At 58.6% G+C, this 55893-nt stretch carries 58 protein-coding genes (2 of these 58 running past the window's edge); 39 read left to right on the top strand and 19 right to left on the bottom strand.

The features are described 5' to 3' along the window. Together AC53L6_RS06850 and AC53L6_RS06845 are read right to left on the bottom strand one after the other, a co-directional pair. Nucleotides 1-787, bottom strand: partial view of a protein O-mannosyl-transferase family gene (locus AC53L6_RS06850; protein ID WP_496907292.1) — the 5' portion only. Its footprint begins 752 nt before the window's first position; only the first 787 of its 1539 coding nucleotides appear in the window; the start codon lies at nucleotides 785-787; its stop codon lies off the left edge, out of view. A 75-nt stretch (nucleotides 788-862) separates the two neighbouring features. Next, nucleotides 863-2689 carry an AsmA family protein gene (locus AC53L6_RS06845; protein WP_496907291.1) on the bottom strand — a complete coding sequence of 609 codons (1827 nt, stop codon included), beginning with the start codon at nucleotides 2687-2689 and terminating at the stop codon, nucleotides 863-865. Nucleotides 2690-3188: 499 nt separating this feature from the next. On the opposite strand from AC53L6_RS06845, the gene AC53L6_RS06840 reads away from it, so the two are divergent. Genes AC53L6_RS06840 through AC53L6_RS06820 form a run of 5 tightly spaced genes read left to right on the top strand, consistent with a single transcriptional unit; the run spans nucleotide 3189 to nucleotide 8837 of the window. Continuing rightward, a complete protein-coding gene (locus tag AC53L6_RS06840; RefSeq protein ID WP_299206220.1) occupies nucleotides 3189-4730 on the top strand; it encodes a UbiA family prenyltransferase in 1542 nt (513 codons plus the stop codon). Between the two features lie 10 nt (nucleotides 4731-4740). Continuing rightward, on the top strand, nucleotides 4741-5160 hold the full coding sequence (locus AC53L6_RS06835; protein ID WP_299206218.1) for a GtrA family protein: 420 nt from the start codon (nucleotides 4741-4743) through the stop codon (nucleotides 5158-5160). 32 nt (nucleotides 5161-5192) lie between these two features. Then, complete coding sequence (locus tag AC53L6_RS06830) at nucleotides 5193-6482, top strand: FAD-binding oxidoreductase (RefSeq protein WP_496907290.1); 1290 nt, start codon at nucleotides 5193-5195, stop codon at nucleotides 6480-6482. Further along, nucleotides 6479-7240 (top strand): SDR family oxidoreductase, encoded by a 762-nt coding sequence (locus tag AC53L6_RS06825; protein ID WP_496907289.1) that lies wholly within the window; start codon nucleotides 6479-6481, stop codon nucleotides 7238-7240. Before AC53L6_RS06830 ends, AC53L6_RS06825 begins: the two co-directional genes overlap by 4 nt. A gap of 46 nt (nucleotides 7241-7286) precedes the next feature. Beyond that, the gene (locus AC53L6_RS06820) at nucleotides 7287-8837 is read left to right on the top strand and encodes a glycosyltransferase family protein (protein ID WP_496907288.1); all 1551 of its coding nucleotides are present in this window, start codon (nucleotides 7287-7289) and stop codon (nucleotides 8835-8837) included. Nucleotides 8838-8873: 36 nt separating this feature from the next. Here AC53L6_RS06820 and AC53L6_RS06815 read toward each other — a convergent pair whose 3' ends face one another. Continuing rightward, complete coding sequence (locus tag AC53L6_RS06815) at nucleotides 8874-10502, bottom strand: OpgD/OpgG family glucan biosynthesis protein (protein ID WP_496907287.1); 1629 nt, start codon at nucleotides 10500-10502, stop codon at nucleotides 8874-8876. Nucleotides 10503-10777: 275 nt separating this feature from the next. Here AC53L6_RS06815 and AC53L6_RS06810 point away from each other — a divergent pair, with 275 nt between their 5' ends. After that, complete coding sequence (locus AC53L6_RS06810) at nucleotides 10778-12082, top strand: MFS transporter (RefSeq protein WP_496907286.1); 1305 nt, start codon at nucleotides 10778-10780, stop codon at nucleotides 12080-12082. Then, nucleotides 12082-14247 (top strand): TonB-dependent receptor, encoded by a 2166-nt coding sequence (locus AC53L6_RS06805; RefSeq protein ID WP_496907285.1) that lies wholly within the window; start codon nucleotides 12082-12084, stop codon nucleotides 14245-14247. The genes AC53L6_RS06810 and AC53L6_RS06805 overlap by 1 nt, the downstream gene beginning before the upstream one ends. 51 nt (nucleotides 14248-14298) lie before the next feature. Here AC53L6_RS06805 and AC53L6_RS06800 read toward each other — a convergent pair whose 3' ends face one another. Together AC53L6_RS06800 and AC53L6_RS06795 are read right to left on the bottom strand one after the other, a co-directional pair. Then, nucleotides 14299-15606, bottom strand: coding sequence for a lysine N(6)-hydroxylase/L-ornithine N(5)-oxygenase family protein (locus AC53L6_RS06800; RefSeq protein ID WP_496907284.1), 1308 nt, complete (start codon nucleotides 15604-15606; stop codon nucleotides 14299-14301). 1 nt (nucleotide 15607) lies between these two features. Then, entirely contained in the window at nucleotides 15608-16708 is a 1101-nt protein-coding gene (locus tag AC53L6_RS06795; protein WP_496907283.1) for a hypothetical protein, read from the bottom strand. A 93-nt stretch (nucleotides 16709-16801) separates the two neighbouring features. On the opposite strand from AC53L6_RS06795, the gene AC53L6_RS06790 reads away from it, so the two are divergent. The 7 genes from AC53L6_RS06790 to AC53L6_RS06760 all read left to right on the top strand — a co-directional run bounded on the left by AC53L6_RS06790 (nucleotide 16802) and on the right by AC53L6_RS06760 (nucleotide 25203). Continuing rightward, on the top strand, nucleotides 16802-18448 hold the full coding sequence (locus AC53L6_RS06790; protein ID WP_496907282.1) for an IucA/IucC family protein: 1647 nt from the start codon (nucleotides 16802-16804) through the stop codon (nucleotides 18446-18448). Further along, nucleotides 18445-19335 (top strand): GNAT family N-acetyltransferase, encoded by an 891-nt coding sequence (locus AC53L6_RS06785; protein ID WP_496907281.1) that lies wholly within the window; start codon nucleotides 18445-18447, stop codon nucleotides 19333-19335. The genes AC53L6_RS06790 and AC53L6_RS06785 overlap by 4 nt, the downstream gene beginning before the upstream one ends. Continuing rightward, nucleotides 19332-21098 (top strand): IucA/IucC family protein, encoded by a 1767-nt coding sequence (locus AC53L6_RS06780; RefSeq protein WP_496907280.1) that lies wholly within the window; start codon nucleotides 19332-19334, stop codon nucleotides 21096-21098. The genes AC53L6_RS06785 and AC53L6_RS06780 overlap by 4 nt, the downstream gene beginning before the upstream one ends. Before the next feature lie 335 nt (nucleotides 21099-21433). Beyond that, nucleotides 21434-23455, top strand: a complete 2022-nt coding sequence (locus AC53L6_RS06775) for a TonB-dependent hemoglobin/transferrin/lactoferrin family receptor (protein WP_496907279.1) — start codon at nucleotides 21434-21436, stop codon at nucleotides 23453-23455. Between the two features lie 184 nt (nucleotides 23456-23639). Beyond that, on the top strand, nucleotides 23640-23849 hold the full coding sequence (locus AC53L6_RS06770; RefSeq protein ID WP_496907278.1) for a hypothetical protein: 210 nt from the start codon (nucleotides 23640-23642) through the stop codon (nucleotides 23847-23849). Next, complete coding sequence (locus AC53L6_RS06765; RefSeq protein ID WP_299747784.1) at nucleotides 23846-24346, top strand: hypothetical protein; 501 nt, start codon at nucleotides 23846-23848, stop codon at nucleotides 24344-24346. The genes AC53L6_RS06770 and AC53L6_RS06765 overlap by 4 nt, the downstream gene beginning before the upstream one ends. Before the next feature lie 41 nt (nucleotides 24347-24387). Next, nucleotides 24388-25203, top strand: coding sequence for a GNAT family N-acetyltransferase (locus AC53L6_RS06760; RefSeq protein WP_496907277.1), 816 nt, complete (start codon nucleotides 24388-24390; stop codon nucleotides 25201-25203). Between the two features lie 205 nt (nucleotides 25204-25408). Here the strand turns inward: AC53L6_RS06760 and AC53L6_RS06755 are convergent, their stop codons facing one another. From AC53L6_RS06755 to AC53L6_RS06745, 3 genes are all read right to left on the bottom strand, one after another. Continuing rightward, a complete protein-coding gene (locus tag AC53L6_RS06755) occupies nucleotides 25409-25852 on the bottom strand; it encodes a hypothetical protein (RefSeq protein WP_496907276.1) in 444 nt (147 codons plus the stop codon). A gap of 221 nt (nucleotides 25853-26073) precedes the next feature. Further along, nucleotides 26074-26427: a hypothetical protein gene (locus tag AC53L6_RS06750; RefSeq protein ID WP_496907275.1), complete on the bottom strand. Its 354-nt coding sequence runs from the start codon at nucleotides 26425-26427 to the stop codon at nucleotides 26074-26076. Between the two features lie 3 nt (nucleotides 26428-26430). Further along, nucleotides 26431-26586 carry a hypothetical protein gene (locus AC53L6_RS06745; protein ID WP_496907274.1) on the bottom strand — a complete coding sequence of 52 codons (156 nt, stop codon included), beginning with the start codon at nucleotides 26584-26586 and terminating at the stop codon, nucleotides 26431-26433. Nucleotides 26587-26938: 352 nt separating this feature from the next. Between AC53L6_RS06745 and AC53L6_RS06740 the strand changes: the two genes are divergently transcribed. The 7 genes from AC53L6_RS06740 to AC53L6_RS06710 all read left to right on the top strand — a co-directional run bounded on the left by AC53L6_RS06740 (nucleotide 26939) and on the right by AC53L6_RS06710 (nucleotide 34067). Continuing rightward, nucleotides 26939-27970, top strand: a complete 1032-nt coding sequence (locus AC53L6_RS06740; RefSeq protein WP_299206178.1) for a LacI family DNA-binding transcriptional regulator — start codon at nucleotides 26939-26941, stop codon at nucleotides 27968-27970. Nucleotides 27971-28069: 99 nt separating this feature from the next. After that, on the top strand, nucleotides 28070-29158 hold the full coding sequence (locus AC53L6_RS06735; protein ID WP_299706544.1) for an ABC transporter ATP-binding protein: 1089 nt from the start codon (nucleotides 28070-28072) through the stop codon (nucleotides 29156-29158). 29 nt (nucleotides 29159-29187) lie between these two features. Beyond that, entirely contained in the window at nucleotides 29188-30516 is a 1329-nt protein-coding gene (locus AC53L6_RS06730) for an extracellular solute-binding protein (RefSeq protein ID WP_496907273.1), read from the top strand. 141 nt (nucleotides 30517-30657) lie between these two features. Then, nucleotides 30658-31506: a carbohydrate ABC transporter permease gene (locus AC53L6_RS06725; protein WP_496907545.1), complete on the top strand. Its 849-nt coding sequence runs from the start codon at nucleotides 30658-30660 to the stop codon at nucleotides 31504-31506. Beyond that, nucleotides 31506-32441 (top strand): carbohydrate ABC transporter permease, encoded by a 936-nt coding sequence (locus AC53L6_RS06720; RefSeq protein WP_299706538.1) that lies wholly within the window; start codon nucleotides 31506-31508, stop codon nucleotides 32439-32441. The genes AC53L6_RS06725 and AC53L6_RS06720 overlap by 1 nt, the downstream gene beginning before the upstream one ends. After that, complete coding sequence (locus AC53L6_RS06715; protein ID WP_299605424.1) at nucleotides 32441-33184, top strand: cytochrome b561 domain-containing protein; 744 nt, start codon at nucleotides 32441-32443, stop codon at nucleotides 33182-33184. Before AC53L6_RS06720 ends, AC53L6_RS06715 begins: the two co-directional genes overlap by 1 nt. Continuing rightward, the gene (locus AC53L6_RS06710) at nucleotides 33144-34067 is read left to right on the top strand and encodes an SMP-30/gluconolactonase/LRE family protein (protein ID WP_496907272.1); all 924 of its coding nucleotides are present in this window, start codon (nucleotides 33144-33146) and stop codon (nucleotides 34065-34067) included. Before AC53L6_RS06715 ends, AC53L6_RS06710 begins: the two co-directional genes overlap by 41 nt. Here the strand turns inward: AC53L6_RS06710 and gnd are convergent. Then, a complete protein-coding gene (gene gnd / locus AC53L6_RS06705) occupies nucleotides 34056-35477 on the bottom strand; it encodes an NADP-dependent phosphogluconate dehydrogenase (protein WP_496907271.1) in 1422 nt (473 codons plus the stop codon). The two genes, AC53L6_RS06710 and gnd, sit on opposite strands and share 12 nt — an antisense overlap. Before the next feature lie 66 nt (nucleotides 35478-35543). Between gnd and AC53L6_RS06700 the strand changes: the two genes are divergently transcribed. Then, complete coding sequence (locus AC53L6_RS06700) at nucleotides 35544-35963, top strand: GlcG/HbpS family heme-binding protein (RefSeq protein ID WP_496907270.1); 420 nt, start codon at nucleotides 35544-35546, stop codon at nucleotides 35961-35963. 85 nt (nucleotides 35964-36048) lie between these two features. On the opposite strand, the gene AC53L6_RS06695 is transcribed toward AC53L6_RS06700, so the two are convergent. Genes AC53L6_RS06695 through AC53L6_RS06675 form a run of 5 tightly spaced genes read right to left on the bottom strand, consistent with a single transcriptional unit; the run spans nucleotide 36049 to nucleotide 39525 of the window. Then, nucleotides 36049-37053 carry a LacI family DNA-binding transcriptional regulator gene (locus AC53L6_RS06695; RefSeq protein ID WP_299706530.1) on the bottom strand — a complete coding sequence of 335 codons (1005 nt, stop codon included), beginning with the start codon at nucleotides 37051-37053 and terminating at the stop codon, nucleotides 36049-36051. A gap of 3 nt (nucleotides 37054-37056) precedes the next feature. Next, nucleotides 37057-37389 (bottom strand): NIPSNAP family protein, encoded by a 333-nt coding sequence (locus AC53L6_RS06690; protein ID WP_472726037.1) that lies wholly within the window; start codon nucleotides 37387-37389, stop codon nucleotides 37057-37059. Beyond that, on the bottom strand, nucleotides 37386-38273 hold the full coding sequence (locus AC53L6_RS06685; protein ID WP_496907269.1) for an NAD(P)-dependent oxidoreductase: 888 nt from the start codon (nucleotides 38271-38273) through the stop codon (nucleotides 37386-37388). The genes AC53L6_RS06690 and AC53L6_RS06685 overlap by 4 nt, the downstream gene beginning before the upstream one ends. Further along, nucleotides 38270-38770: a gluconokinase gene (locus AC53L6_RS06680; RefSeq protein WP_299206153.1), complete on the bottom strand. Its 501-nt coding sequence runs from the start codon at nucleotides 38768-38770 to the stop codon at nucleotides 38270-38272. The genes AC53L6_RS06685 and AC53L6_RS06680 overlap by 4 nt, the downstream gene beginning before the upstream one ends. After that, the gene (locus tag AC53L6_RS06675; RefSeq protein ID WP_496907268.1) at nucleotides 38770-39525 is read right to left on the bottom strand and encodes an SDR family oxidoreductase; all 756 of its coding nucleotides are present in this window, start codon (nucleotides 39523-39525) and stop codon (nucleotides 38770-38772) included. Before AC53L6_RS06675 ends, AC53L6_RS06680 begins: the two co-directional genes overlap by 1 nt. A 93-nt stretch (nucleotides 39526-39618) precedes the next feature. Between AC53L6_RS06675 and AC53L6_RS06670 the strand changes: the two genes are divergently transcribed. The 7 genes from AC53L6_RS06670 (at nucleotide 39619) to AC53L6_RS06640 (ending at nucleotide 45977) form a co-directional block, all read left to right on the top strand. After that, a complete protein-coding gene (locus tag AC53L6_RS06670) occupies nucleotides 39619-40566 on the top strand; it encodes a 2-hydroxyacid dehydrogenase (RefSeq protein WP_299546382.1) in 948 nt (315 codons plus the stop codon). Nucleotides 40567-40577: 11 nt separating this feature from the next. Beyond that, entirely contained in the window at nucleotides 40578-41606 is a 1029-nt protein-coding gene (locus AC53L6_RS06665) for an L-idonate 5-dehydrogenase (RefSeq protein ID WP_496907267.1), read from the top strand. A gap of 139 nt (nucleotides 41607-41745) precedes the next feature. Then, nucleotides 41746-42786 (top strand): hemin-degrading factor, encoded by a 1041-nt coding sequence (locus tag AC53L6_RS06660; protein WP_496907266.1) that lies wholly within the window; start codon nucleotides 41746-41748, stop codon nucleotides 42784-42786. Further along, the gene (locus tag AC53L6_RS06655) at nucleotides 42786-43640 is read left to right on the top strand and encodes a heme/hemin ABC transporter substrate-binding protein (protein WP_496907544.1); all 855 of its coding nucleotides are present in this window, start codon (nucleotides 42786-42788) and stop codon (nucleotides 43638-43640) included. The genes AC53L6_RS06660 and AC53L6_RS06655 overlap by 1 nt, the downstream gene beginning before the upstream one ends. 23 nt (nucleotides 43641-43663) lie before the next feature. Next, nucleotides 43664-44704 (top strand): FecCD family ABC transporter permease, encoded by a 1041-nt coding sequence (locus AC53L6_RS06650; protein ID WP_496907265.1) that lies wholly within the window; start codon nucleotides 43664-43666, stop codon nucleotides 44702-44704. After that, nucleotides 44701-45507 (top strand): heme ABC transporter ATP-binding protein, encoded by an 807-nt coding sequence (locus AC53L6_RS06645; protein ID WP_496907264.1) that lies wholly within the window; start codon nucleotides 44701-44703, stop codon nucleotides 45505-45507. Before AC53L6_RS06650 ends, AC53L6_RS06645 begins: the two co-directional genes overlap by 4 nt. Before the next feature lie 11 nt (nucleotides 45508-45518). Beyond that, a complete protein-coding gene (locus AC53L6_RS06640; protein ID WP_496907263.1) occupies nucleotides 45519-45977 on the top strand; it encodes an Rrf2 family transcriptional regulator in 459 nt (152 codons plus the stop codon). 2 nt (nucleotides 45978-45979) lie between these two features. On the opposite strand, the gene AC53L6_RS06635 is transcribed toward AC53L6_RS06640, so the two are convergent. Together AC53L6_RS06635 and AC53L6_RS06630 are read right to left on the bottom strand one after the other, a co-directional pair. Continuing rightward, entirely contained in the window at nucleotides 45980-46465 is a 486-nt protein-coding gene (locus tag AC53L6_RS06635; RefSeq protein ID WP_496907262.1) for a hypothetical protein, read from the bottom strand. Beyond that, on the bottom strand, nucleotides 46458-46652 hold the full coding sequence (locus tag AC53L6_RS06630) for a hypothetical protein (protein ID WP_496907261.1): 195 nt from the start codon (nucleotides 46650-46652) through the stop codon (nucleotides 46458-46460). Before AC53L6_RS06630 ends, AC53L6_RS06635 begins: the two co-directional genes overlap by 8 nt. 198 nt (nucleotides 46653-46850) lie before the next feature. On the opposite strand from AC53L6_RS06630, the gene AC53L6_RS06625 reads away from it, so the two are divergent. After that, nucleotides 46851-47870 carry a Fe(3+) ABC transporter substrate-binding protein gene (locus tag AC53L6_RS06625; RefSeq protein WP_299206130.1) on the top strand — a complete coding sequence of 340 codons (1020 nt, stop codon included), beginning with the start codon at nucleotides 46851-46853 and terminating at the stop codon, nucleotides 47868-47870. Nucleotides 47871-47999: 129 nt separating this feature from the next. On the opposite strand, the gene AC53L6_RS06620 is transcribed toward AC53L6_RS06625, so the two are convergent. After that, nucleotides 48000-48179, bottom strand: coding sequence for a hypothetical protein (locus AC53L6_RS06620; RefSeq protein WP_299206128.1), 180 nt, complete (start codon nucleotides 48177-48179; stop codon nucleotides 48000-48002). A gap of 14 nt (nucleotides 48180-48193) precedes the next feature. Between AC53L6_RS06620 and hemP the strand changes: the two genes are divergently transcribed. From hemP to AC53L6_RS06595, 5 genes are all read left to right on the top strand, one after another. Beyond that, nucleotides 48194-48367 (top strand): hemin uptake protein HemP, encoded by a 174-nt coding sequence (gene hemP, locus AC53L6_RS06615; RefSeq protein WP_299206126.1) that lies wholly within the window; start codon nucleotides 48194-48196, stop codon nucleotides 48365-48367. After that, nucleotides 48364-48834: a hypothetical protein gene (locus AC53L6_RS06610; protein WP_299605381.1), complete on the top strand. Its 471-nt coding sequence runs from the start codon at nucleotides 48364-48366 to the stop codon at nucleotides 48832-48834. The genes hemP and AC53L6_RS06610 overlap by 4 nt, the downstream gene beginning before the upstream one ends. A gap of 33 nt (nucleotides 48835-48867) precedes the next feature. After that, nucleotides 48868-50127, top strand: a complete 1260-nt coding sequence (locus tag AC53L6_RS06605; RefSeq protein ID WP_496907260.1) for an imelysin family protein — start codon at nucleotides 48868-48870, stop codon at nucleotides 50125-50127. Nucleotides 50128-50292: 165 nt separating this feature from the next. Then, nucleotides 50293-50550 (top strand): DUF1289 domain-containing protein, encoded by a 258-nt coding sequence (locus AC53L6_RS06600; RefSeq protein WP_299206120.1) that lies wholly within the window; start codon nucleotides 50293-50295, stop codon nucleotides 50548-50550. 23 nt (nucleotides 50551-50573) lie between these two features. Then, nucleotides 50574-50975, top strand: coding sequence for a hypothetical protein (locus AC53L6_RS06595; RefSeq protein ID WP_496907259.1), 402 nt, complete (start codon nucleotides 50574-50576; stop codon nucleotides 50973-50975). A 53-nt stretch (nucleotides 50976-51028) separates the two neighbouring features. On the opposite strand, the gene AC53L6_RS06590 is transcribed toward AC53L6_RS06595, so the two are convergent. Both AC53L6_RS06590 and AC53L6_RS06585 read right to left on the bottom strand, forming a co-directional pair. After that, complete coding sequence (locus AC53L6_RS06590) at nucleotides 51029-51499, bottom strand: Dps family protein (RefSeq protein WP_299706495.1); 471 nt, start codon at nucleotides 51497-51499, stop codon at nucleotides 51029-51031. A gap of 106 nt (nucleotides 51500-51605) precedes the next feature. After that, nucleotides 51606-52007 carry a hypothetical protein gene (locus AC53L6_RS06585; protein ID WP_496907258.1) on the bottom strand — a complete coding sequence of 134 codons (402 nt, stop codon included), beginning with the start codon at nucleotides 52005-52007 and terminating at the stop codon, nucleotides 51606-51608. Between the two features lie 94 nt (nucleotides 52008-52101). Between AC53L6_RS06585 and AC53L6_RS06580 the strand changes: the two genes are divergently transcribed. The 4 genes in view from AC53L6_RS06580 to hmuQ are tightly spaced (at most 11 nt apart) and all read left to right on the top strand, a layout consistent with a single transcriptional unit that may run on beyond the window. Then, nucleotides 52102-53625 (top strand): di-heme oxidoreductase family protein, encoded by a 1524-nt coding sequence (locus AC53L6_RS06580; protein ID WP_496907257.1) that lies wholly within the window; start codon nucleotides 52102-52104, stop codon nucleotides 53623-53625. Between the two features lies 1 nt (nucleotide 53626). Further along, nucleotides 53627-54595 (top strand): imelysin family protein, encoded by a 969-nt coding sequence (locus tag AC53L6_RS06575; RefSeq protein ID WP_496907256.1) that lies wholly within the window; start codon nucleotides 53627-53629, stop codon nucleotides 54593-54595. Further along, nucleotides 54595-55665: a DUF1513 domain-containing protein gene (locus tag AC53L6_RS06570; RefSeq protein ID WP_496907255.1), complete on the top strand. Its 1071-nt coding sequence runs from the start codon at nucleotides 54595-54597 to the stop codon at nucleotides 55663-55665. Before AC53L6_RS06575 ends, AC53L6_RS06570 begins: the two co-directional genes overlap by 1 nt. Nucleotides 55666-55676: 11 nt before the next feature. Then, nucleotides 55677-55893, top strand: the 5' portion of a protein-coding gene (hmuQ, locus tag AC53L6_RS06565; protein ID WP_299605366.1) for a heme-degrading protein HmuQ. 107 nt of this gene lie beyond the right edge of the window; only the first 217 of its 324 coding nucleotides appear in the window; the start codon lies at nucleotides 55677-55679; its stop codon lies beyond the right edge, outside the window.

Genomic DNA, 55893 nt, shown 5'->3' with positions numbered 1-55893 from the left:
CATAAAGATCGCCGAAATAGGTGCCCGCAATGTAGTCGATCAGTTCGGAGGTTGTCGGTGGCAGAGGCAGGTATTCGGAGTACGCTGTGGTTGGGGCGTGTGTGACCCATGCGAGATAGAGATACTGGCTGGCCCCAGCGGCAAGTAACCCAAGAACAGCAAGCAGAACACGCGGGCGCAGAAGAATGCGGTGGTGTGTGGCCATCACCAGCAGGCCGACCGGTGCCAGCATGACCATCATGAGATGATTGCCGAAAGACAGCGCATAGATCGCGCAGGCGAGAATGAAATAGTATGTTTGCTTGGTCTCGACGAAGAGGATCAGCGCAAACACGACGGAAAGAATGAACGCCAAAGCGAGGGGATAGACCTCGGCCTCAGTCGATTGCACGGCCATCAGACCGGCGCTGCCCAGAAGGAATGCGGCTGCCGCACCGAAAAATACGCTACGGGTCAGCCTTCCCACGATCAGGAACGCCATAGTGACTGCAAGCGCGCCGGGCAAAGATGCAAGGGCTATGGTCATGACGCGCCAGGGTTCGAACGGAAGATCGAGCACGCGCACGATCGTCCCAATCAGCAGAACGAACGGATATCCGGGCCCATGGACAAGAATTGAGGTATGACCGAGGGTCTGGAACTTTGCAGAGTCACCCGCATTCAGCATCCCGCCGAGGCCGGGAAAGAGCAGGCTGGCATAGTAGGTCAACCAGACCAGAAAAATCGTGATCGCCAGCCATGGGCTTTGGTAGGCGGGTCGATCGTGTGTTTGGGTGGTGGTGGGCATCTTCTCTCGTTTCGCATGCCGCGTTAGGCTGCCGTATCGACGGTCAATCGCCTTGGAGCATTGGAATACATTAACCTATCTCTGAATGGTGTTGCCCGGTCGCCCAGGTGTTGCGGCGATCTCAAGCTGCGGTACGCCCGCGGCGACCATGGGTGAAAAGAGCGTCCCTCCGATTCCAAAGGGCAAATCGACATTCTTTGCGACCTGCTCGGTCTCTGTCGTTTGTGCAGCCGACAGTTGGGCATTGCCCATGACATACACTGCGCCACTTTTAAGGCCGACTTCGCCCAGCATGTCGATTTCAAGCCGGTCACCTGCAATGTTTAGCCGCGAAATACGCGCTGTGCCCGCTTCGATTCCAACTTGGCTGTCGATAAAATCGAACTGCGTACGACCAGCAGCTGGGATGAGCGGACCCTTTTCCTTGGTCATGAACTGGCGGCCGTTTGCCAGCGTCTCAAGCGTTGCGGTCACATCAGCCCCTGTGAGGCTGCCATCCTGCATTGAGGCCGTGACAGAACCAGCCATGCTTTCAAAGACTTCACCAAGCGTTTGACCGCGCCCGGCAAGTTGCAGATCTGCATTGAGTATGCCCTCGGGCAACTGGGGTGTGCCAATCAGACGTTTCTGCATCTTGCGAGATATCGGTTGCAAGATTTCGTAAACGGACGCATCAGAAATTTTGGCAGACATTGACAGGTCCGCTGCCCGGTCGATTTCAGCACTCGCTTCAATCCGGCCCAATGTCTCACCTTGCGCTACCATGTCCAAAGACATGTTTTCGTTGCGTGAGACGAACGACACGCTCACGGTATCAAATGCAGCGCCGCCGAATGCAATGTCCTGACCTTCCAAATCAAAATCGATTTCGAATCCCCTAAGCCAATGGGTTGTGATTGGCGCAGTAGTCCAATTCCCTTCACCGACCCTCTTGATCGCGTCGGAAATGGCAGCATCTGCCGAAACCTGCAGTGTTTGCAGTCCTGGGATGATCAAGGTGTTTGACGTCGTGCGCAGAGTCAAATCTCCCTCAAGCGTAATACCAGCCTTTGAAAACGTGGCATTGGAGAGGCGGATTGTCGTGGGCGTCACTGCAAAATGCCCGTCGATCAACAGGGGGCCCGGCCCAAAGATATTCAAACTACTTAGACCAGGCAGCAGATCTGCGAATAGGCTGTTGTCGGTTGTGTCATCTGATGGGTTGTTGTCCTCATCGGCGGCCACCGCGTCAAAGCTCAAAGACAGCGCGCCGTCGCTTCCGCCTTCTGAGAAAAAGGCGTGCGGATCGTCAACCTGCAAGTCCATGAAGGTACGGTGGGACCCGGCAATGAAATCGCCGTTGATCGCAATTCCTTCGGATGTGCCCCGTTGCATGACCGAAAGGTTCAGGCCGGAGATGCTGGTGTTGCCAGCAAAATCCAGAACGCCATCAGTTACAACGATATTGGCAGGCGTTTCACTGGCATCCTTTTCTGCAAACGCGAATTCTGACCACAAAGAGTTTGCCAAGCCGTCCTGATCCAACGAGATGTGCGGACGGTGCAAGTGCAGGCTTGCGACTTCTCCGCGCCCCGCAAGCAGTGGCGCGACCCTGAGCGTTGCATCAAGCCGACCTGAGGTCAGGAATCCTTCGGCCATACTGGCCTGGTCAACTGTGAAGACCGGGTCCGCAACGACAACTCGGAAGTCGGGGCGTATCGAGACTTCGGAGGATTCATGCAACATCAAATCGGAACTGGCGAGACGCCCAAGCTCGTGATTGATGCTGTCACGCACAACGCTGTCCAGGTTCAGCTTTGAAAGCAGCAAGAACGCCCCTGCGCAAATCGACAGAAGGCCAAGGGCGACCATAACCCATCGTGCTGCAAGACCGAAACTTTGTCCGTTTCCTGTTCTCATCATACTCCTCCCAACCGTTCACAATGTAACGGCGGTTTGTGCCTTCGGATCACATCCTCAATACGCTTTCCGCAGTTTGAGGCCGGCACCGCTGAGCGACAGATTTCATACCGCAGGGCTTGTCACCATTCCGAAGAATGATTCCTAAGACACGGTGTTTTAGATACGTTTTAGTTTACAATGTAGGCAATCTGTTCGGCGTGGGTCATTATATTTGCTGCCCATTTCCCGGCCTTCCGCCGCCGATACCCCTCTCAATTGGGCGCATCCCTGCCGATGCCAAAGTTGCTCTGCCATCGGGTTTGCAACCTTTTTGCTTTTGTACCCACGCTGCTTCAACCAGCCAATCAGCTGCCGACTGTGACCTGTTCATATGAGGCTTTTGAAGGGTTGGGCGGTCAGACGCACGGCGCAATGCTGAAAAGGAACCTGAATGTGCCGTCACCACATCGATCGCTGAGAACGGGCCTCGTAACGGGAACAACCAGAGAGAGATTTACGCATGTCGGTCAAGAACCACGTCGATAGCATGTCCAACTCTGACTTGCAGCAACTGCACGAAGGTCAACGCGATGCGTTGGCCCGGGATCGGGTCGAGGCCTATGTAAGCTTGCCAGATCTGGAAACAGCCATCGACACACCGTTGGTGGTCGATCTTGATGGCACCTTGCTACGCTCAGATTTGCTGGTTGAGACCACGTTTCGCCGGTTGGGACGCAATCCTGGTGCGATCGTTGGTATGCTTCAGTCGCTCAGTGATGGAAGAGCCGCATTGAAACACTTCCTGTGCGCGGGCGCTGATTGTGCACCTGAAACTCTGCCTTATGACAAGACGATCCTGTCGATGATCCGTCTTGCGCACCTTGCGGGCCGTTCCGTTTATCTGGCGTCGGGTTCGCACGAGGACATGGTAAAGGCAGTTGCAGATCATCTGGGTATTTTCTCAGGCTATTTTGCAACAACTTCGTCGGTGAACCTGTCTGGCAGGGCCAAGGCGGAACGCCTTGTGAAAGAGTTCGGAAGCAAGGGTTTCGACTACGTCGGCAACGGCGCTGCCGATTTGCCAGTCTGGGAACATGCGCGCCAGCCAATTGCCATTCGGACAACCCAACGTGTCGCGACGCGTCTGCGTGAAATGGCTCCGCATGCGCAGTTTGTTGAACACAATCGGTCGACATTGAGCGATTGGGCACGGCAATTCCGTGTCCATCAATATGCCAAGAACGCCCTTGTTTTTATGCCGATGATTGCAGCGCATGCGCTTAGTTTTGAAAACCTGTTTATCACGATGGTCGCGGCTGTGGCGTTCTGCCTTGCGGCGTCGGCCTGCTACATTCTGAATGATTTGGTTGACCTTCAAGACGACCGCGCACACCGGACCAAGAAGGATCGTCCGCTGGCGCGAGGCGACATTTCACTGATCCATGCAATGCTTGTTGTGCCGATCCTACTAGTCCTCGCAACGGTGACGGCGCTTTCACTGTCACCAGCATTTGCGTTGGTTCTGGCCATCTATTTTGCGATGACGACAGCATACTCCTTTTTCCTCAAGAAGATCCTGCTCGTCGACGTGCTGACGCTGGCAGGTCTTTACACCATCCGCCTGTTGGGGGGTGCAGTGGCAATAGGTGTGGTGCTGTCTTCCTGGCTGATGGTGTTTGCGCTTTCGATCTTCGTGTCGTTGGCGCTGATGAAGCGGTTCGTAGAGCTAACCGCCTGTGCAGATGCGGATCGAGCGTCGCCAGACAACCGGGACTATGAAAATGTGGACCTCGGAATGCTTGCGGCCCTGTCTGCAGCCGCTGGCTTTAATGCCGTGACTGTTCTTGCGCTTTATGTATCCGGCAGTTCTGTCACCAGACTCTACAGCAATCCCGAGATCCTCCTGCTAGCGTGTCCGATCATGACTTATTGGATCGGCCGGGCACTCATCCTGGCGCAGCGGCGGCAGATGCAGGATGATCCGGTCGTCTTCGCCATAAAGGACCCGATGAGCAGGCTAAGCGGCCTTGCGATGCTCGCGGTGTTCGTATCGGCAATCTGACGGGCAGGTCATGCTAAGATTTCTGTCAGAAGGTCACCCAATTGGGCGCTATGTGGCAACCGCAGTCCTGTCGGTGCTAGCGAACCTCCTTGCCCAAGAGATGACTGTGCGCGGCGTGCCGGATGCACACCTGATGGTGTCGATCGTTGTCGGAACGCTGGTCGGCTTTTTTATAAAGTATGTTGTCGACAAGACTTGGACGTTCCGCGAACGTTACACGACGCCCTTTGGCGAAGCGCAGCGCATCACCCTCTCCGGTCTGTTCAGCGTTTTAACAACTCTGATCTTCTGGGCATTCGAACTTGGGTTTCATGCCATCTGGCAGACGGATTTCGCCAAGTATCTTGGTGCGGTTCTTGGCCTCAGTATAGGGTACATTCTCAAGTTCTGGCTTGATCGGCGCCATGTCTTCAGGGAGAGCACCGTTTGAAAGACTTGAGCGGTTGGGGCCGATATCCCCGCGTGTCGGGACCGCTTAATGCGGCGTTTGACATCCGCCCGGCTGCCGAGGCGACTGCAGCCCTGCCGGGCGTAATTGCGCGCGGTCTTGGACGGTCGTACGGGGACGCTGCCATCGGGCGCAACAACACTCTTGATGCGACGTGGCTGAACCGGATGCAGGGGTTCGATCCTGACACGGGATTGTTGACAACCGAGGCGGGTGTGTCTTTGGCGGACATTATCGCGACCTTTCTGCCGCGCGGCTATTTTCCATGCTGTGTCCCCGGTACCCGCTTTGTCACGGTTGGGGGCATGATCGCGTCGGATGTGCATGGAAAGAACCAGCACAACCATGGCACCTTTGGCGATCACGTCGAATGGCTGACGCTGGCACTGCCAGATCATCGGGTTGTCCGTTGCAGTCGGAATGAAAACGCGGAGCTTTTCACCGCAACTATTGGCGGTATGGGACTGACTGGAACAATCCTGTCCGCTGGGTTTCGTTTGAAGCAGGTCGAAACTGGCTGGATCCGCCAAAACACGCATGTCGCGCGCAATCTGAGCGAGGCAGTTGCCTTGCTGCGCCAGACCGCAAGCGCGACCTACACCGTGGCTTGGATTGATGTGCTGGCCCGCGGCGCCTCACTGGGGCGGTCACTGGTTCTGGAAGGGGAGCACGCCAGGAAAGACCAACTGCCCTGGGGGGATGTGCCATTTCCGCACGCACGGAATGGTCGGATCGGGGTTCCGACCGACATGCCCAGCTGGATGTTGAATGCGACGACGGTCAAGGCATTCAACGAGCTTTACTACAGGAACGGTGCTCGAAAGGCTGACCGGACGGTGCTCGTGCCTTGGGACGCCTACTTCTTTCCACTCGACGGTGTTGCAAACTGGAACCGTATCTACGGGCGGCGCGGCTTTGTGCAACATCAATGCGTCATCCCAGATGCCAAGGCTGAAAGTGTGGTGTCCGAGATACTCGAACGTATTTCTAGCCACGGCGCCGGTTCGTTTCTGGCTGTCCTCAAGCGTCTAGCGTCCGGCTCTGGGTTGATGTCCTTTCCGATGGATGGCCTGACACTCGCCCTCGACATACCGCTGAGCGATAAACTGATGCCATTGCTAGCCGAGATTGATGCGCTGGTCGTGGAAGCGGGTGGGCGGATGTATCTGGCAAAAGATGCGACCCAGTCGCCGGAGACCTTTGTTGCAGGTTATCCGCAACTTGGTCAGTTCCAACGACTTCGGAACGAGATTGGGGCAACAGGCCAGATGGCCTCGAAACTGTCTGAGAGGCTGGGAATATGAGCGATACCGATCAAGAGCCTTCACAGAAAAGTCTGCTTTTGGTTGGCGGCACCTCTGACATCGGTCGGGCGGTGGCGGCGGCCTATGCCGCGATGGGCTGGAAGATCACGCTCGCTGCGCGTGACGTCGAAAGCGCAGAGCGCAACGCAGCCGATATCCGGACACGGACGGGGGCACACGAAGTCGCTGTACGCCCCCTCGATATCCTGGATGCGGCACGGTTTGAAACATTTCTGGATCGGCTTGATGCATTACCGGACACCGTGGTGTGTGTTGTCGGAATGCTGGGCGATCAGCAACGTGCGCAGGAGGATGCGGAATACGCGACACAAGTGATGCGCACCAATTTCGAAGGCCCCGCCCTGCTGCTTGAGATGGTGGCCGCGCGTTTCGCCGCGCGTGGGCGCGGGCTGATCGTTGGGGTCAGCTCGGTTGCCGGTGATCGGGGTCGGGCCTCGAACTATGTATATGGCGCGGGAAAGGCCGGGTTTTCCGCCTATCTCTCAGGGTTGCGCAACCGGCTCGCGGGCACAGATGTGCAGGTGGTTACCGTCAAACCAGGCTTCGTGCGCACAAGCATGACGGCAGGTATGGATCTTGCCGGCCCGCTGACTGCTGAACCGGAGGCTGTTGCCGAACGCATCGCCGGGCTTCAGACCCGGCCCGCCGACGTGATCTATGTGCTGCGCGTGTGGCGCCTGATTATGTTTATCATTCGGTCCATTCCCGAAGCTGTGTTCAAGAAGCTGAAGCTTTGAGGTGTCACACTTGTCACGAATAAGCACTCATTTCTCGCCAATCGCCGTGGCGACATGGGCAACAACGGTGATATGCGCGGCTCTTCTGGTTCTGCCGGGCGTCACCGCAACATCGATGTATTTCAACGACATTCTGATCTTTCTCGACGGTGCATATCGCGTGGTTCATGGTCAGGTGCCAAATCAGGATTTTCACACGGCATTGGGGCCACTGAACTATTACCTGCCGGGGTTTGGCTACTGGCTGACCGGACAGCTTGGTATGGCCATGCCCTTGGGTATGGCTGCGCTGATGTTGGTGACCGCACCGATCATGGTCCATGTTTTGGGAACACGGATGCGCCCACTCATTGGTGTGCCGCTCGCCATCTTCTTGATGCTGTTACTCGCCACACCGATGAACACGGGCGAGATACCTGCAAAAATCTCGTTCGCCATGTTCTACAATCGCATCGGTTGGGCGCTGCTGGGCATTTTGCTGGTGATGCATCTCCAGCCGGAACGCTCGGTGCGATGGCAGAGGTGCTTGGATGCCGCTGCCGCGGCGATACTGACGATGCTGCTGGCCTATACCAAAATGACTTACGGGGTGGTTGCCTTTGGGTTCCTGGTCCTGATGCTGCTGCAATCTGGGCAACGCCGTTGGGCGGCCGGAGCAATTGCGCTGTGCGGGATCATCGGGCTTGTGGTCGAAGCGTTCTGGGGTGGCACATGGATGCATATTTCTGATCTGGTCGAAGCCACGAAAGTCAGCGGTGTCATCGAACCTTACATTTATGCGCGATCCTTCCTTCTCACTTCCGGTGAATACGTGGTTTTCGCCCTGATTGCGGGTTTAGCACTTTGGCAGCGGCCACGCGTAACAGATTTTCTGTTCTATGTGTTTTGCGGTGCGTCAGGTTTCGCGCTGCTCAACCAAAACTTTCAGATGATCGGGATTGTGAGCATGCTGGCGGGTGCCGCCGTCGCGGCAGAGATACTGTCACGTCATCAACAGACGGCCTCCCCAACGCTACAAACTGTTGTCCGCGGCGCGCCGTTTGTGGTCGTAATCCTGCTGCTACCCGTAGCGCTCTCCTCCGCAGCCGCTGTCGGCGTTCACGCGACGGTTGCCGCTACACGGGCGGGCGTCGCGCTTGAAACACCCAACGGCCAAGGCTTGCGGATCGTCAACATCCTCAACAAGGGGCAGTTCGAGTTTTACAGCGGCTACGGACAGACCTTGGAAAGCGGCAGCGCGTTGCTTGCCTCGCTTGATAGGTCGCCATCCCGTGTTCTGGTCATGGATTTTGTCAGCCCCTTTGCCTCACTTGCGGGATTGCCCCCGCAAGAAGGGGGCAACGCCTGGATGCACGACAACCGCAACTTCGACCTCGATGTTCATCTTCCTGCAGAAGAGATGCTGGGTGGTGTAGAGGTCGTCATGATCCCGAAGCAACCCGTCGCAGAAGGAACGACCGAGAAGATGCAGCAGATCTATGGTCCATACCTCGAGAAGCACTTTGAACTTACGAAGACGAGCGAAGCCTGGTTCCTTTACGAGCGTCGACCGGCGAACAAGACAGACATTAATCCTGTCGGTCCCCAAAACAGCTAGTCGGCTAGAGCACACCGCCAGAACGCATGACAGGGCTTACCCCTGTCCGAGTTCTACCCACGCATCCGTCAACCAGGTTTCAGTCAACGCGCGGTCCCTAAGTTGCAGATAAGCACGTAAACTTACGGGTTCCGGGCCGGTTTGTTCGAAATCGAAGGTCAGCCGCCAATGATCGGTTCCCACGACGGGGTACGCATCAATTGGTTCGAGGATACGACCATTCACAGCATCGATGACTGGTACAACACCACTATCGCGATTTAGCCCGTTCAAAGACGGCCCTTCGAAATCGATCACCATCTTGCCAACGCCCTCTGGCAGTGGGTCGCCGGGTACACCGCCCTGACCCTGCCGCGTCGCTACGACCCAGGCAACAGCTTCCGGCAAGGGATCACGTGCGCGCCATTCGATCTCGTAGTCAAATTGGAAGGCAGCACCCTTGTCGGTTGCGCTGTCTGGCACCCAGTAAGAGACGACGTTGTCAAAAGTTTCGTCTTCTGTTGGGATCAGCACAAGTTGCACTTGTCCGGGTCCCCAATCTCCAATTGGCCTGACCCAGGCGGACGGGCGTCGATTGTAAAAAACGCCATCGTCCTGGTAGTTTTCAAACGTGCGGTCGCGTTGGATCAGTCCGAAGCCTGCAGGGTTTTCATCCATGAAGCTTGATGTCGTAACACTTGAAGGATTGCTCAGTGGTCGCCAAAGCCGTTCGCCGCTTCCGGCTGCCATGGCAAGGCCATCGCTATCATGAATTTCCGGACGCCAGTCCTCACCCCCGGCGCGGTCGCGCTCTGAATACCAATACATGCTGGTGAGTGGCGCGACGCCCAACCGTTCAATCCCCTCGCGCAAGAAAAGATGCGCAGAAATGCGTGTCAAATGCCCACCATAGGCCGCGTTACGGACAACGCCGAACCGATAGGCGCCCGTAATCGAGGGGCCGTCCAGCTCGGCCCAAATGGACAACTCTTCGTCATCTTGTTCAGGTGGGCCAAGCCAGAATGCAGTGAACCGGGGGAACTCCTCGGGCGTGTTCAATCCGGTGTTTATTGCGATGCCACGCGTTGACAGCCCGTATTGTGCTTCGGGTCCATCTGTCCGAAAATACGACGCGCCGAGAAAGGATATCCAGTCGGGTTCGAGGCCCGGCCGCATGACTCTGAAGCCTGCAAAACCAAAGCCTTCGGGGAGGTCGAGCGCGGGATTGTCTTCGGGCATCGAGAAAAAATCGCGGATGAAAGGCACTTCGTGTGCTGTACCCGCTTCGTCCCGTATATAAATCCGAACCGGTTCAGGAAAGTAGCGGCCCGGGTGGAAAAGCTGAACAGGTGCCTTGTTTCTTCCGACGTAAAGCGTTGCGTCCTCTCGAAACTGGATCTGCCAGTGGGCGCTGTAGTTTACCTTCTCGATCAGCTCGGGCGCAGGGATGTGGACTGGCTCAAATGGTTGGGTCGCAGCATCGCGAGCTTTGTCGATCAGTTTTTCAAATGTCACAGGCTCTGTTGAACCTGCCGCGCCTGATTGTATCCCGTCCCAAAGGCTTAACGTCAGAAAGGCAGCTGATCCGCCAAGAACAGCACGGCGCGAGAGCTGCGGGAACAGGGTGTGCCGCCTCCCCTGGCCATATGCCGCCGTTTGGGAAGATGAAGTATTGATCGATTTCATGCAAAAAGCCTCACCGCGTTAAGGTGTTTTGGTTCGGGTGATAAGTTGTTGTCCGTATGTATAGGCCTGCATGGGCCACCATCAATTTCCTGTGCCGGAACCGGCGCAACTTCGCCGAGTTTGCAAGGCGATGTGCGCTCATCCGCCTCTGCATGCGTCACGGCAGCAGAACCCATCAGGCTGTTCTGCAAAGAGGGGGCTGCGAGGTATCCTCTATTGCTCACCCCTGTGCTTAAGGCACAGTCAGGTTGATTTCCTGACAGAAACACTTGTGTTTGGACAATGACCATGATGTATGGACCCGCCAGCACAATGCGAGCCTGAAATTCTGCAAGACAGGACCGGCGCGCCCAGTGTTTCCCAGCTCAAAGATTTCCGTTGCCCTGCTGGGGCTATATTTGGCGCAGGCTGTGCCCCTTTACCTCGTGGCAGCCGCGTTGCCACCAATCCTGCGCGCCAATGGCGTGGGGTTGGATGTGATCGGCGGTTTGGGAATTTTGCTGACTCCGTGGGTTCTAAAGGTGCTCTGGGCCCCTTGGGTTGATCGGTACTGCCATGACCCGAAGGTCGGGCGAAAAACGATCGTTGTGGGATGTCTGCTCGTGACGCTTGGCGGCATCCTGGCGCTGTCCATGTTTGATCCCGTCAAGGATGCGGCGATTTTCTTTCCAATCCTGATGGCAATGTCGCTGTCGTCGGCCACGCAGGATATCGCGTCAGATGGATGGGCGGTGGAGCACCTTCCGCCGGACGACCAGCCTGGCGGCAACGCGCTGCAAGGCGGCGCTGTTGCCCTTGGTGTGGTGATCGGAGGATCGGGCACACTCGTATTGTACGATCTGCTGGGTTGGTCGCAGACGTTGTGGGTCATGGCCGCGCTGGCCTGTTTCTTGGTTCTGCCGTTCCTGAGGCTGCCCGAAGGGGCAGGCCAACGGACCCTTCCCGCTGATCGGGGTCGGCCAGGGCTGTTGCGCTTCCTGAGCGTTGAAGGTGCATGGGCAATGCTTGCCTTTGCGCTGATCATCCGCCTGCCTGAAGGGTTGGTAAAAGCATTGGAACAGCCGTTCCTTGTCGATCAGGGTTTCACCTTGGCAGAGGTTGGCGCGATATCAGGCGGCTCGGCCGCCGCCGTCGGCCTGTTTGGAGCATTTGTCGCTGCGTGGTTGATCCGGCTTTGGGGTTTGCTGCCTTTCCTTGTCCTGTTGATCTGCGGCCGCACCTTGGCATTTGCCGCTTTCTACGTTGCGGCCACAATGGGCATCACCCAGTTGATGCTCATCCTCTTGTCGGTCTTTGACACTTTCTTGCGTTACATCGAGATCGTGGGATTGTTCACCGCGTTCATGCGTTTTGCCTCGCTCAGGCAAGCCGCCACAGACTTCACATTGCTTACGAGTGCGACACTGCTGATGTACATGATCGGTGGCATCGTCGCCGGCCAGTTGGCTGAGACGGTGGGATACGGACCCGTCTTCCTCTCTGCTGCGCTGTTGTCTGGGATCGCGGGCTGGATTGCGCTGCTTCTGCTGCCTGCCCGCGTCCGCACCATCCCCCTTACTACCGCTACGGAGACTTCTTGATGATCTTGACCCGCCTTTTCGCCGGTACCAGCGCCATTGCGCTCTTTATCGGTACTCCCCTGTTAGCACAGGAACAGGGAGAACCTGTCGAATTGGGCGAAATCGTGATTCAGGCAGTACGTACCGGCGCAACTGAGAGTTCAATTCCGGGCACTGTGCAAGTTGTCGATGGCGAACAAATCATTGAGCGGGTTCGCCGTGGGCAAACACTCTCGCGTGCCCTATCAGACCTGGTGCCGGGTCTCGCGCCTGCCAATGGTACCATTGGCGGGGCGAGCCAAACCTTGCGGGGCAGGACGACACAAATCCTGATCGATGGCGTGGCGCGGACGTCGGAATTGCGCGGTTTTGATCGGGAGCTTTCCGTTCTGGACCCGAACTCCATCGAACGAATAGAAATCATCAAAGGTTCAACCGCGCGTTTCGGCAATGGGGCCACCGGCGGTATCATCAACATCGTGACCAAAAAACCTGCGGAGGAACGACGGACAACTGTTGAAACCCGCCTGTCCGGGCAGAGCGACGGCGGCAGCTTGGGCAACGAACTTTTCCTGTCGCACGATACGCGCGCGGGTGACTTGGGTCTAAGGTTCGAGCTTTCGCGCAGCGATACAGGCGCATCTTTCGATGGCGACGGCAACCGCATACCTTCGGACCCGCTGATCGGGCAGGGTGGCGGCAGTAACGTCGAGCGCTATTCTTTTGGTGTGGCTGCAAACTGGTCACGGGGACCGCACGAGCTGGACGTTCGGCTTGACACCTACCAGCTGGAACAAGAGATTGATTACTTCGCCGACTACGATAACAACCCCGCGCGCGTCTCAGACCGTCGTTACACTGGGGAACCGGTTGAGGATCGGGGCGTAAGTGCGAATGTCACCTATCGGTATGACAACACAGCCTGGGGTGATCTTGAAATCAACGCATATGCTACCGACATCGAACGCCGCTCAGCGCTATCCGAGCCGGGGCCGGCAAATCAGCTCTATTATTCTGTCAGCACCACCGATCTGACGCAGGACCCGCTATCCCAGGGCGAGCTCTTCACAACAACCTACGGCATCTCTGCCACGCTGCGCACGCCGATGGAGTGGCTTGCGCCGGATGCAACACTCACATGGGGTATCGACCTTGGCCGGGATGAAGTCGAGCAGAAGACGCTTGATGGTCGGGACCTGCTTGCACCAATGAAGCAAGATAGTATCGCGATCTTTGCACAGGCCGACATTCCGATCGGACCACGACTGAATCTGAGCACCGGGCTCCGGGCCGAGCGTTTCTCGCTCGATATCTCTGACTTCAACCGACCCACCGGTGTGTTTTTGTTGGAAGTAGCCGAAGGATCCTTTGTCCCGGTTGTACTTGCGCCGGTCGATGTGATCGGCGGCGATTTCGATTATGACGCCGTGGTCGGCAATCTTGGGCTAGTGTACGAGCTGTCACCAACAACCTCGATTTACGGAGGGTTCAGCCAAGGCTTTTCCCTGCCGGATGTTGGTGCATTTACACGACGGGCCGGTACGTCAGGCGGGTCATCAACCGTTTCCTTTGCCGATATCCAACCGGAAGCACAGATCGTGGACACTTGGGAGTTGGGGGTGCGGTACGATACAAACCGGTTGTCTATCGATAGCTCTGTTTACTATTCGACCTCAGACGACGGTGTGACCTTCGATGCCTCGACAAGTGAGATCAGCCAGCAGAAAGAGGAGATATGGGGCGCGGAATTTAGTCTCGACTATGACATGCGCGACGATTGGAGCGTCGGCGCCCAACTTGCCTTCGTCGAAGGAAGGTTCGACAGTGACGATGATGGCGACGTCGATGCCTGGCTACCGAACAACCGCATTCCCTCCCCATTTACCGCCACGTTATACACCGATCGGTCCTTTGCGAACGGGCTGAACCTGTCTGGCGAAGTTGTCTTTTCTGCCGAGCGCGATCGCCCCGGACATCCGCAGCTTGAGGACATGTTCAGCGTCAACGTCGGTGGCTCTTATCCGGTTGGCGCCGGTCGTGTGACATTCGGGGTGACCAATCTGTTCGACCGCCAACAAGAAAACAGTGCGGCCAGCAGCGTACGCTACAACGAACTGACCAACGATGCCGTACGCATCGCGGATGAAGGGCGTCGGGTGTCTGTCGGCTACTCGGTGTCATTCTAATACGCTGCCCTACCGCACTCTAACTTGTAGAGCGCGGTAGGGTATAATGGATCATGCTGGAATGCGCACCGCATCCTCCGCTACCTCACCACCGGCCCAATCGACCAAACCGGCCGGTGAACGCCGCAGCGCATCAAAAAGCGGCCTGCCAGTAAAGTCTTCCAGGATCGCTGCACTTCGCCAAGCTGTCAGGCTCAGTTGCGGATCAACAATGCCATGTGATTGCCGCCCATGGTTAAGCCCGTAGATTGGAGTTTCTTCTGGGCCATCCCATTGCACACGGTAATGGCCATCCAGTGTTAACGCGCCACCCAGCTCGGTGTCCAACCGGTCACGAATGGGGTCAAGACAGTGTGGTACGGCAGGTCGAAAGCCTGTGGCAAGTATCACGATATCTGCGTTCAATTCTTCAACGGCTTTCAATGGCGTTTCCGCGTTCAAACAAAAACCGCCGAAACGCTGCTTGATCCGCGTTACAGTTCGCCCCGGGCGAAGGGAAACAACATCGCAACCATCCACATATCTGTGGCGATACAGTTGGCGATAAATCTCGTCCGCCGTTGACGGCGTCAGCCCGTCGCTGCTGTACTTCTGTGCGGATACGGCGGCTTCTTTCGCAGCGTCTGTCAGGCCAAGAAACACATCATGGTAAGCAGGCGTGTAGATCTGATCGACAAGACCACCTTCTTGCAGGTGCCAGAACGCGCTGCGCCGACTCAGCCATGTCAACTCGGCTGGCATGGGGGCGGAGCGAAGCAGATCAAGCACAATTTCGGCACCTGTCTGACCTCCGCCAATTACGGCGACACGTTTGCCAGAGATGTCCAGGCTGCGCTCCAGATATTCGACCCCATGGAAACAGTTTGGCCCAAGAGGTGCCTGCGGTGGCACATGGGGAACGGGACCAGTGCCGATCGACAATCCTCGGGCCTTTAACGTGTTTCCGGAGGCTGTGCGCAGAACAAAACGATGACCGTCATGTTCTACTTCTTGCACGGTTGCGCCAAACTGGCAGGTCTCAAGATTGCGCGCGACCCACGCCATATAGTCTGTAAACTCCTGCCGCGATACGGTTTCAAACCGGGCAGCCATGAAGTCGTAAAAACGGCCTTGCTGGACAAGGTAGTTCAGAAAGCTCAATGCACTGGTCGGCAGAACCGGTGTGACCATATCCTTGAGATAAGACGTCTGCATGGCACTATCGTCAAAGGCGAGGCCCGCATGCCAGGAGAACGTCGGCTTCTGGTCCAGAAATCGTGTCTTTAGACCGGGCACGTCGTGTGCAAGTGCCGCGAGACTGAGATTAAAGGGGCCGATACCGATGCCGGCAAGGTCCATGGATAAGGTATCAGATGTCATTTCAGGTCCTTTGTGTTGAGGGAGGAGCAAAGGCCAATGCGGCACCGGAGAGTGCGACAATGGCAAAGGGAGCTGCCGGGGAAAGCGCCATCAGCGCTGATCCCAATGCCACCCCGCCGGCCAGTGCCGCGATCTGGATCGCGCCATTCCAACCGGTGACCTGAAGCTGGGCATAGTCCTTGCGGGTCATGATTTCAGATAGGTTAAGAGTAAAGAGCAGCCCGGTTGAGCCGCCGATGACAAAACTGAGTAGAAGGAAAATGGTCAGCCGATCTGCTAACGGCACAAACGCTGCAGCCAGCACCAGAAGCAGACCCGCAAAGCGGGCACCGCGCTGGCCTACGTGCTGCGCAAGCAGGCGTAGCGACAGAAACAGACCAAGGTTTGCTGCGGCTAGGCAAAGCCCGGCATAGCTGGCTGCCCGCACGGGATTGGCATCCAGTTGATCAAGGATAAGAGGGGCCAGTCCGATCTGAGCCGCACCAACTGCAGATTGCGTCAGAACCGTCACCCGAAACGCTGTCAGCTTTGGCATGCGAATACTGGTGCGTAGGCGAGGTGCGACTGTACCGCGGCTCATCACTAGGCTGATTGCCACTCCAATAGCAGCGGGCAAAAGCGGTACCAACGGTGAGATCAAAAGAAGAGGCCCGATGAGGGCGGCTGAAAAAATGCGCCCGACACTGCCCATGGACTGCACGATGCCCAATCCAGTGCGACCGTCTTTCTGGGCAGCACCTTGAGTTTGCGCGGCCATCATCAAGCCTGCCGCCGAAACGCCCTGTACTGATCTAATCAGGACCAACAGGGTAAAGGTAAAGGTTGTGCTCCAGCCATGCATATCGGTCCCAACCATGTAGAGCAGCGCAAGATTGGCGAGCAGAAGTCCGCCGAGACCGCCAAGCATGACTACCCGTCCACCCAGCAAACTGACAAAAGGTAAGGCAACGCCCGCCGTGACCAATCCGATGGCCACCGCCAGCCCAATCTCACTTTCATGCAAGCCCAAGGCCAGCGCGAGAACCGGCACCATGCCGATCAACGCCGTCTGCTGGAATGCGTGACCGGCAAGAACCGGCCAGAAAATCGAGAGAGGTGACATGGCAACCTTGCGAATCCTGACAAAAACAGTCGGTAATATCTACAAGACGGACAGTAAACGCAAATATTCCCGTTCGGCGAAAGGGCGCACATCATGACTCACTCCCAAATGGCTGGCGATCTTGCGGCGCTTGATGCCTTTCTCAACTCGGCTCTGCGCGAAGGCCAATTAGCTGAGGCACAGCTTAGTGAGGCCAGCCTGCGTTTTAAGGATCAGGTGGGGCGGAGCATCACAGTCGAGGTCAAGCAAAAGTCAAACCTACGTACATTCTTCGGGCCTGGGATCAGGCGTCATCGCACGCAAGGCTGGGAGGACCTGAGCGTAGCGCAACTCTTGACCTCCTTGGCAAAGGCAGGTGGTGATGCTTTTCGAACCCGCGTAATGGATAGCTTGGCAGGCCTTCGTCGCGCGCCGTTGGCGGACGGAACCGCTGACACGTGGAACTTCCTTGCTGCTGAACAGGCGCTCAAAGCGGGTCATCCGTTCCACCCCAATCCGCGCAGCCGTGACGAGATGACTGCGGATGATGCCAAACGCTATGCACCGGAGCACGAGCAGACTTTTCGATTGCACTGGTTTGCGGCGGACCCCGCTCTGGTCGCCTCGAACACCGGTGCAGCAGGGTATTTACGGCAGTTGGCAGATGCCGATCTTGGCGCGACAGATTGCGGCAAAGTTCCTCTCCCTTGGCATCCTTGGCAGGCTGAGCGGCTTGCCAACCAGAAGGCCATACAGGACCTGATCGACAGCGGGGCGCTCGTCGATCTCGGTCGTGGCAAAGGTGCATGGGGCGCAACGTCATCGATGCGCTCCCTGCATGCTTGGCACGCGCCTTTCATGGTAAAAACGTCTTTGTCACTGCGTTTAACCAACTCGGTCCGACACTTGTCCCTGCGCGAAGTGGTGCGGGGTGTTCACATCTCTGACCTGCTCAAATCGGATCTTGGCGCACGGATCAATCGGGACTTTCCAACGCTGAACATTCTCGGGGAACCGGGCTATGCCGCATTGTGTGACGGGGCGGGCGCAGTACGCGACGACACAATTGCCGTCCTGCGTGACAACCCTTTTCGCGATGCTTCACTGCCGGGTCCAGTGATGCTAGCCGCTTTGTGCGAAGCATCGCAAAACGGGCGATCCCCTCTTGGAAGACTGATACTTAGCCTTGGCCCGGATGCTGCACCCCGGTGGTTTACCCGCTTTCTCGAGGTTGCAATCCGCCCGCTTCTTGAGCTGCGCGCGCAATATGGGCTTTTGTTTGGCGCCCATCAGCAGAACCTGATGCTCGCCTTGGATGGCGGGTGGCCCAAAGCCGCTTGGGTCCGGGATTGCCAAGGTACCGGTCATCTGGACAGCTTCCACGAGATGTTGACGCAACATTGCCCCGGTATCGGCGAAGGTGCCGAGAATGTCGTGGATGCCGGGCTCGGCGATGGTCTGGTCACGTATTACGTCGTGATCAACAGCGTTCTGAACACGCTTTCCACCCTCGTTCTGGATAGGTTGGCAGACGAGGATCAACTGACCGACCTGTTGCGCGATTTCCTGCGACGCGCCCGGGCACAAACCCCCGGGGATCCCACGCTTTATAGCAAGCTTCTCGAACAACCGACTCTCACCTGCAAAGGGAATTTCGCAACCAGCCTCAGCGGCGTGAATGAAGCCGATGGCGACGCGCGCGGACAGGTCGCCAGTTTCCTTGAACTTCCCAACCCTTTATTGGAGCCCGTCCACGCATGACCCTCGATACTGCAACGCTGACTGAAGCGGCCTTTCCATCCCCCGACGATCTTGAACCGTTCGCGCGGTGGGTCGAAGACCGCTTTGCTCAAGACGGCAAAGCGGCGCATATCGACCTGCCACCCGAGCTAACACACCTTGGCCTTGACGCCCGACTGCCCGGATATGTTGACACCAGGGGCGGAGCACGGCGCATTCATCGTTCCGGTTTTCTGCAATCACCCGAACCTTGGCTCAAGCATCCACAGACACGTTTCCAAAGCGCAGGATTGATTGAAGGCCCCGATGGTCGGAATCACCCCCTACGTCCTGCAAATCCGCAGGGCGTCGTTTACGAGCGGTTCTTTGTTGATGCGGGCATAACCGTCACTTTTCGCTCGGTAGATATCGACCACGATCTTGATACTTTTCATCGTTGGCAGAATGACCCACGCGTCGCCTATTTTTGGGAAGAGGATAGGTCGCCGGAAGAACTGCGTGGCTTTCTTGAAGACCGATTGTCTGACCCGCACAATTTCTCGGTGATCGGGGAATATGACGGCGTGCCCGTGGGGTATTTCGAGATTTACTGGGCGCGCGAAGACAGATTGGGCGCATACTACGATGCGGGTCTCTGGGATCGCGGCTGGCACGGTCTGATCGGTGAAGTCAGTGCACTTGGACGCGCCAAAACATCTGCCTGGATTCGTGCGCTGACCCATTACATCTTTCTTGATTGCCCAATGACAGATCTGGTCGTGGGCGAACCACGTGTCGATAATGCAAAGCTGCTTCGCTATGCGGACGCATTGGCGTATCGAAAGATCAAGGAATTTGATTTTCCACATAAACGATCTGCCCTGATGCATTGCGCCCGGGACGACTTTTTCAGCCAGGTGGCGCTATGACCAAGAGCCTGGATACAGCGCGCCGACGGCTGCTGGCCAAGATGATCAGTGAGTTGAGTTGGGAAGAGGTTCTGCACCCGGAAGAAGGCAATGCGTTCCAGCTTATACTGGCGTCGAACCGGGTCTATCGTTTTCAGGCGACGCGGCGCATTTGGGACAATCTGGATATCGAACCGGAGAGTTTGTCCGATGATACTGGTGAAACTCCTTGCCCGCTGCGGTTTGTCGTTGATGCGCGTGAAGAGTTGGGCATGACCCCTGACACCGAAGCAATGTTTTTGCGTGAGCTGTCGAATACTCTGCGACAAGATATCGAGTTGAAGCGGCTTTTTGGCGGTTTGGATGCACAAGCCTTGATCGCTCTGCCGCCGCGCACTTTACATGCTGCTCTTGAGGGACATCCGAAGGCAGTCGCGAACAAAGGGCGACTTGGTTGGGGCACGGCGGACGTGGCCGCCTACGCGCCAGAATACAAGGAGCCAATGCAGCTTTTCTGGCTTGCGGCTGACCAAACATTGTTGCGCAGCGGCAAGTCCAGAAACATTAGCGAAAATGATCTGCTTGGTGACGTCTTCGGAACCGATCAGAGAGATCCTCTCAGGCAAGAAGCGCAGCAGGCGGGGGCGACGGATGCGCATGTCTTACTGCCGGTTCATCCCTGGCAATGGCATAACCACCTGGAACAGTCTTTTGTGGCCGAAATCGCGCAACACCGGCTGATCCCGCTTGGTCAACATGGTCCGAAGTTCGTCGCGACACCCAGCCTGCGCACGCTGACACCTGTCAGCGGAGGCCCATATGAGGTCAAGCTGTCGCTGGGTATTCTCAATACGTCCGCATGGAGAGGCATGCCTGGGAAATACATCGAACATGGCGGAGCGATGTCAGACTGGTTGTCTGACATCGTTCGGGCTGATCCACTCCTGACTGGTCGAGTCATCGTTCTGCGCGAAGCCTTGGGCCATTGGGCTGCTCACCCGACCCTGTCTGATTGCCCCGATGCCCCTTATCGCCATCATGAAATGCTTGGTGCCATCTGGCGCGAGAACGCGGATGCAAAGACCAGCCCCAACCAAAAGGCTGTATTGGCAGCCGCTCTGTTTCACCAAGGCGCGTGCGGCACACCATTGGCCCAAGCCTATGCAAATGCGGCTGGGCTCAGCATCGCGGTCTGGCTGGAAGCGCTTTTCAAAGTCACCGTGGTGCCGCTCTGGCACATGCTTTGTCGATATGGCGTTGGGTTCATCGCTCACGGCCAGAACATTACGGTCATTCTGGAAAATCACATTCCGGTTGGCATGGCTCTCAAGGATTTTCAGGGCGATCTGGATCTTGTCGACCAAGATTTTCCGGAGATGGAAGGTTTGGACCCAGAGATACGCGCGCTGTTGCCGCGTAAGCCACCTGCTTACATCATCCACGACATTCAGACCGCCCATTTTGTGACCGTACTGCGCTTTTTATCAATGACCTTGTCGCGCACTGGGCAAATTGAAGAAAGCCGTTTCTACGATATTTTGCGGGACGTCCTCTTGGACTATAAAATTTCGCATCTCGAACTTGCAGAGCGCCACAACATGTTTGACTTGTTTGAGCAAACGATGCCGAAGGTTTGCATCAACAAAGTGCGTCTTGCGATTGGCTACGGTGACAGTGGCGAACGTCCTTTGCCAGCGCGCAGTACCGATCTTGTGAATCCGCTTGCGAACAACGGACGTTTACAAGGTGCCATCGATGGAGAGTTGCTGTCTGCAAGCCGTTAAGTCGCCGCGGAAACTGGGGCAGGGTCCTCCACTATCGAAGAACGCGTAGTGCATTGAGACGAAGGCGGTTTGACACACTTTCGCACGGGATGGGTGACAGGAAGCTTCGTACTCAAGTCCGCGCGGCATGAACCAGATGCCAGCGTCGGATGTTGAAACTTTGGCTTTTCAGTTGGCCGTGCGAAAGCGTGTCAGAATCGCCGCGAATGAACAAGCGCTACCGTATCCCAATAATCTTTACTTCTTTTATCAGGATATATACTACCTAAAATGATCGCGCGCCCCACCTCCATCGGCAGGTCCCGTGCTGCAAAGAGGACAATTATGGGGGTGTTATGCAGCGTTGCATATTTGGGGGTGCGGCCATCGCAGCCGTTTTTGCAAGTTCTGTTCAAGCACAGGAAGCGCCGGTTGAATTGCCGCCGCTCATTCTCGGTACCGCTTTACGGGACGATCGAAACATTCTGGATACGCCAGTCGCAGCCACAGTCGTCGAAGGTGAAGAGCTTGACCGCGGACAGGCTGATACTTTCGACGAACTGGTCGGAGACGTACCGGGCGTTCTGATCGAAGGCGGGCCGCGTGGAGTCGCACAAGAGCCGAACATCCGTGGATTTCAGGACGAACAGGTTGTCCTGCGGCTGGATGGGGGACGTTTGAACTTCAACCGGGGCCATAGTGGTCGTTTCTTTTTTGATCCGGACATTGTGCAACGTGTCGAAATTGTCAGGGGAGGGGGATCGACCTTGTTTGGATCGGGCGCCATTGGTGGCGTGATCGCGGTGGAAACCAAGGATGCCGCTGACTTGTTGCGCCCCGGCCAAACAACAGGCGCACGCTTGCGGTTTGGCTATACGGACAATGGTGAAATCTATGGCCCGTCGACCACGCTTTACAGCGACTACGGCGCGTTCGACGTACTGGCATTTCTTGGTGGACGCGAAGCCGGAGCGAACCAGGACGATGGCGATGGAAACCCTATCGCCCGGTCGGAGATCGACTCTGCCAATGGACTTTTGAAGTTTGGGTTTGAACCAAATGATGAACAGCGTTTTGAACTGAGTCTATCTTACTATGAGGATGATGGCTTTGTGCCCGCAGCTGCGGATTCAATTGCAACCTTCGACCCAATCACGGGCAACGATTCCGAGCGGTCGTCAGAAGTCTTCACGTACCGGCTGTCTTGGGACTGGAACCCCGAGGGATCTGATCTGATTGACCTGTCCGTGCTGGTCTACGGCAATACGCTGGAAATCCAGGATGACCGCGTGCGGGACGGGCGGGCAGACTTTACCGAATACGACACTGTAGGGTTTGAAATTGTGAACCGATCACGGTTCGACATCGGTGTTCCGGTGGATTTGGTCTATGGTGTTGAAGCGTTCAGAGACGAACAAACAGGCACGCGTAATGGTGCGCCCCGGACGCAATTCCCGGATGCCGAAGCGACGACATATGGTGTTTTTGCGGAAGCAACATTTGGCGTTAGCGATCGTTTGGACATCATCGCTGGTGCGCGCTTTGACCAATATGATCGAGACGTGGATGATCCAACGCTTGAGGACGCGGACGATAGTTTCTTTGCGCCGCGGATCGGGTTCAGCTACCGACCCAACGACAATTGGCAGATTTTCGGAAATGTCGCGCGCGCATTTAGAGCACCAACATTAAATGAACTTTATAATGACGGGGTGCATTTCCCACTTGGTCCCGTGTTTACCAACAACTTCGTTCCTACGCCCGACCTGCGCCCTGAAGAGTCAACCCAGATTGAATTGGGTGGTCGGTTTGAAAGGGCGAATATGTTCCGCCAAGGGGATTCACTGCGCCTGTCAGCCAATGCGTACTATGCTGATGTGCAAGACTTTATTGACACTGTCGTGACATCGCCGGGCATTCCAGTGGGGACAGTTCTCGCTACGACCTTTCAGCGGAATATTGACGCGGAATTATACGGATTCGAGGCCGAGCTAGACTACGACGCAGGGAACTGGTTTGGCGGACTTGCCGTGAGTTTACCCGATGGCGATGCGAAAGAAGAGGGTGAGGAATTGGGTTCAATACCTCAGCCACGTTTGACAGCTACACTGGGCTATCGTCCGACGTCTGAATGGACGATTGGGGGCCGCGTTACGTTTGCCGGAGACCAGAACGATTTCCCCGAGGCCGGGAGCGCAGGCGAAAGCTATACCGTCGTCGACTTGTTTGGGTCCTGGTCTCCGTCGGAGGGGCCGTTGCAGAACGCGACCTTCCGCGCAGGCATCGACAATCTGTTTGACGAGCAATACACCATCTTTCCGAACGAGTTGCCGCAGACTGGGCGGTCGTTCAAGGTGTCCGCTGCGTTCGAATTCTGAGCGTGTTGTCCGAGGTAGTTTTGCAGGCGGGATGCAAGTCATCGCACGGTGCTTGTTCAGGCCTTGCTATATCCGATTAATTCTGTCAGGAAATACGCACCCAGTGAGTGCAGAGTCTCTGCTTGCCCGGCACTATCCAACATTCGGGGCTAAATACCCCGCTCAGATGAAAGCTGGCTGTCTAATGACCCTGTTTACCGATTTGTTGCACATGGATGCCGTGGCCCAACCCTATGGCTGTGGCCTGAATCCCAAGCTGCGTGCGGCCATCGAAGCTGACACACGCTGGCAAAGCAAGGCTGCGTCGCCTGCCCGTGTCGAGGGAGCACCGTTGCCGGCGGGAGTGACCCGTTTACCTGTGCCTGCGCCCCAATCTGGGCAGAAGTGGGCATGAGACTGCGCGCATTGCCTGAGGGTGGAGTTGATTTGGATCTGATCGATTTGGGATTTGATACAGTCGAGGCAGGTCTGCTGGCCGTGGCCCGATACTTCTTTTTGACCCATGCAGCACCCGCACGTCAGGCATGGCACACCGGCTTTGCCGTCGCGGTTGAGAGGTGGGGGCCGGATATCGGATTGCCTGCGGCGCATGCTGTAGCGAAGCTAGTGCGGGCCGTATACGACGTTCGTTCCGATTTTGGATTTCATGATCCCTTTGGCATAGAGGCCCGCACGCGAGTCACCTCGGACGAAGCAATGATGATGCGCATGCTCCACCACATGCGGCGGGATGAGACACCGGATGCTCGGGATGCCGTTGAAGTTTTGACCCGTGGCGGAATGGACCCGCATGTGATCCGCGCAGGGCTCACTCTGTCTGCGAGATTTGGCGGTGGTGTACCTGAGCAGAGGCATGCAGGCCGTCGCCCGAAACTGCGGGTGGTGTCCTGAACAGCTATTGCTGGCGGCGACTTCCTTGTAAGGGCAAACGCATGAACCAGATCATTCGCTTTGCCAAAGAGCATTTACATGCGGCCCAAGCCCTATCAGCGCAACAGGGATGGCCACACACAGTGGCTGAGTGGCAGCAAATGCTGGCGTTGGGACAGGGTTTGGTGGCCCTGCACAACGGGCATGTGGTGGGGACCACGCTTTGGTGGACACATGATCGTGCCGTGACCCTTGGCATGGTGATTGTCGACCAAGGACATCGCGGGCAGGGGATTGCTGCTCGGCTCGTGCAAGCTGCGCTTGATCGGGTAGGTGATCTTCCTGTGGTATTGACAGCCACCGACATGGCGCAGCGTGGATATGCACGGTTGGGTTTTGAGAAGTTCGGGATCGTAGACACATGCCGCGGCATCCCTGCCTCGCATTCCTTGGATCCAAACGTCGAGGCGGGTTTCAGTGACGAAGTGTTGGCATTGGACGCGACTGCACGGCGTTGGGACCGAGGCAGTGTCTTACGCAGTTTGATTGCGGGAGGTGCAACCTGTTGGAGCTTGCGGAATAGGCATGGTGTGACAGCCTATGTGTTCGACCGATCAGTAGGACAGGGCAGGGTGATCGGCCCGATTGTGGCCCCGGACCTAAAGATGGCGGAAACGCTGGTGCGTCACTGTCTCGCCACACGTCCCGGCGTACATATGCGCATCGACAGCGACCCAACGCTTGGGCTGAGCAACCGTTTGCCAGCCCTGGGGCTTAAAAAAACCAGCTGGGGAACGGTGATGGTGCGAGGTACTATTGAACGTGCGCCAGAGGGCGCGCCAAGTGTCTATGGGCTGGCCAGTCAGGCATACAGCTGACACGCCGGCTTGCGCCTCAAGCGCGCTCAAAAGCGTCCGGAACACTGTGTGAAACATGAGTCACCATGACTTCGCGTCCGAAGATGTCGGTCACATGCCCTGTCTTAGTCGCCGAAAAGGGGGATCAGCCACCAGCTCAATGGTCAATTGCGCAGGATCGATCGACTGATGTGGGCCAACCTGGATTTGGCTGGCCCACAAGAATTTAAGGGTAAATCTCGCCCGCGAACCATGTGTCCGCCGGCACCCAGTCGTTGCCGCTGCCGCCCCAGGCCTGGTTCACCCAGAACCAGCGGTCATAGACCGTTTCGTTCCAGCAGAAGATGAAGCATTTGCGCACGATCCGGGATTGCCATGCATAGGCATAGGCCACCGGGTAGTGGCTGAGCCAGCCGGTCCCGATCACAGCCGGTGTGTCGCGGTCGCGGATCGAGTTTCGCGTATATTCGCGCAGGCGTGTTTCGCTGACACCGAAGATGTTGTGGTGTTCCACAAGCGATGTGCCTGTCCGACCCGAGAAAAATCGGCTGGCTTGGCCCATGGTGGCGGGGTGCGTGGCCCCCTGACCAAAGGCGCAGAACATATCGACATCGTCGGCGATCTCTTCGATCACGTTGTTCACACCCGCCGTTTGCGTAGTTGGAGACACAACGTCTGCCCCGGTGCCACCATCCTGACGGTAAAGACCCCAGCGCGGTGCCCAATAGCTGTTGCCTGTTCCCGCCCGTTGGTCGCCCCACAGAAACAGGATTGTCCAAGCAAGGCTGCCTGTTGTTTGAGGGCGGCGAGCAGGGGGCCGAATGCGTCACCATAGGTTTCGCGCAGTTCCTTCCACGGGCCAACCGAACCGATCTTGGTCTGTTGACGGCCTTAGCCGCGGTTGCGGACCTCGTGCGGTTCCTTGCTGGCCTCTTCGTCATTCTTGGAAGCAAAGCCGGGGCGCGCCATGGTCCCCGAGATCTTACCGCGCATCTTGTCCGCGTCTGGCAGCAAACCCTCAATAGGCATCGGCAATTGGCGAGCTTGTGCGACCATTTCACCGTCTTCCGCTTCACCTGCATAGGACAGAGCATCAAGCTTGAACAAGCGCGCAACCTTTGCTTCTTTTTCCTTGGCGTCGACAGCAAGCTGATGGCTTGGCGGTTCACGGTCGAGCGACCAGTGCGATACTGGATGATCATGGGTGTCGCTTGAGGCAATGACGAAGCCGCGTCGGGCCGGCACGCGCTATATCTCTTCACCTCGGCCCGAGATCGCTACATGGCGACCGCCTTCACGGCCAAGCTCTAAAACGAACTCGAAATACGCCACATCTTTCAAATCGGGGCGAAAGATGGCGTTGACTTTTCCCGAGAGGGCGGCCTGACCCTTGGTCGGATCCATGTCTGTGCCGCGGATATTTTCAAGTAGTTGGGAAGCACGACGTCGCGCTCCCAAAGGGGACTTCGTCCAAGTTCATTTTCATATCAATGCTCCAGAAAAATGAATTTTGGTTCAAAAGCGGTGAGCAAAATAACCCACACGCTATGAGTGTGTAGAGCGCGCGCGGAGTTCACAAGTCAGGAATTCCACGCGTTATGTCGATTTAGTAGCGGACCGACGCAGCCCGATGGCTTCCAACTCAACGGTTGCACTATCTCATCCGGCGCTTGGTGGACAATCTGCGGATGGCGTTTCAGTGTTCCAATGAAATACCATCTTGACGCGGCATGTTACCGCGAACACCCTAAGACGCATGTCTCATAACCCCCCAAAATCAACCGGTCCCGTCACGATGCGTGACGTGGCACGCGCCGCAGGCGTGTCGCGCATGACCGTCAGTCGGGCGTTGAAAAAAGACAGCCCCGTGTCCCAGGACACCCGCGACCGTATCCTCAAAGTCGTTCGGGAAATGAATTATGTGCCTGATCAGATGGCAGGCAGCCTTACCACCAAGCGCTCTGGCTTTGTTGCCGTGCTTGTTCCATCTCTGAACAACCTGCACTTTGCAGAAACGGTGCAGGCCCTCACAGAAGAGCTGGAGGGTATTGGGCAACAGATCCTGCTTGGGCACACCGACTATTCTCCTGAGCGTGAGGAACAGCTTGTCGAAGATATGCTCAGACGACGACCCGAAGCGATTGTTCTGTCCTATGATGGGCATTCGGATCGGACCATCGCGCTGTTAAGCGACGCGCACATCCCCGTAATCGAATTGTGGGAACGGCCCGACAATCCCATCGGCCACACCATCGGCTTTTCCAATCGACAGGCTGCGGCCGACATGACCCGCGCGCTGATTGACCGCGGCTATCGCAACATCGCCTTTGTCGGCGAAGCGGATGACGACTGGACTCGCGGTGCCGCGCGGCGCAAGGGATATCTCGACGCGATGGAGGAGGCTGGCTTGCCCACGGACCGCGCCCTCAAGATCGGCAAGCCGCCTCTGTCCATCGAAGAAGGGGCTGCCGCCGCCACCCGTTTGCTGGACGAGTTTCCCGACACCGATTGCGTGTTCTGTGTATCGGACGCCCCCGCCTTTGGGGTGCTGTCTGTGATGCTGAAATTGGGCAAGTCCGTCCCGGGCGACATCGGCATCGCAGGTTTCGGTGATTTCGAGGTCTCACGCTTCGCCACGCCCACAATCACGACAGTGTCGGTGGACCCCAAAACCATTGGGCGTGAGACGGGACGGCTGATCGGCCAGCTCTTGTCGGACGACAATCCGGTGAGTCGCACATTGGTCCCCGTGCCGGTCAATCTGACCTTCCGCGACAGCACGAAATAACGAAACCAAGGCTTTTCAGGCGTTTACGCAGGGCAATTTTCCTTGTGTTACCGGTCACAATTGTTAATGTGACCGGTAACACAGAACGAAAGTGCACTCATGCCCACCATCCGGCTCGACAATCTGGTAAAACGCTACGGCAACGTCGAGGTCCTGCACGGGATCGAACTTGAGATGGCCGAGAACGAGTTTACCGTACTCGTAGGCCCCTCTGGCTGCGGCAAATCCACGACCCTGCGCATGATCGCTGGGCTCGAAGACGTGTCAGATGGCGAGATCTACGTCGACGACAAGCCGGTCAGCCATCTAGAGCCAAAGGAACGCGATCTGGCAATGGTGTTCCAGGACTACGCGCTCTACCCACACATGAACGTGGCGCAGAACATCAGCTTTGCCCTGCGCCTTGCGCGCCGCCCGAAATCCGAGATCAACGCCAAGGTCAAGGACGTGGCCGAAATGGTTGGTCTGACCGATTTCCTGGGCCGCAAACCAGGTGCCCTGTCTGGTGGTCAACGCCAGCGGGTCGCGATGGCCCGCGCGCTGGCGAAAGACTCGGGCATATTCCTGTTCGACGAACCGCTGTCGAACCTAGATGCCAAGCTGCGAGGCCAGATGCGGGCAGAACTGGCGCTGATGAGCCAGCGTGTCCAAAAAAACATGATCTACGTCACCCACGACCAGATCGAGGCGATGACACTGGCTGACCGCATCGTCGTTATGCACGGCGGCTACATCCAGCAGCAAGGAACACCCGAAGAGCTGTTCAAACGCCCGGTCAACAAGTTCGTGGCGGGCTTCATGGGCATGCCGCCGATGAACTTCCTCGACGGCACACTGGACGAGCGGGCAGGGGACATTTGGGTCACCGGTGACGGGTTCGATCTGAAGCTATCGGGTGACATCGCAACCAAGGCCAAAGCGCATTCCAGCCGCGACATCACGCTGGGCATCCGCCCATCGGACCTGAACTACGCAGAGGACGCCGACCCGGCACAAGCTCTCACCCTTGACGTGCAAGTGTCGGAATATGTCGGCGCGCAATCCGTCCTGCTGTGCAAATGCGGATCAGCGCAGGTGATGGTCGAGGTGAACTCGGAAACCCCCGTCGCCCTTGGCCAGACCCTCACTTTCGCAGTCAACCAACGCGGCGTGCACCTGTTCGACCGCACAACTGAAATCGCACTTTGAAAACTAAAAAAGTTCTAAGGGAGGAACACATGTTCAAAGCACTAAAAACCACGGCGGTGGGTCTGACGACCGCCGCTATTATGGTGGGGGCGGCATTTGCCAATCCCTACGAGGAATACGCGGGCACGACCCTGATCGTAAACTTCCCCGCACACCCGCATTACAACGCCGCGATGAAGGTACTGCCCGAGTTCACCAAGGAGACGGGCATCGAGGTCGAGGTGGATCAGCTACCTTACCTCAAGATGCGCGAGCGTCAGACGCTGGAATTGGCGCAGGACGAAGGCGAATATGACCTGATCGCCTACGTTGTGTTTTCCAAGGCGGACTACGTCTTTGCCGATCAGCTGGAAAACCTTGCCAAGTATTTCATGAACCCCAAGCTGGCTGACCCCAGCTATGACGCCGATGACCTGATCGACGGCTATGTCGAGAACATCGGCGTTGCAGGTGGCACCAAGGGATATCTGCCGGGCAAGACCGGATCGCTGTTTGGCATCCCGTTCGGCTCGGAAACCTCTGTTCTTGCCTATCGCAAGGACATCTTTGAAAAGCACGGCATCGCCGAACCCGAAAACTATGACCAACTGCTTGATGCAGCTTGCAAAATTCCCGAGGTCGAGCCTGGCATGGGTGGTATGGCCTCGCGCGCGGCATCCGGCCACCAAGCCAGCCATGCGTTCCTTCTGCATCTCGCCCCGTTAGGCGGTCGCGTCTTTGACGACGCATGGAACCCGATCATCAACAACGCCGCAGGTGTCGAAGCCGCCAACGCCCTGAAAACCATCGTCGATTGCGGTCCCGAAGGTGCGATGAGCTTTGGCCCTTCTGAAGCGGCGAACGCATTTGCCAGCGGGCAGGCGGCGATGTTCATGGACTCCATCGCGTTCATGCCAGGGTTCGAAGATCCTGAGCGCAGCCAAGTCGTGGGTAAAGTTGGCTATGCCATGCACCCCGAAGGTGTGCGTCGCGGGTCGCAAACAGGTGGCTTCGGCATTGGTATCCCGAAAAACGCCGAGAACAAGGAAGCGGCCTTCCTTCTCATGCAATGGCTGACGTCCAAGAAAGGGGACCTGATGGTCGCCATGGAAGGCGGCAACCCCTCACGCTTCTCGACCTACCAGGATGCGGGTCTGAACGAGAAGTATCCCTTCGCTGCGACCTTTGGTGAAGCTCTCAAATACGCCGATCCCGACTGGCGCCCGATCATCCCCGTCTGGGGCAAGATCAACGCGGACATCGGCACGACCATGTCCAAGGTGCTGACCGAAGATCTGGACATTCAGGAAGCGTTGGATGGCGTGGCCGAACGGACCCGCGCCGTGATGGACGACGCTGGCTACTACACCTGGCAGTAAGCCTTTCCTCCTGCCGGGGCGTGTGGTGTCACACCCGCGCCCCGGTCTTTTCCCTTACGACCTTGGAAAGAATGACCCATGCGCACCGCGATGGCCAACCGACTGACGCCCTACATGTTCATGGCACCGGCCGTGATCATCATGGCAATCGCGCTGATGTACCCGCTGGGCTACATGGTCTGGGGCTCTTTCCGCGACTGGAATCCGAGCCAGACCATTGGCGAGGCCGAATTCGTGGGCCTTAAGAACTACATCTTCCTTTGGAACGACCCGAATTTTCACGAAAGCCTGGGCGTCACGCTGCGCTTTGCTTTTTTTGTCGTCACCATCGAGATGATCATCGGCGTGGGCCTCGCGCTGCTGCTCGACCGCGAGATCCGTGGCATCTCGATCCTGCGCACAATGTTCATCCTGCCGATGATGATCGCTCCCGTCGTGGTCGGCCTCATGTGGCGCTACATGTACCACCCAACGGTCGGCACGTTTAATCGCTTCCTCGACAGCATCGGCCTGCCGCGCGTGGACTGGCTGGGGGATTATGCGCTGACGTCAGTCATTATTGCCGATATCTGGCAATGGACGCCTTTCATCTTCATTCTCTCGCTTGCTGCTCTGCAATCGCTGCCGCGGTCTGCGCTGGAGGCGGCCCGGATCGACGGTGCTACCGCCTGGCAGCAGATCATCCACATCAAACTGCCGCTGATGATGCCTGTGCTGATCGTCACCGCACTTCTACGCCTGATCGACGCCTTCAAGGTGCTGGAAGTGATCCTTGTGATGACCGAAGGCGGTCCGGGCCTCAGCACCGAAATCCTGGCCTTGCGCATCAGCCGCACCGCCACAGAGTTCCGCGAACTTGGCGTCGCCGCCGCCATGTCCAACTACCTGCTGATCCTGCTGCTCTTGCTGACCGTCGGCATGTTCGCCTTCAACCGCTGGCAGGAAGCACGTGCCGCCCGCCTGAATGCGCTGGTCGAGGAGGAAAGCTGATGTCGACCCCCAATTCCCGCGCCAATCCGGCATTCTACGCTGTCATTGCCCTGCTGGTGTTCATGTCTGTCGGCCCCGTGATCCTTATGTTCATGAACTCGTTCAAGCTGGACGTGGATATCATCTCGGGCACCTCCGGCCTCATCTTCCTGCCCACGATCCAGAACTACGAAAAGGCGCTGTGTGATGTGCTCTGGTACGAGCCCGACCATATCGACTTCTGCTCGCTTAAATTCGGCAATGCCTTCATCAACTCCCTGATCATCGCCCTGATCTCAACTGCTCTGACGCTGGTGATCGGGTGCATGGCCGCTTACGCGCTGGTGCGGTTCCGGTTTATGGGGCGAGATACCGTGTCACTTTCCACCCTCATGGTGCGCATGGTGCCGCCCGCCGTGCTGCTCGTCCCCGTTTTCGGTTTGTGGAATAACGAGTTCTGTCTGGATCGCGATGGCCTGATCGGCGGCGCGATCCGAGACACGTTTGGTGGTCGGGGTGATGTCTGCCTTGCAGGCACGCACTCCGGTATCATCCTGATCTACGTGGCGATGAACCTGCCCTTTGTGATCTGGATCCTGCAAAGCTTTATCGTGCAGGTGCCGCGATCACTGGAAGAGGCCGCGCGCGTCGACGGGGCAGGGCCTTTTCAAGTGTTCTTCAAGGTGGTTCTGCCTCTGATCAAACCCGGCCTTGCCGCTGCCGCCATCTTCACCTTTCGTATCGCTTGGAACGAATACCTGCTCGCCTCTGCCCTGTCGGACCGCGACACACGCACCGTGCCAATTCTGATCGTGAACAACATGTCCGAGTTCAACGTGGAGTGGGGGGTCATCATGGCCACTGGCATGCTGCTGGCGATCCCGCCCATCATCTTCACGTTACTGGCCAGCCGCCAGATCATCACAGGCATGACCGCCGGGGCGGTCAAAGGCTGATGGACTGGCTCCTTGCCCCCATCGACCCAACCCGCGCGCATGAGGTGGGCTTCGCCATCTCGTGGCACGCCCGGTCGATGGTGCTGGCGTGGGGCATACTTGCGCCATTGGCAGTAATTATCGCCCGCTTCTTCAAGGTGATGCCGGGGCAGGATTGGCCACGTGAACTGGACAACCAGGTCTGGTGGCGCAGCCATTGGATGGGACAGTCTCTGGTGGTCGGTCTGTCGATCTTTGGTCTGGCGCTGGTGCTGCCAAGCGATCTTGCCACGATGAACCTGCACAATTGGCTCGGTTACGTCGTGCTGGTGGGCGCATTGTTGCAAGTCGTGCTGGGGCTGTGCCGGGGTTCCAAAGGCGGACCCACAGACGCACAGTTGCGCGGGCACCACTACGACATGACACCTTGGCGGCGCATGTTCGAAGCATTGCACAAGATGATTGGATATGCGGTCATCCTGCTGGCAATCCTAACAATCGCGTTGGGCTTGTGGAAAGCCAACGGACCGGTCTGGATGTGGCTGGTTTTGGCGATATGGTGGACGACACTGCTGGCCGTATTCGTGCTGATGCAAAAACGAGGGATGGCCGTGGACACATATCAGGCGATCTGGGGCACCGACCCCGACCATCCTGGCAATCAGGGGCCAGCCCCCGGCTGGGGGATGCGCCGACTGGGCGAAACAGAAGAAGGAAGAGACGATGTTCGGCGTCATCGAGGGGACCGGGTTCGAAGTCATTGAACCCGAATTTGCGGAATGCTTCGTGGGCCACGCGCGGGTCGAACGGCTCTGGACAGGCGCCCGCTGGTCCGAGGGGCCTGTGTGGTTTGCCGCTGGGCACTACCTGCTGTGGTCCGACATCCCAAACAACCGCATTTTGCGCTACGACGACACGGATGGGTCAGTCTCAACTTTTCGCCAGCCGTCCAACAACTCCAACGGCCACACGGTGGACCGGCAAGGGCGGTTGGTGTCCTGCGAACACCTCGCCCGCCGGGTCACGCGCACGGAACACGACGGCTCAATCACCGTCATTGCGGACAGCTACCAAGGTAAGCGATTGAACTCGCCCAACGATGTGGTGGTGAACTCCGACGGCTCGGTGTGGTTCACTGACCCCAGCTACGGCATCCTCATGGACTACGAAGGCGACCGCGCCGACAGCGAAATCGGTGCCTGTCACGTCTACCGCGTGGACCAATCGGGCGAGATCAGCATCGCGGCCGACGACTACGTCAAACCCAACGGCCTGGCCTTCTCCCCGGATGAGTCGGTGCTCTACATCGCCGACACCGGCGTCACCCACGATGCAGACGGCCCCAAGCACATCCGCTGCCACAGCGTGAACACCGACGGCACACTGTCCGGCGGCGAGGTGTTTGCCACGTGTACCGAAGGGCTGTTCGATGGCTTCCGCCTCGACACCCACGGTCGGATCTGGAGTTCAGCCGCCGACGGCGTGCACTGCATCAACGGCGACGGCGTGCTGATCGGCAAAGTGCACATCCCCGAACTGGTCGGGAACGTGTGTTTTGGGGGGGAGAAGCTGAACCGGCTCTTTATTGCCGGCACAACCTCGCTCTATTCGGTCTTCCTCAACGTGAACGGCGTCTCACCCGTTTAGGTGCTGATCCAGCCACGGGCCATGATGCGCACCGTCCTTGTCGATGCGCTCAAAGCTATGCGCGCCGAAATAGTCGCGCTGTGCTTGCAGCATGTTGGCGGTCGTCCGCGCGCTAGTCAGAGTGTCGAAGTAGTTCAGCGCGGCGGCCAGTGCAGGCACCGGTTGCCCCGCACCCATCGCCACGACGGCAACCTTACGCAGACCGGCCATATTCGTTTTCAGAATATCCGCAAAATACGGAGCAAGGGCGAGGTTCTGTTCTGGCGCATTTGTCAGCGCAGATGCCATGTCGTTCAACATGGCGGAACGAATGATGCATCCCTCGCGCCAGACCTCGGCAATCTCTGCCATGGGTAGGTCCCAACCATAATCCGCGCTGGCTTTGATCAACAATTCAAAGCCTTGGGCATAGCACAGCACCTTGCCTGCAATCAGCGCCTGTTCGAGATCCTCGAAACTCAACGCGCCATCCGACATCGCACCGCCGGTCGACCCAAACGCATCCGCGCCCGCCAAGCGTAAGTCCCGCGCGGCCGACAAATTGCGAGCAAAAACCGCCGCCTCGATCACCGGCACTGGCGCACCCAACATCTGGCTTTCAATTGCGGTCCAGCGCCCGGTTCCCTTTTGCCCCGCACGATCCAGAATTATGTCAAGCACCGGATTGCCAGTCTCAGGGTCTGTCGCGGCAGACACCTTGCCCGAAATCTCGATCAGATAGCTTTGCAGCAAGCCCTCATTCCACCGATCAAACACGGCACCACAGGCAGTTGCATCCATCCCCATACCATCCCGCATGACACCGTAAGCTTCGGCAATCAGCTGCATGTCGGCGTATTCGATCCCGTTGTGCACCGTTTTGACGAAATGCCCGGCACCACCTGTACCCATGTAGGTGGCACAGGGCTGGCCGTCGTATTTTGCCGAAATCGCTCGAAGGATATGAGCCACGCGATCCCACGCCGCCGATGTCCCACCACCCATTATCGACGGACCAAAACGCGCCCCTTCTGCCCCGCCTGACACTCCGATACCTAGAAACGGCACGCTGGCATCTTCAGCATCCTTTGCACGCCGCTCGGTATCGTGGAAGTTCGCATTGCCCGCATCGATGATCATGTCTTCGGCATCCAGCAGTGGACGCAGCTGTGCGATCTGCGCGTCCACCGCATCGCCCGCCGGAACCATCAGGATAATGTTGCGGGGGCTGGCCAGACCTTGCACAAAATCCTCAAGCTCTGCGTGGCCCGTAATATGCTTGGCCAGATCACCCGCCTTGTCCATGAACTCAGGGATCCGCTCCGACGTACGATTGTGAACCGCCACCAAAAACCCATTGTCGGCAATGTTCAGCGCCAACATAGCCCCCATTGTGCCCAACCCGATCACACCGATTTCTGCTGCAGACATGTGCTTTCCTCTTTTGTGTGGCACTGTTATGTTACCGATAACAAACACTATCGAAGGATGGAAGCCATGCATGTCGAAAACTCACTGGTGCTGACGCACGGCGCTGTCCTGACGATGCTGCAAGCTGCCGTTTCACGGGCGGAAGAAATGGGGCAACCACAGTGTATCGTGATTGTAGATGCCAGCGGGGTCGCTCTGGGTCAGATCAGGATGTCGGGAGCAAAATTCCTCAGCCTCAAAAGCGCCGAGACCAAGGCACGCACCGCAGCATCGATCCGCGCAGCCAGCGATGCGATCCCGGAACAAGTCGGCCTGTACATTGCAGCGGCCACTGACAATGCCGTCACACGACTTGGCGGAGGGTTGCCGATCTATATTGATGGAACATGCATTGGCGGTATTGGCGTTGGATCGGGCACACCTGAACAAGATAAAGACGTTGCGAGAGCAGCGCTTACCGCTATTGGTGCAAAAGTAGGGCTTTAAACATCAGATTTTATTAACATAACTATGATTATTGGTATATGTTTAAGTCGACATTCAGAGTTTTGCCCTAACGGTTTGGGTCGTTTCAGCTTGTCTCTCCCGTCACCAAAGCGGAACCGACATCAATTCTGATCGGTGCGTCGATCTCGTCATTGAAAATCCCATGCAACAAAGACACGACCTGTCGCCCAATGTCCTCGGCCTGCACGTCCACGGTCGTAATCCGCGGGTTCGACACTTTGGCAACCTCAAAATGGCCAAACCCTGTGATTGCCAGATCATCTGGCACGCTCAGGCCCAGACGTTGCACGGCACTCAAACAACCAAATGCAACAGGGTCCGACACACAGACCAACGCGTCATATTGCGCCACATCGCGACCCATCGCTTCGATTGCCGCAGCGCCGTGACGCATAGAGACCGGTGCGGGACCGGCATCGATCATCGCAACCGCGGGCAGTCCGCGGGCGCGAGCAGCCTCGATCGCACCAGCCCGACGCACGGCCCCGCGCATATCCGCGCCCTCTGACGCGCCAACAAAGGCCAACTTGCGCCGCCCCGTTTGCGCCAGATGCTCCACGATGTGATCCATGGCATCGCTGTTCGAAAATCCAACCACATGGCCCAATGGGTCGGTCGGTAAATCCCACATTTCAATCACCGGCAGGCCCCGGCCCTGCACCAGTTTGCGGGTTTCATCGGTGTGATGACCGCCCGTCAGCACCAGCGCCTCGGGGTTGCGGGTGAGCAATTGGCGCACCAACTCTTCCTCGCGTTCAACCCGATAGTTCGTGCTGCCCAGAAGCAGTTGCAATCCGGACTCGCCCAACCCGTTTGTAAGCGCCCGGAACGTCTCGGCAAAATTAGCATTGTTCACCGACGGCAGCGTAACGGCGACAAACCCGCTTTTCTGGGTGCGAAAGGCCTGCGCCGTGCTGTCATAGACATACCCCAATTGGGCTGCAACTTCCCGCACACGAGCGCGCGTCTTGGCGTTCACAGTGCGGTCGTCGCGCAGGGCGCGGCTGACGGTCATGGGCGACATTCCCACCGCCTGCGCCACGTCCCGCATGGTGACACGCGCACCCATGGCTTACGCCCGAAATTCGTTTAGCTGGGTGACGTGGTGGTGAATGCGTCCATCAAAATGTTCTGCCACAATCTCTCCGGTCACATCCCGCGATTGTGCGCGGAACGGACTTTCCAACGCCCCCTCCATCGCGGCAGCATCGGGATAGGTAATGGCGAGGATCAACGGAAACTCTGGCGCGCCCTCGTCCCGGTCGTCGCTAAACATCACCCGCACATCCGTATTGCCGGGAAACTGCTTCCACAAGGGCACCAACCGCTCCAGCACGGCAGCGCGAAAGGCATCGGTCTGACCAGGCTTCACCGATCCTTCGAACAGGGCAAACCGCGTGATCATACTTCTATCTCCTCTTTTGCGCCTTGGAAGAATTCCATGAGCGCTGCCTGATCTTCTCCGCCCAGCCCAGCAGCGGTCAGCATCCGGTGAATTTCGGCACATAGGGCAGTCATGGGCATCGAAGTACCGGTTTGCCGTGCCAGATCGTTCACCATGTTCAAATCCTTGACCATGTTGTCGATGCGGCCCGTACGGCGGTAATCCTTGGTGGCGTACCGGGGCAGATACTCCTGCAACAGAGCTGAATCTGCCCGCCCACCCTTCAGCGCCTGCGGGATCTTTTCGGCATCCACACCAGCATCCAGCGCCAGTTGCGTGGCCTCTGCCACGGCCATAAAGCCCAAACCACATAGCACCTGGTTGATCAGTTTCGTGGTCTGCCCGGCGCCGGACGGGCCCATATGGGTGTAGTTCGCCGCCACATGCTTCAGCGCCACATATGCACGCTCCACATCCTTGGTCTCTCCCCCCGCCATTAGGGTCAATTCCCCGATGAGCGCCTTGGGTGCGCCACCAGACAATGGGCTGTCGACCCAGGCCAGATCACGTTCTGCAGCCATCTTTGCAAACTTACGCGTCGCATCCGGTTCGATCGAGGACATATCGATAATGACAGTGCCCGGCTTCGCCCCGTCTGCAATCCCGTTTTTGCCAAAGGCGGCAAGGCCCACGATGCGCGAAGCGTTTAGGCTGGTGATCACGAAGTTCACGTCGCGCGCTGCCTCGGCGGCAGAGGCAGCCGCAACCGCCCCCTTCTCCACCAGTGCGTCTACCCGTTCCTTATCCAGATCGAAGACATGCAGGGAATTTCCGGTCTCCAGCAACCTTGTTCCAATGGCGCCGCCCATGGCGCCCGCCCCGATCAAGGCAATCTTCTCACTCATATCATCGTCCCCCTCACGTAATCCTCGGACTGTGCGACCACCTGTTCAAAAGGAAGGGCGATATCGATCTCTCCCCCCCACTCATCGCGATCCAGCCGTTCCAACGTCGCGAACTGACTATCGAGTAGGGACGCAGGCATGAAATGTCCGGGCCGATGGGCGACCCGCTGGGCCAGCACATCGCGTGGCGCGTCTAGATGCAGGAAGTGCACCGGCTCGTCGACATGCGCCCGAATCCAGTCACGATACTTCTTTTTCAGCGCTGAACAGCCAATGGCGATGGCGCCTTCGTGCCTCGCCAGCATTCGGCCCACATCGGCCAACCAGGGCGCGCGATCGTCATCATCCAGAGGCACACCTTTCGCCATCTTGTCGATATTTTCTTGCGGATGAAGATCATCACCATCAACGAACTCCATATCGCATAGCACCTGCAAAGCCGTGCCAACCGACGACTTGCCGCAGCCCGACACTCCCATCAGAACGTAGCACCGCATTAGAGCGACGCCGTAATGCCGCCGTCCACGAACAACGTGTGACCGTTGACGAAACTTGATGCGGGCGAGGACAGGAAGACAGCCGCGCCCACCAGTTCTTCAACCTGACCCCAGCGGCCCGCCGGGGTACGCTTTTCAAGCCACGCCGAAAACTCAGGGTCAGCCACGAGGGCCGCGTTCAACGGCGTGTCAAAGTACCCGGGCGCGATGGCATTGCACTGTAAGCCATGCTTGGCCCAGTCCGTTGCCATCCCTTTGGTCAGGTTAGCAACTGCCCCCTTCGTCGCGGTGTAGGGGGCAATGCCCGGGCGTGCGAGTGCCGTCTGCACGGATGCGATATTGATGATCTTACCTGCCCCGCGCCCGATCATGTGGCGCGCCACGGCTTGGCCCACATGGAACACGCTCGCGATATTGGTCTGCAGCAGCCGCTCGAACGCGTCAGCGGGAAAGTTCTCCAACTCCGTCCGGTGTTGCATTCCTGCGTTGTTTATCAGGATGTCGATGGGGCCTTTGTCGGCCTCGAACCCGTCTACGGCAGCGCGCACTGCGTCATGGTCCGTCGCATCGAAGGCCAGTTGATGCACTGTGCCACCCAGGACTTCCGCCGCTGCCCCCAGCTTGCCTTTATCGCGTCCGTTCAACACGATCTCGGCACCCGCCTCCGCCAGCCCTTTGGCCAAAGCAAAGCCGATGCCTTGCGATGATCCGGTAATCAGGGCCCGGCGGCCCGTAAGCGAGAAAAGGTCAGACATGCGACACTCCGAATGTGAGGGGCGGGATTGACGGCCGCCAATTGTTATCGATAACATGATACCGATAACATCGCGTGTCAACGAGGAATCGCAATGCCAAAACCCATCGTCCTTCAAGTCGGCCCTTACCCGGACTGGGACCAAGACCCGCTCGACGCAGCCTTTGACGTCAAACGCCTGTTCGAGGCATCAGACGCCCCTGCGTTCCTTGCCACACATGGCCCACATGTACGGGCCATCGCCACGCGGGGCGAGCTGGGCGCCGATGCCGACATGATTTCCGCTTGCCCCGCGCTCGAACTGATCTCAGTCTACGGGGTGGGCTATGACGCCGTTGATCTAAGCGCCTGCAAACCACGCAACATCCGCGTAACCAACACCCCGGACGTGCTGACCGAGGATGTGGCGGACCTCGGCGTCGCCATGATGCTGTGCCAATCCCGGGGTGTGGTCGGGGCAGAGACATGGGTGCGCGATGGCTCTTGGGCCAACAAGGGGCTCTACCCGCTAAAACGCCGCGTCTTCGGGCGCAAGGCGGGCATCTTGGGACTTGGCCGCATCGGGTTCGAGGTGGGCAAGCGACTGGCGGGCTTTGGCATGGACATCGCCTATTCCGATATCGCGGCCAAGGACTACGCGCCAGACTGGACCTTCATCAATGATCCGTTGACGCTAGCACAGCACGCCGACTTCCTCTTTGTCACCCTCGCCGCCTCAGCCAAAACACGTCATATCGTGAACAAAGACATCATCGAAGCGGTCGGCCCCGACGGCATGATAATCAACATCTCCCGCGCTTCCAACATCGACGAGGATGCGCTGATCGAAGCTCTACACTCCGGTGCGCTTGGCTCCGCAGCGCTCGACGTTTTTGAAAAGGAACCGGCGCTCGACCCCCGCTTTCTGGACCTCGACAATGTGCTGGTGCAGCCACACCACGCCTCAGGTACAATCGAGACACGCAAGGCCATGGGCCAGCTTCTGCGCGACAACCTGACTGCCCATTTCGCAGGCGACGCCCTGCTGACCCCCGTTCTGTGAAAGGTCACACAATGAAAGTCATCGTTGCCCACGCGGCCAAGGACCTGCGGGTCGAAACCCGCGACATGCCAATCCCCGGCCCAGGCCAGGTGCTGGTCAAGATGGCCGCGGGCGGCATCTGCGGCTCGGACCTGCACTACTACAACCACGGTGGCTTCGGTCCGATCCAACTGCGGGAACCGATGATCCTCGGGCACGAAGTCGCGGGACATATCGAGGCTGTAGGCGACAACGTCACAGACCTGGATACAGGCACGCTTGTCGCCGTGTCCCCTTCCCGCCCCTGCGGCGCCTGCAAATACTGCGCTGAGGGCAGCCAGAATCATTGCCTCAACATGCGGTTCTACGGCTCTGCCATGCCTTTCCCCCACATCCAGGGCGCGTTCCGCGAATACATCGTGGCCGAGGCCACCCAATGCGCCCCGGCAGGCGAGCTGAGCGCAGGCGAGGCGGCAATGGCCGAACCTTTGTCGGTCGTCCTGCACGCCGCCAAACAGGCAGGCGACCTGATGGGCAAACGGGTGCTTGTCACCGGCTGCGGCCCCATCGGCCTTCTAGCGGTTCTGGTCGCGCGGGCGGCAGGCGCGGTCGAAATCGCAGCCACCGACATCTCCGACTTCACATTATCAAAGGCGCGCGATGTGGGCGCCGATCACACTGTAAACGTAGCCCAAACCCCCGACGGGCTTAGCCAATTCGAAGCAGACAAAGGCCATTTCGACGTGCTCTTCGAATGCTCCGGCGTGGCTTCTGCCCTCGCCTCGGCGGTCACGGCAATGAGCCCCGGCGCAACCATCATGCAACTCGGGCTCGGCGGCGACATGACCCTGCCGATGCAGGCGATGACAGCCAAAGAGCTGCAGCTCAAAGGGTCCTTCCGCTTCCATGCGGAGTTCTTCACAGCCGTCGAAATGATGCGCACCGGACGGCTTGATGTGACCCCGCTCATCACCCATGCCATCGACATCGACGCAGCGGTCGACGCCTTCGAACTGGCCGGTGACCGGTCGCAAGCGGTCAAGGTCAACATCACGTTCTGATGACCGGCGGCGGTGCAATATGCATCGCCGCTTGTCCTCGCCTTTAAAGTCTACTATTTTTATCGGAAATCACCGAACGCAGCCAAGCCGCCCGGCCCAGCCATCCCCCTGCCCTTTTCAAGCATCAGGATCTGGCCGCGTGTCTGCAACTCAATTCTCCGCCGAAACGATCCGCGCCCGGCGCGCGGACAACCCTGACACCCGCGACCGGGACTTTGCCGACAGCCTCGGCATCAGCGAAGGCATGCTGGTCGCCGCCTATTGCAGCCGTGGCGTCACCCGCATCGACCCGCATCCTGACACGGTGATGGACGCGGCGCAAAAGCTGGGCGAGGTCATGGCCCTCACCCGTAACGCCTCCTGCGTGCACGAGAAAATCGGGACCTACGACAACTATCACCCCGGCCACCACGCCGCGATGATCCTGACCGAAGACATCGACCTGCGCATTTTCCCCAGCCACTGGCAACATGCTTTTCTGGTCGAACGGGGCAGCGACGCAGGCACGCGGCGCAGCCTCCAGGTGTTCGATGCTGCAGGCGACGCGGTGCACAAGATCATCCTGCGCGACGGCTCGAACCACTCAGCCTTTGCCGATCTGGTCAAGACACTGGCCTCCGACAACCAGTCGCCCGAAGCCACGTTTGCCGAACGCCAAGCTCCCGAAGCGCCCAAGATCGCTGAGGACAGGATCGACATTCTGCGCAAGGAATGGCAGCGGTTGACAGACACGCACCAATTCCTGCGGCTGGTATCGAAGCTCAAGATGAACCGGCTGGGCGCCTACCGTGCGGCGGGGGCACCTTTTGCCCGGTCGCTCGATCCATCCGCTGTCGACACGCTGCTGACCGACCTGCAACGCACGGAAACCGAGATTATGCTCTTTGTCGGCAATCGCGGCTGCATCCAGATCCACACCGGCGCGCTACACAGTCTCAAACCCATGGGGCCGTGGCAGAATGTGATGGACCCGCGCTTCAACCTTCACCTGCGCCGTGATCACGTGGCCGAGGTTTGGGCCGTAGACAAACCCACCCAACGCGGCACCGCCACATCGGTTGAAGTATTCGATGCCGACGGCGCGCTTATCTTTCAGATCTTCGGCGTGCCCAAGGAAGGCCGTGATAGCCGCCCGGCCTTCCGCGCCATTGTCGCGGAATTGGAGGGAGTGACTGCGTGATGGACCGCCGCGACTTCATCGCCCTGTCGCTGGCCTTCGCCGCGGCACAGCCCACCCACGCTCTTGCCGCCAGCTATGCGCAAGACGTCATCGCCATCGGCGGCGACGTGACCGAGATCATTTATGCACTTGGTCAGGGGCACCGGCTGCTCGCGCGCGACGCCACCTCGACCTACCCGGCAGAGGCGCAGGCGCTGCCGGATGTAGGCTACATGCGTAACTTGTCCGCCGAAGGTGTCTTGTCCTTCGCCCCCTCCCTCATCGTCTCGGCCGAAGGCGCTGGCCCGCCCGAGGTGATCGACATTCTTCGGTCCGCGGCAGTGAATTTCGCCGAAGTGCCGGAAGGCTATGATGCCGGCGCAATCGTGGAAAAGATCAACGCGGTTGGCGCTGCCCTCGATGTGCAAGAACTGGCCCAGACCCTCGCGGCCGAAACCCGTGTCGCGCTTTACGCGGCTCAGGATCGCGCGACACGCCTGAACGCGGAGAAGAAGAGGGTGCTGTTCATCCTATCGACCCAAGGGGGTCGGATCATGGCCTCCGGCACAGGCACCAGGGCGGACGGGATCATCCGAATGGCGGGGGCAACCAATGCCGTGTCCGAATTCGAAGGCTACAAACCCCTGTCGGACGAAGCGGTCAGTGCCGCTGCCCCCGACGCAATCCTGATGATGGACCGCAGTGGCGATCACGCCTCGACCGACGAAGAGCTGTTTGCGCTGCCTGCCCTGTTGGCAACACCCGCAGCGCAAAAACGTGATGTAGTGCGCATGGATGGGCTGTTCCTGCTGGGATTCGGCCCACGCACGGCGGATGCGGTCACTGCGCTGCACCGCGCCCTGTATCCGATCTAGCGCCCTTGGCACTGGCTGATCATATGCCGAAAAGCCGTGTGTCGCGGGCGCGGCACATGCATGTCTGGTTGGCGGTTGCCCTTGTGGTTGTCGGCCTTTTCAGCCTGACGATTGGCGCGACGGATGTGTCGCTGGGCCCGGCACTGCAAAAGGTGGTGACGGGGCAAGCCCTGACACGGACCGAGGCTATCGTGCTTTGGGACATTCGCGCCCCGCGGCTGGCGCTTGGTGTTTTGGTTGGGGCTGCGCTGGCCACGGGCGGCACGGTGATGCAGGGGCTTTTTCGCAATCCTCTCGCGGACCCCGGACTGGTGGGCGTCAGCGCGGGTGCGGGTCTGGGGGCGATCTCTGCCATTGTTCTGGTTGGGTTTGCACCTGCATGGCTTGTGCGGAATGTTGGGGATCACCTGGTCCCGGTTGCTGCCTTTCTGGGCGGATGGGGCAGCACGCTCTTGCTCTATCGGGTGTCGACGCGGCGCGGGCGCACGTCTGTGGCAACGATGTTACTTGCGGGCATCGCCTTTGGCGCCTTGGCCGGGGCCTTGTCAGGCATCCTCGTTTACATTTCTGACGACCGGCAGCTGCGGGATCTGACGTTCTGGGGGTTGGGATCGCTTGGTGGCGCCAGCTGGGCCAAGGCACTGGCCGCTGGGCCGATCATCGTGATCTCAGTTCTGGCAGCCTGCGCCTTGGGGCGCGGCCTGAACGGGCTCGCACTCGGTGAAGCAACGGCAGCGCATATCGGACTGAACGTGCAGCGGGTCAAGAATATGGCAATCCTGACAGTGGCAGCCGCCACCGGTGCCGCCGTCGCTGTATCTGGCGGGATCGGGTTCATCGGAATTGTTGTACCCCACCTGCTGAGACTGGCCACAGGCCCCGACCACCGCCCGCTCCTGATCAACGCGGCCTTGCTGGGCGCGTTGCTGCTGGTGCTGGCGGACGTGATCGCGCGGGTCATCATCGCACCTGCCGAACTGCCCATTGGCATTGTCACGGCAGTATTGGGTGCGCCAGTCTTTCTCTGGATCCTGTTGCGACAGCGCGGGATGGTGGACCTGTGACGCTTACGGTGCGCAACCTCGCAGTGCATTATGGACGCAAGACCGTCATCGACGGGCTGTACGCTGACGCGCTGCCAGGTGCACTGACAGCCATCGTCGGGCCAAACGGGTCCGGCAAATCGACCCTGATCAAGGCAATGTGCGGCGACCTGCCCTATGACGGCACCATCACGCTGAACGGCATCGATGTGTTCCGTGCACAGCCCTGGGAACTGGCCGCCGTGCGGGGGGTGTTGCCCCAGACCTCAACCCTTGCCTTTCCCTTTCACGCCATCGAGGTGGTCAAGATCGGCCTGACCTCAGGCACGGAAGCAGATCACGAAGGGCGGGCGAGCGCCGCGCTGGCGCGGGTGGGCCTCGCCGGTTACGCTAACCGCTACTATCAGGAACTGTCAGGCGGCGAACAGCAACGGGTGCAACTGGCCCGCGTACTGGCGCAGGTGTGGGCGCCCGCTACTGCAAGTGGCCCGAACTGGCTCATGCTGGATGAGCCGGTCTCCAGCCTCGATATCGCGCATCAATTGCAAGTGATGCGGATCGCCCAGAACTTCGCGCGCGCAGGTGGCGGTGTCGTGGCCGTGATGCACGATCTGAATCTGACGGGCCTGTTCGCCGATCAGGTCCTTGTCATGGCCGAAGGCCAGGTGCTGGCCGCAGGCCGCCCTGCCGACGTGATGACAGACGGGGTGCTGTCGCGCGCCTATGGATGTGATTTGCGGGTCAATACGGCGCCGCAAGGCATGGCCCCATTCGTGTTGCCGCACAGCATCGATGCATCTGGCAATGCAGGTTTCGCAGAGTAAGGAGACGCGCCATGAAGCTCAGCACAAAGGGACGATACGCGCTGGTCGCTCTGGTCGACATCGCCTTTCACCAAGATGCCGGACTGGTGTCGATGAACGACATCAGCCGGCGGCAAGACATCTCTTTGCCATATCTCGAACAACTCTTTGCAAAGCTTAGGCGGCACGGGCTTGTCATCTCGGTACGCGGCCCCGCCGGTGGATACAAGCTGGCCCGCTCACCCCATGACATCCGCATCGATGCTGTACTGGCCGCCGTGGACGAATCGGTAAATGCCCTGCGTAAGGGTGCCGGGGCCAAGGGCGGCGCGTCAGGCACGCAGGCTCAGTCTCTGTCCAACCGCCTCTGGGAAGGGCTCAGTGCGCATGTCTATGTGTTCCTGCACCGCACAACGCTGGCGGATGCGATTGACAATGAACTGGTGCCCTGCCCGGCCATCCCCGCCCTGTTCGAAGTCGAAGACGCCTGAGATCACACCCGGATCGTGTCGCGCGTCGTTGCACCCACACAATCGGCAAAGCCGCGCGCGGCAGCAATCACGCGGTCGGTCGCATGGCCCTCGCACAAAAGCATAGCTGATGAGGCCAACATGGATACACGGTGCGCCCGCGCATGCTGCATCAGTTGCAGCAAGTGCCGTTCGTCTTCAGTGACAATGCTGGCACATCCTTCGCATCGGGGATTGGAAAAGCGAAAGGTCGACCGACGCGACGTGCGCATTTCGTGTACGACCGCCAAGGCCCTGCGCATCTTTTCCGCGCTGTCGGGGCCGGGAAAGAAATAGTCCGCCCCAAGCATGGCCGTCACCCATGCGCCGCCAAGCGGTTCAGAAAAGGACACACAGAAATACCGCGCGGCGGACAGAAATCCGTACTCGACCGCATCCGCACCTAACGCTTCTAAGGACGTGTCGCCCATAGACATACGGTGGCAACAATTGTGTGGTCGATCAGCCATGATACCCATCCTTGGCGGGTCGGCCGTCACGGTCAGCGACAGTTGCGGACCCGCGTTCAGGCAAGACCCGATGGCAATAGGCATCCATCGGATGCGTTCGCATTCGCAGCAGATCAGGCTTTACTCCGTCCGCAAACTTGGCTGCAAAATCCAGCAGCCGCAGTATCCCCGGTAGATCTCGTGACATCGCCAAAGCCCCCATTCACAACAGAATTCCCGGGCATACGATTGATTTCGCGGCTTGGTTACAGAAAGATGATAGAAAAACTCAGGATTCGGCAAGCCATTTCCGACAATTTTGCTCGGAAAGGGTTGCTTTCCGCCGGGGCTGCTGTAATTGACTGTTTCTGTAAGATTAAGATCTGTGGAAACAGGGAGTATTTCCATGACTGCAAAAACCTATTTTGTGACTCTTGCTGCTGCGGCCATCACCGCCACAAGCGCTGCGGCCGAAGGCGAACTGAATCTGTATTCATCGCGCCACTACGACACCGATGAACGCCTGTATTCGGAATTCACCGAAGCCACCGGCATCACCATCAACCGCATCGAAGGCAAGGCCGACGAGCTCATCGAACGGATGAAAGCCGAAGGGGCCAACTCGCCCGCAGACATCCTACTGACCGTCGACACTTCGCGCCTTGAGCGTGCCAAGGACGCAGGCGTATTGCAGTCGATCGAAAGCGAAACGCTCGAAGCCCGCATTCCCGCCAACCTGCAGGACGGCGACAACCAGTGGTTTGGCTTCAGCCAGCGCGCTCGGATCATCTTTTATGACAAGAATGACGTGGCAAACCCGCCCGCGACCTATGTAGACCTCGCCGACCCTGCCTATAAAGGCCAAGTGTGTCACCGCTCGTCCTCGAACGTCTATTCCCAAACACTGCTGTCCGCTGTGATCCAGAACCACGGTGAAGAGGCCGCCAAAGGCTGGGCGCAGGGTGTGGTCGACAACTTTGCCCGCTCACCTCAGGGCGGTGATACCGACCAGCTGCGCGGTCTGGTGTCTGGCGAGTGCGACATCTCGATCTCGAACACCTACTACTTCGCCCGCGCCATCCGTAAAGACGTCGATGGTCTGCCTGCCGATGCCCGCGCCAATATCGGCTGGGTCTTCCCCGCGCAGAATGCCGAAGGCGCGCACATGAACCTGTCAGGTGGCGGCGTAGCGGCAAACGCTCCGAACAAGGAAAACGCAATTGCGTTCATGGAGTATCTGGCCAGCGATCAGGCGCAGCAATACTTCTCGGCTGGCAACGATGAATACCCTGCCGTACCTGGCGTCGGCCTCAGCCCATCGGTGGCTGCGCTTGGGCTGTTCCGCCCCGATGGCGTGGACCTGACCGAGGTGGCCAAGAACGTGCCGACAGCTCAGAAGATCTTTAACGAGGTGGGCTGGGAGTAATTCCGCTCAAACGATGAAGAATTAGGAAGGCGCGGTCTTTTACCGCGCCTTTTCTTTTCCTACTGGAATTGTCAGGATTGACGTACCCGACAAAAACAATCAACATATCTGCAATGAGTCTCAGCCACCCTATTCGGGCAGCCCGGACGCCGCTGGCCCAACAGGAGGTGAGACATGGTGAGACGACACGTAAGCAAACGCGAAAAAGCCCGCAGGTGCTGTGAAAAGCCGTGCTGCCAGGAACTGCTGCAGGGTGCCCTTGGTGGGCTCTACGGCGATGATCAATGTCTTGAGCGCATGCTTGATCATCTGGAGCGGGCATCATGAATGCGATGACGCAGGTCCCGAACACAACAACAGCGCCCGACCCGCAGCAGATCGATACCTATGACGCTCGTGATCTGATCAAGGACGGTGTGCAGGCGTCCATCGTGCTGGATGGACAGGTTTACTATCTGCGCATCACCCGCGCAGGCAAATTGATCCTCACAAAATGAGCAGCGCACATCACGCCCGTGGAGGTGCGGCCGTCGCCGCTCTCAACCGCATGGACGAATGGGAAGCCAACCTTGTCCTGAATTTGCGCCTGTGGTGCGAAGGGCCTGCCGGCAAATCGCAGGCGCGCCAGGATTATAGTAATGTGTTCCCCGCGCCCGAAGCAGATCGCGCATGGCAAACCTTTGAAGGTCTGCTGAACAAGATCATCTGCACCGCTTCCCGACCGCTTGTCCGGCACGAGGTGGGGTGCAACTGCGTTGGTTCGGACGAATGCGTTTTCGTAAACCTTGTCCGCACGGCATCCGACGGACATCTGAACGACGCAGCGCTGATTGCAACGCTGCTGTCGGGTCCGGCCCACGCTGAACACATCGCCCTTATGGCGGGCGAAGTCGGCACCACGATCCGACGCATCCACAGACCAGTACCACCCGCAGCCAAACCCAACGAGGTGCGCCTGCACTAACCCGTCAGAAAACAAAATAAGGGAAAGCCACCTATGAAACTGACAATGACCACGGCACTCGGGACAGTGCTATTGGCAGCCGCCCCCGCACTCGCGGACAAGGCCGCCGTTTTAGATAATTATGCTGATATTGCGCTTGCCAAATACTCCGACAGCCTGACCACGGCTCAAACATTGCTGGCAGCGGTGAACGACCTGACGGAAAACCCTTCGGCCGAAGCCCTGCAAGCGGCGAAAGAGGCATGGCTGGCGTCTCGCGTGCCCTACCAGCAAACAGAGGTCTACCGCTTTGGCAACGCCATCGTCGATGATTGGGAAGGCAAGGTAAACGCCTGGCCGCTGGACGAAGGGTTGATCGACTATGTGGACGCCTCCTATGGCGGGGCCACGGATGAAAACGAATATGCTGTGCTGAATGTCGTGGCGAACCCGACCTTCACACTGTCGGGTGAAACCGTTGATGCCTCGGCCATCACGCCCGAACTGCTCGAAGGTGCGCTGCACGAGGCGGATGGCGTCGAATCGAACGTCGCGACCGGCTATCACGCCATCGAATTTCTGCTGTGGGGTCAGGATCTGAACGGACACGACGCAGGTGCAGGCAATCGCCCCTGGACTGACTACGCCGCGGGTGATGCCTGCACAGGCGGAAACTGCGATCGCCGCGCCGACTATCTGACAGCAGCAACGGAGCTACTGGTGTCCGATCTGGAATGGATGGTCGCGCAATGGCAGGACGGCGGGGACGCCCGTGCCCAACTGACCGCAGACGAAAACGCAGGGATCAGCACCATCCTGACCGGTATGGGCTCGCTCAGCTACGGTGAACAGGCCGGCGAACGGATGCGGCTTGGTGTGCTGTTGAATGACCCCGAGGAAGAGCACGACTGCTTCTCGGACAACACGCATAACAGTCACTTCTACGACGCGCTTGGCATCCGCAACGTCTATCTGGGCAGCTATACGTCCATCGACGGCACCATCGTGTCGGGCGAAAGCCTGTCGTCGCTCGTCGCTGCGACTGACGCGGGTGTCGACACTGAACTGCGCGCCAAGCTGGATGCAACGATGCTGGAAATGTCAGAAATGAAAACGGCCGCCGAAGCCGGGTTTGCCTATGACATGATGCTGGAACGCGGCAATGACGCGGGCGAGGCGCTGATCATGGGAGCAGTTGAAGCGCTAGTGGATCAAACCCGGTCTATCGAACGGGCCGTGGTAGCCCTTGGCGTTGACACGATCGAGTTCGAAGGCTCGGACAGCCTCGACAACCCCGACGCTGTGTTCCAGTAACGGTTCCCCATGCGTGGCAACGGGGTTCCCCTAAACCCCGCCGCGCACATCGCCATCCTCCGGGTGGCCCCCTCGCGCGCACCGGATGTTTCCGCGTTTCCGGTGCGCGCGTTGCAAATCCAGACCTGAATACCCAGCTCAGCTCAGCAACAGCGAGGTTTCCGAATGGCTAAGACCCCAAGCCCCTGCATCGACGTCTGCAAGTTCAAACGCGAAGGTCATTGTATCGGCTGTTCCATGACCAAGACGCAGAAATCGATGTTCAAGCAGTTGAAGAAGGACAAGCACCGCGCAGCCTTTGTCGAGATGGTGGTGACCCAGCAAAAAATGCTTGGCCAGTACAAGCACTGGGTGCCGCAATACCTGCGCAAATGCCTCAAAAAGAAAGCAAAACCCGTTCAGGCGGTGCGCGACGCGGCCTGACATCCTGACACAAGGACCGCGCGATGCTCCGCCTTCCTGCCACCTGTCTCCTTCTCTCTACCCCTGCCGTTGCCGACTACAGTCTGGCCATCACGGACACCGGCAAACGGGACTATTACTGTACGATCACCGTGGCCCTGACCAATGACAGTGATGCGCATCTGACTGAAATCAACGCGTTCTTCCTGAACTATATCGGCGACAAACAGGTGGGGCGGTCCAAGGGCGCTTCCTTTTTCAATGTCGCGCCCGGCGCTTCAGTGTCAGCGGTTTTCGAAACGCCCAACGCGCCTTGCACCGAGGTCGAGCGTTACGACATGATCATCGGCGCCTGCCGCCTTGGTTCGTCTTTCGAAGATAAAAGCGTATGTGTGGACCAAATGGCACTCACCCCACCCTTCGGGGCGGCCGCACCCCTTGAGTGATAAGAAAAAAGCCGCCCCAGCGGAACGGCTTCAAAAATTACTGCTTGCTCACATCACGCCAGATGGGACCGCAGGAACCATGCGAACTTTTCGTGCTCCTGACCGCGCGCAATGCACAAGTCTTCGGTCAGTGTGTCGCCATGCTCGGCTGCCAACTCGCCACAGCCCGCCAGTGTTGCAGCTAGGGTCTCCTGCGCTTCCTGCATGATCTTGATCATCTCTTTGTCGGTCGCATGGCCCTCATGCTCTTTAACCTTGGACCGCGCCAACATGCCCGCAAGCGTACCCTCGGCAAACGCATCGATCGCGCGGATACGTTCGGCCAGATCGTCCTGCGCAACAAAATGATCTTCGTAAATCTTCTGAAACAGGTCGTGCAGCGGGCCAAAGGCCATGCCCTTTACATTCCAATGGAAATTCTGCGCCAGCATCGTCGTCACTGCGGTTTCCGCAACGGACTGGTTCAACGCTTCGGCAATGGCAGCGCGTGCATCAGTAGACAGCGCAACAGCTGTTTGGGTCATCCCTACAATCCTCTTTATTTTGACGCTGGCTTGCACGGTGCTGGCTGGCTTGCCCAGTATTAGTTAGGCACCCAGATCAGATAGGCAAGTGGTTTTTAGAACAATTCTAACTCAGAGAAAAATACTCTGAAATACGGCCCACCAGAAAACGGACCAAACGACGGTGTTCCGGCAGCACGCGCGACCTCAGTAGAAAGCCGACGCTTGCCTCATCCCGACGCACCACAGCCTGACCGAGCTGTATCAGCCACGTCTCATCAAAAGACATCTCAAGCGTGCCGGGCGTATGCAATCGCGCGGGTTTTCCAAGGGCTTGGCTCAAACATCGCATCAACGCCTCGGCATGGGCTTCTTGCGAGGCCGTGCGGGTCACATGCAACAAGGCGCAGGCTTCAAACAAGTCGGCGCGCGGTTTGGACCGGCATGACATCGACACGAAACGCAAGTGATTGATAAAGGCAAACGCCTCGGCTGATACTGGCCGAATGGGCCGCGGTTCAGCCACCATATCCAATCGCAAGGGCACCATGTCGCAGGTCTCTCCAAGGGTGCGAAGCAGGAATCACCTCGCCAATACAAATTCCTGAGTATATTTATAAGCTATGAGTAAGATCACAAGCATATTCCCGACCATACTTGTCGGACTTTTGACATTTCCTGCCGGTGCAGTGGCCGAACTCACAGACTTACACCTGCCTGTGATTCCAAGAACAGCGGCCGAGGCCGAGCGTATCTCGGCTGTCACGCAACCCACCACCGATTTCACAAAAGCCGAACAATTCGAAAACAATCCGGCCGGGGCCGCGACTGTACGCGTCAGCGACACACGCAACGCATTCAGTCAGCCATCGGGCAATATCAGCTTTGAAAAAGAGCTGGATTTCAAGGTCGGCAACGGCCTGTTCAAAAAGCTGTGGGTGTCGTCGCCCTCGTCCACACTTGCATCCGACGGGCTAGGGCCACTCTTCAACGCGCGGTCGTGCCAGCGCTGCCACCTGAAAGACGGGCGGGGTCATCCACCTGCGGGGCCAGACGACAACGCAACATCAATGCTCGTGCGCGTGTCAATCCCCGGCGGCGCATCCCCCGAGGACATTGCAGACTACATCGCCACCCAGCCCGACCCGAACTACGGCGGCCAGATTCAGGATTTCTCGGTCGCAGGGGTCGATGCCGAGGCAAAGCTGCAAATCACCTATACCGAAGAGGTCATTGCGCTCTCGGGCGGTGAAACCGCTTCCCTCCGACACCCTACCTATGACCTGACCAACCTCGGCTACGGCCCGCTGCACCCAGATGTGATGCTGAGCCCGCGCGTGGCGCCGCAAATGATCGGGCTGGGCCTGCTCGACGCGATCCCCGCGGCAGATATCCTCGCAATGGCCGATCCCGATGATGCGGATGGTGATGGCATCTCGGGCAAGGCCCAAATCGTCATGTCCAGCGCATACAATGTGCCGATGTTGGGGCGGTTCGGCCTCAAGGCGGGCAAGCCCTCTGTCTGGGAACAATCGGCAGGCGCTTTTTCCGGTGACATCGGTATCTCAACCACATTGCACCCCGCAGGTTACGGCGACTGTACCGAAGCGCAGACCAAATGCCGCACGGCACCCAACGGCAATACAGCGGCGCACGACAATGCCGAGATCGGCGATGTGGGGCTTGAACTGGTGTCGTTCTATTCCTCGAACCTTGGCGTGCCCGCGCGGCGCGACATCGATGATCCGCAGGTGCTACGAGGCAAGCAGGTATTCTATGAAACCGGCTGCATCTCCTGCCACACACCCAAGCACGTCACGCACCGGCTCGACGGTCAACCCGAACAAAGCTTTCAGCTGATCTGGCCCTATACCGATCTGCTTCTGCACGACATGGGCCCCGGTCTGGCCGACAACCGGCCCGAGGCGCGCGCGAATGGCCAGGAATGGCGCACACCGCCGCTTTGGGGTGTCGGCTTGACGGAAACCGTGTCCGGCCACACGTTGTTCCTACACGACGGGCGCGCCCGCAACCTGCTTGAAGCGGTCCTCTGGCACGGGGGCGAGGCCAGACCACACAAACAAACGGTCATCGACATGCCACCACCCGACCGCGACGCCTTGATCCGTTTCCTTGAAAGCCTCTGACATGCGCTTTGCCCTGATCCTCCCCTTCCTCACCCTACCCGCTTTTGCCGACGTGCAGACGACATTGGATGATCACATCCTGCCCGGCTACACGCGCCTTGCGGACGAAACGGCAAAACTCGCCGAGGCGGCACAGGCCGATTGCACCCCCGACGCGCTGCAACCGGCGTTTCACGCCGCGTATGACGCGTGGATCAGCATCAGCCACATCCATTTCGGGCCGTTGGAAGATCAGGCACTTACACTCACCATGTCATTTTGGCCCGACCCCAAGAACAGCACCGGCAAAGCGCTCGCACGTTTGACCACTGCTGCTGATCCCATCGTCGATCAACCAGAAGCGTTTGGCGATGTTTCTGCGGCGGCTCAGGGCTTCACGGCCCTCGAACGGATGCTCTACGATCCGCAGCCCGATGCGGATTACGCGTGCCGTCTGACACAGGCCATCGCCACGGGTCTGGCGCAGAAGTCCGACAGCCTAAACGCTGCCTGGCCCGCCTTCGCCGACCAGATGCTGAGCGCAGGCACCGGCGGTAACGCCCGCTTTCAAAGCGATATGGAGGCGCAACGCGCCCTCTACACGGCCCTGTCCACCGGTCTTGAATTCCTGCATGATCAGCGCCTTGGTCGCCCCCTTGGAACGTTCGACCGCCCTCGGCCCAGCCGAGCCGAAGCGCGGCGCTCGGAACGGTCCCTCCGCCATATCGAATTACAGCTTGCAGCCCTGGAACGGCTCGCCGCAGCGATGACCAACGCCGATCTTGGCGCGACAAGCGCTGCCTTTGCCGAAGCGCGGGCACGGGCCGACGCCCTGGAAGACCCGGCTCTGCAAGGCGTCGCCGACGCCGAGCAACGCTTCAAGGTCGAGGTGCTGCAACAGGCCCTGCGGGCCGTACAGGTCGCCGTGATTGACGAAATCGGCACACCCCTCGGCATCACCGCCGGGTTCAACGCGCTCGACGGAGACTGATGCCCTCGCGTCGCGCCTTCCTTGCCGGGCTGACCTCGGCCTCGCTCACGCCCACGCTCGGATGGGCAGATGTGGGCAACCCGATCGCACTCAGCGCCGCGATGGATTGCGAGGGGCGCTACCTGCTTATTGGGCTGACGGCCGCTGGCGACATCGCCTTTCGCATCCCCCTGCCCGCCCGTGGCCATGCGGCTGCCGCCCATCCCCACATAGCCGAAGCCGTTGCTATCGCCCGCCGCCCCGGCACCTTTGCCAAGGTGATCGACTGCAGCACCGGTGACGTCACCCAAACCCTGCGCGCACCGACAGGGCGGCACTTCTACGGGCACGGCGCCTTCTCCGGCGACGGCACCCTGCTCTTCACCCCGGAAAACGACATCGCGACGGGCCAGGGACGCATCGGCGTCTGGGACCGCAGCGCATGCTACAGACGGCTCGATGATTTCACATCAGCCGGAATCGGACCGCACGAGATCCTACGCCTGCCAAACGGCACGCTCGCCGTCGCCAACGGGGGCATCCGCACCCATCCCGCAACAGGACGAGACAAGCTCAACCTCGATACCATGCGACCCAACCTCGCGCTGTTTGACACGAGCGGACGGATGACGGATTTCGCTGAAGTGCCAGAGGCCCGTCACCACAACTCCCTCCGCCATATCGCGGCAGCTCCCGACGGAACTGTCGTCTGTGGCTTCCAATGGCAGGGCGATCCGTTCGACACACCCCCTCTGGTGGCGCTCTACACCGGCAACGGCACATTGAAGCCAACGGATATGGACGAAACAACGCTCTACCAGTTGGACGGATATATCGGCAGCGTTAGCGCCTTCGGAACAGGGCACTACGCAGCGTCCTCACCCCGCGGCGGTCTGGCTTTTCAATTCGACCAAACAGGTCAGCAGGTTGGCACGTACCGGATGCACGACGTCTGCGGGCTGTGTGCCGCACCGGACGACACCTGCCTTGTGACGGACGGCACCGGCCAGGTCCACACATTGACGCGTGACACGCTCACACACCGCACGACACACACGCTCGCCTTCGACAACCACCTGACCGCCATCTGAAAGGGCCGCCCATGTTTATCGCCATGAACCGCTTCACCGTAACCAAGCATAAAGCAGAGGCATTCGAAGCGCTCTGGCTCGGGCGCGACAGCCACCTGAAAACCATGGATGGCTTTGTCGAATTTCACATGCTCAAAGGACCCGAAAACGAAGACGGCACACGGCTCTACGCCTCGCATACGGTCTGGTCATCGGAAGAGACATTTCGTGCCTGGACCCGGTCAGACG

The organism is Tateyamaria sp. LSS28 (assembly GCF_059611725.1).
Note: the sequence above shows the minus strand (reverse complement) of the source record. Positions and strands in the feature narration are given on the sequence as shown.

What these genes read in the sequence shown, in the direction of transcription:
- AC53L6_RS06845 (WP_496907291.1), bottom strand. Translation starts at nt 2,689, where the DNA reads ATGATGAGAACAGGAAACGGACAAAGTTTCGGTCTTGCAGCACGATGG.
- AC53L6_RS06840 (WP_299206220.1), top strand. Translation starts at nt 3,189, where the DNA reads ATGTCGGTCAAGAACCACGTCGATAGCATGTCCAACTCTGACTTGCAG.
- AC53L6_RS06835 (WP_299206218.1), top strand. Translation starts at nt 4,741, where the DNA reads ATGCTAAGATTTCTGTCAGAAGGTCACCCAATTGGGCGCTATGTGGCA.
- AC53L6_RS06825 (WP_496907289.1), top strand. Translation starts at nt 6,479, where the DNA reads ATGAGCGATACCGATCAAGAGCCTTCACAGAAAAGTCTGCTTTTGGTT.
- AC53L6_RS06815 (WP_496907287.1), bottom strand. Translation starts at nt 10,502, where the DNA reads ATGAAATCGATCAATACTTCATCTTCCCAAACGGCGGCATATGGCCAG.
- AC53L6_RS06805 (WP_496907285.1), top strand. Translation starts at nt 12,082, where the DNA reads ATGATCTTGACCCGCCTTTTCGCCGGTACCAGCGCCATTGCGCTCTTT.
- AC53L6_RS06800 (WP_496907284.1), bottom strand. Translation starts at nt 15,606, where the DNA reads ATGACATCTGATACCTTATCCATGGACCTTGCCGGCATCGGTATCGGC.
- AC53L6_RS06795 (WP_496907283.1), bottom strand. Translation starts at nt 16,708, where the DNA reads ATGTCACCTCTCTCGATTTTCTGGCCGGTTCTTGCCGGTCACGCATTC.
- AC53L6_RS06790 (WP_496907282.1), top strand. Translation starts at nt 16,802, where the DNA reads ATGACTCACTCCCAAATGGCTGGCGATCTTGCGGCGCTTGATGCCTTT.
- AC53L6_RS06785 (WP_496907281.1), top strand. Translation starts at nt 18,445, where the DNA reads ATGACCCTCGATACTGCAACGCTGACTGAAGCGGCCTTTCCATCCCCC.
- AC53L6_RS06780 (WP_496907280.1), top strand. Translation starts at nt 19,332, where the DNA reads ATGACCAAGAGCCTGGATACAGCGCGCCGACGGCTGCTGGCCAAGATG.
- AC53L6_RS06775 (WP_496907279.1), top strand. Translation starts at nt 21,434, where the DNA reads ATGCAGCGTTGCATATTTGGGGGTGCGGCCATCGCAGCCGTTTTTGCA.
- AC53L6_RS06770 (WP_496907278.1), top strand. Translation starts at nt 23,640, where the DNA reads ATGACCCTGTTTACCGATTTGTTGCACATGGATGCCGTGGCCCAACCC.
- AC53L6_RS06765 (WP_299747784.1), top strand. Translation starts at nt 23,846, where the DNA reads ATGAGACTGCGCGCATTGCCTGAGGGTGGAGTTGATTTGGATCTGATC.
- AC53L6_RS06760 (WP_496907277.1), top strand. Translation starts at nt 24,388, where the DNA reads ATGAACCAGATCATTCGCTTTGCCAAAGAGCATTTACATGCGGCCCAA.
- AC53L6_RS06745 (WP_496907274.1), bottom strand. Translation starts at nt 26,586, where the DNA reads ATGGATCCGACCAAGGGTCAGGCCGCCCTCTCGGGAAAAGTCAACGCC.
- AC53L6_RS06740 (WP_299206178.1), top strand. Translation starts at nt 26,939, where the DNA reads ATGTCTCATAACCCCCCAAAATCAACCGGTCCCGTCACGATGCGTGAC.
- AC53L6_RS06735 (WP_299706544.1), top strand. Translation starts at nt 28,070, where the DNA reads ATGCCCACCATCCGGCTCGACAATCTGGTAAAACGCTACGGCAACGTC.
- AC53L6_RS06730 (WP_496907273.1), top strand. Translation starts at nt 29,188, where the DNA reads ATGTTCAAAGCACTAAAAACCACGGCGGTGGGTCTGACGACCGCCGCT.
- AC53L6_RS06725 (WP_496907545.1), top strand. Translation starts at nt 30,658, where the DNA reads ATGGCAATCGCGCTGATGTACCCGCTGGGCTACATGGTCTGGGGCTCT.
- AC53L6_RS06720 (WP_299706538.1), top strand. Translation starts at nt 31,506, where the DNA reads ATGTCGACCCCCAATTCCCGCGCCAATCCGGCATTCTACGCTGTCATT.
- AC53L6_RS06715 (WP_299605424.1), top strand. Translation starts at nt 32,441, where the DNA reads ATGGACTGGCTCCTTGCCCCCATCGACCCAACCCGCGCGCATGAGGTG.
- AC53L6_RS06710 (WP_496907272.1), top strand. Translation starts at nt 33,144, where the DNA reads ATGTTCGGCGTCATCGAGGGGACCGGGTTCGAAGTCATTGAACCCGAA.
- gnd (WP_496907271.1), bottom strand. Translation starts at nt 35,477, where the DNA reads ATGTCTGCAGCAGAAATCGGTGTGATCGGGTTGGGCACAATGGGGGCT.
- AC53L6_RS06700 (WP_496907270.1), top strand. Translation starts at nt 35,544, where the DNA reads ATGCATGTCGAAAACTCACTGGTGCTGACGCACGGCGCTGTCCTGACG.
- AC53L6_RS06695 (WP_299706530.1), bottom strand. Translation starts at nt 37,053, where the DNA reads ATGGGTGCGCGTGTCACCATGCGGGACGTGGCGCAGGCGGTGGGAATG.
- AC53L6_RS06690 (WP_472726037.1), bottom strand. Translation starts at nt 37,389, where the DNA reads ATGATCACGCGGTTTGCCCTGTTCGAAGGATCGGTGAAGCCTGGTCAG.
- AC53L6_RS06685 (WP_496907269.1), bottom strand. Translation starts at nt 38,273, where the DNA reads ATGAGTGAGAAGATTGCCTTGATCGGGGCGGGCGCCATGGGCGGCGCC.
- AC53L6_RS06680 (WP_299206153.1), bottom strand. Translation starts at nt 38,770, where the DNA reads ATGCGGTGCTACGTTCTGATGGGAGTGTCGGGCTGCGGCAAGTCGTCG.
- AC53L6_RS06675 (WP_496907268.1), bottom strand. Translation starts at nt 39,525, where the DNA reads ATGTCTGACCTTTTCTCGCTTACGGGCCGCCGGGCCCTGATTACCGGA.
- AC53L6_RS06670 (WP_299546382.1), top strand. Translation starts at nt 39,619, where the DNA reads ATGCCAAAACCCATCGTCCTTCAAGTCGGCCCTTACCCGGACTGGGAC.
- AC53L6_RS06665 (WP_496907267.1), top strand. Translation starts at nt 40,578, where the DNA reads ATGAAAGTCATCGTTGCCCACGCGGCCAAGGACCTGCGGGTCGAAACC.
- AC53L6_RS06655 (WP_496907544.1), top strand. Translation starts at nt 42,786, where the DNA reads ATGGACCGCCGCGACTTCATCGCCCTGTCGCTGGCCTTCGCCGCGGCA.
- AC53L6_RS06650 (WP_496907265.1), top strand. Translation starts at nt 43,664, where the DNA reads ATGCCGAAAAGCCGTGTGTCGCGGGCGCGGCACATGCATGTCTGGTTG.
- AC53L6_RS06640 (WP_496907263.1), top strand. Translation starts at nt 45,519, where the DNA reads ATGAAGCTCAGCACAAAGGGACGATACGCGCTGGTCGCTCTGGTCGAC.
- AC53L6_RS06635 (WP_496907262.1), bottom strand. Translation starts at nt 46,465, where the DNA reads ATGGCTGATCGACCACACAATTGTTGCCACCGTATGTCTATGGGCGAC.
- AC53L6_RS06630 (WP_496907261.1), bottom strand. Translation starts at nt 46,652, where the DNA reads ATGTCACGAGATCTACCGGGGATACTGCGGCTGCTGGATTTTGCAGCC.
- AC53L6_RS06625 (WP_299206130.1), top strand. Translation starts at nt 46,851, where the DNA reads ATGACTGCAAAAACCTATTTTGTGACTCTTGCTGCTGCGGCCATCACC.
- AC53L6_RS06620 (WP_299206128.1), bottom strand. Translation starts at nt 48,179, where the DNA reads ATGATCAAGCATGCGCTCAAGACATTGATCATCGCCGTAGAGCCCACC.
- hemP (WP_299206126.1), top strand. Translation starts at nt 48,194, where the DNA reads ATGAATGCGATGACGCAGGTCCCGAACACAACAACAGCGCCCGACCCG.
- AC53L6_RS06610 (WP_299605381.1), top strand. Translation starts at nt 48,364, where the DNA reads ATGAGCAGCGCACATCACGCCCGTGGAGGTGCGGCCGTCGCCGCTCTC.
- AC53L6_RS06605 (WP_496907260.1), top strand. Translation starts at nt 48,868, where the DNA reads ATGAAACTGACAATGACCACGGCACTCGGGACAGTGCTATTGGCAGCC.
- AC53L6_RS06600 (WP_299206120.1), top strand. Translation starts at nt 50,293, where the DNA reads ATGGCTAAGACCCCAAGCCCCTGCATCGACGTCTGCAAGTTCAAACGC.
- AC53L6_RS06595 (WP_496907259.1), top strand. Translation starts at nt 50,574, where the DNA reads ATGCTCCGCCTTCCTGCCACCTGTCTCCTTCTCTCTACCCCTGCCGTT.
- AC53L6_RS06590 (WP_299706495.1), bottom strand. Translation starts at nt 51,499, where the DNA reads ATGACCCAAACAGCTGTTGCGCTGTCTACTGATGCACGCGCTGCCATT.
- AC53L6_RS06585 (WP_496907258.1), bottom strand. Translation starts at nt 52,007, where the DNA reads ATGGTGGCTGAACCGCGGCCCATTCGGCCAGTATCAGCCGAGGCGTTT.
- AC53L6_RS06580 (WP_496907257.1), top strand. Translation starts at nt 52,102, where the DNA reads ATGAGTAAGATCACAAGCATATTCCCGACCATACTTGTCGGACTTTTG.
- AC53L6_RS06575 (WP_496907256.1), top strand. Translation starts at nt 53,627, where the DNA reads ATGCGCTTTGCCCTGATCCTCCCCTTCCTCACCCTACCCGCTTTTGCC.
- AC53L6_RS06570 (WP_496907255.1), top strand. Translation starts at nt 54,595, where the DNA reads ATGCCCTCGCGTCGCGCCTTCCTTGCCGGGCTGACCTCGGCCTCGCTC.